Source organism: Paracoccus yeei ATCC BAA-599 (assembly GCF_000622145.1).
Lineage (GTDB): Bacteria > Pseudomonadota > Alphaproteobacteria > Rhodobacterales > Rhodobacteraceae > Paracoccus > Paracoccus yeei.
The window spans coordinates 167,833-223,383 of sequence record NZ_JHWH01000007.1; the positions used below are offsets into that span (position 1 = coordinate 167,833).

A 55,551-nucleotide genomic window follows, 5' to 3' on the forward strand; every position below is an offset into this window, starting at 1 on the left:
AGACCGGCGCCCATATCCTGGGCGTGGTCGCCCGGGCCCAGATCCTGTCGCAGCTGGAACGCAACCGGGATGCCGTCGCCCTGCTGGAAGGCACCCCCGGCTTTGCCGAGGAGCCGCAGCTCGTGGCGCTGCGCGACCGGCTGGCGCAGGGCCAGACCCTGCCCTTCGATTCGATCCGCAGCCCGGCCGACGGCATCGCCCAGGTGTTCCTGACCTTCGCCAGCGTGCTGGCCACGAACGAGGAGCCCGACCCGCTGGCGCTGATCCACGCGCGGCTGGCCGCCTATCTGTCGCCCGACCTGGGCGAGGCGCATCTTCTGTCGGCCCAGCTTCTGCAGGGCTTCGGCCAGTTCGATCTGGCCGAGCAGGAATTCGAGGCGCTGCGCGACCTGGGCGACATGCGCCCCATCGCGGAACTGGCGCGGATCGACGCCCTGGCCCGGGCCGAGCGTCTGGCCGATGCGGAAAAGGCCGCGCTGGGGCTGACCGCCGCCCATCCCGAACTGGCGCAGGGCTGGATCGCGCTTGGCGACCTTTTGCGCCAGCAGGACAAGTTCGCCCAGGCGATCCCGGCCTATGACAAGGCGCTGTCGCTGGTCGGCCCGGACGCCGGCGAGGCGCGCTGGTTCCCGCTTTACGCGCGCGGCATCGCGCTGGAACGCGCCGGCCAGTTCGACAAGGCCGAAGCCGATTTCCGCGAAGCGCTGAAGCTGCGCCCCGACAGCGCGCAGGTGCTGAACTATCTGGGCTACAGCCTGGTCGACCGGGGCGAAAAGCTGGACGAGGCGCTGACCCTGATCCAGCGCGCGGTCGATCTGCGGCCGGACGACGGCTATATCCTGGATTCGCTGGCCTGGGCCTATTACCGCATGGGCCGCTATGCCGAGGCCGTGGCCCCGATGGAAAAAGCGGTCGCCGCCATGTCGGACGATTCGCTGGTCAACGACCACATGGGCGACATCTACTGGATGGTCGGCCGCAAGCGCGAGGCCGAGATCCAGTGGCACCGCGCGCTGAGCCTGGAGCCCGAGACCGAGGCCGAGGCGCACCGCATCCGCGCCAAGCTGGACCGGGGCCTCGACGCCGTCCTGGCCGAGGAAAAGGCCCATGGCGGCAAGCTGCCCGCGCCCGACCCCGTCCCCTCGGAGGCCGCGCAGCAACAGGAATGATGCGCCGCGAAAAGGCCCCCGCCAAGCTGAACCTGACCCTGCATGTCACCGGCCGGCGGGCGGACGGCTATCACCTGCTGGATTCGCTGGTGGTGTTCCTGGACCTGGGCGATGTGGTGACGCTGGCGCCGGGCCCCCTCTCGCTGACCGTCACCGGCCCCTTTGCCCATGGGCTCGACGACCCCGACAACCTGTGCCTGCGCGCGGCGCGGCTGGCCGGGCACGAGGTGGCGATCATGCTGGAAAAGAACCTGCCCGTCGCCTCGGGAATCGGCGGCGGCTCGGCCGACGCGGCGGCGGTGCTGCGGGCGCTCGGCACGCGGGTGCCGCGACCCGAGGTCCTGGGCGCCGACGTTCCGGTCTGCCTGGCCGGGGTGCCCTGCCGCATGCAGGGCGTCGGAGAGAAGCTTTCCCCCCTGCCCCCGCTGCCGCCCCTGCACCTGGTGCTGGTCAATCCTCGCGCGGGGCTGGCCACGCCGGCGGTGTTCCAGCGCCTGGAACGCCGCGACAACCCGCCCATGCCCGCCGCGCTGCCGGAGTTTCCCGACAGCGCGGCGCTGGTCGATTTCCTCGCCACCTGCCGGAACGACCTGCAGGCACCCGCCATCGCGCTGATGCCCCGGATTGCCGATTGCCTGGCCGCGCTTGGCGACGCGGGCGCCCTGCTTACGCGCATGTCGGGATCGGGCGCGACCTGCTTCGGGATCTTTCCCGACGGGGCGGCCGCGCGCGCGGCCCGCGACCGGATCGCCGCCGCGCGCCCGGACTGGTGGGTCGCCGCATCGGGACTCGCACCCGTGCCCGCAACGGTCTAGACCTGCGGCAGGACCACAAGGGGGAAACCATGCTGCGCCTCGGCGTGAACATCGACCATGTCGCCACCATCCGCAACGCGCGCGGCACGCCCTGGCCGGACCCGGTCCGCGCCGCGAAGCTGGCCGAGGAGGCGGGCGCCGACGGCATCACCGCCCACCTGCGCGAGGATCGGCGCCATATCTCGGACGCCGACATCGACCGGCTGATGGACAGCCTGCGCCTGCCCCTGAACCTGGAAATGGCGGCGACGGCGGAAATGCAGGCCATCGCGCTGCGCCACCGTCCCCACGCCGTCTGCATCGTCCCCGAAAAGCGCGAGGAGCGCACGACCGAAGGCGGCCTCGACGTGGCGGGCAACGAATCCATGCTGTCCGACTTCATCGCCCCGCTGCGCGAGGCGGGCTGCCGGGTGTCGCTGTTCATCGGCCATGAGCCCCGCCAGATCGAAGCCGCGGCCCGCATCGGGGCCGCCGTGGTCGAGCTGCATACCGGCGCCTATTGCGATCTCGACACCGAAGGCCGGCTGCCCGAACGCGACGCCGAGCTGGCGGCGCTGCGCCAGGGCGCGGCCCAGGCCCATCTGCTGGGGCTCGAGGTCCACGCCGGCCATGGCCTGACCTTCGACACCGTCGGCCCCATCGCCGCCATCCCCGAACTGCGCGAACTGAACATCGGCCATTTCCTGATCGCGGAATCGGTCTTTCTGGGCCTCGGCCCGGCAATCCGCGAAATGCGGCGCTGCATGGACGCGGTGCGCCCGTGATGTCTCTGTTTTCCAAAGACCCATGCGGCGGCGCGACCCGGCGATGATCCTGGGCATCGGCACCGACCTTGCCAACATCGACCGCATCGCGGGCGTGCTGGCGCGCCACGGCGACCGCTTTCGCCACCGCGTCTTTACCGAGCGCGAACTGGCGCTGGCGACGCGCCGCCATCTGGAGGCGCCGACCTTGGCCAAGCGCTGGGCCGCCAAGGAGGCCTGCTCCAAGGCGCTGGGCACCGGGCTCGCCATGGGCATCGCCTGGCGCGACATGGCGGTGGCGAACCTGCCCGGGGGCCAGCCGACGATGCAGCTGACCGGCTGGGCGGCGGAACGGCTGGCCGCGATGACGCCCCCGGGCCATGTCGCCCGCGTCCACGTCACGCTGACCGACGATCACCCCTGGGCGCAGGCCTTCGTGGTCATCGAGGCCATTCCCGACGCCGTGAGCATCAGCGCGACGGCTTGACTTTGACGGGCCGCGCGTCCCATGAACGCGCGACTTTCGCAGGAAGGAACGGCCATGGCCAAAAGCGACGCCCGCAAGGATGGGGGCATCTGGGAAACCGTCAAGACCATCTTCTGGGCCCTGCTGATCGCGGGTGTCTTTCGCACGCTGTTCTTCCAGCCGTTCTGGATCCCCTCGGGGTCGATGAAGGACACGCTGCTGATCGGCGATTTCCTGTTCGTCAACAAGATGGCCTACGGCTATTCCGCGGTATCCTGCCCGTTCGGCCTGTGCCCGATCACCGGCCGCATCCTGGCCTCCGAGCCCGAGCGCGGCGACGTGGTGGTGTTCCGCCACCCGACCCGGGGCGACGATTTCATCAAGCGCCTGATCGGCCTGCCCGGCGACCGCATCCAGATGAGGGACGGCGTCCTCTACATCAACGGCGCGGCCGCGCCCCAGGTCCCGGCGGGCGAGTTCACCGAGGAACAGCGCCCCCAGGGCCCGCAGGGCAGCCAGCCCTGCCCCGCGCAGATCCGCCCGGCCCAGGACGGGCTTTGCGTGGCCGAGCGCCTGACCGAGACGCTGCCGAACGGCGTCAGCCACGACGTGCTGAACCTGACCGACAACGGACCCGGCGACAACACGCCGGAATTCGTCGTCCCCGAGGGGCAGTATTTCTTCCTGGGCGACAACCGCGACAATTCGGGCGACTCGCGCTGGCCGGCCTCGGCCGGGGGCGTCGGCATGGTGCCGGCCGAATACCTGATCGGCCGCGCCGACCGGATCATGTTCTCCTCGGCCGGCAAGTCGCTGCTGTATTTCTGGACCTGGCGGGGCGACCGCTTCTTCAAGGCCGTGAACTGACAAGATTGCGCCGCTCCCCCGGCCCGTGGCAGAATTGAACGATGAAGATATCCGCCGAATTGCGCACCTTTACCGAAAGGCTGGGTCATGAATTCGCCCGGCCCGAACTGCTGGTGCGCGCGCTGACCCACGGCTCGATCTCGACCGCGACGCGGCCCGACAACCAGCGGCTGGAATTCCTGGGCGACCGCGTGCTGGGGCTGACCATGGCCGAGGCGCTGTTCTCGGCCGACCGGGCTGCGACCGAGGGCCAGCTTGCGCCCCGCTACAACGCCTTGGTCAAGGGCGAGACCTGCGCCGCCGTCGCCCGCCAGATCGGCCTGGGCGAGGTGCTGAAACTGGGCCGGTCCGAGATGATGTCGGGCGGCCGGCGCAAGGAGGCGCTGCTGGCCGACGCGATGGAGGCGGTGATCGCCGCCGTCTATCTGGACGCGGGCTTCGAGGCGGCGCGGCGGGTGGTGCTGCGGCTTTGGGCGGACCGGCTGGAGAACGTCGACGACGACGCCCGCGATGCCAAGACGGCGCTGCAGGAATGGGCGCAGGCTCAGGGCATGGGCCCGCCGCGATATGTCCAGGCCGCCCGCTCGGGGCCCGATCACGCCCCCGAGTTCGAGATCGTCGTGCGGCTGGACGACGGGCGCGAGGCCACGGCTAGCGGCAAGGGAACGAAACGCAGCATCGAGCAGGCCGCCGCCGCGGCCATGATCGAGCAGATCGAAGGAACCACATGACCGAAACGCGCGCGGGCTTCGTCGCCCTGATCGGCGAGCCGAATGCCGGGAAATCCACCCTGCTGAACCAGATGGTCGGGGCTAAGGTCTCGATCGTGACGCACAAGGTGCAGACCACCCGCGCCCGCATCCGCGGCATCGCCATGCACGAGGGCTCGCAGGTGGTGTTCGTGGATACGCCCGGCATCTTTCGCCCGCGCCGCCGGCTGGACCGCAGCATGGTCAAGGCGGCCTGGGGCGGCGCCGCCGACGCCGACGTGATCCTTTTGCTGATCGAGGCGCATCGCGGCCTGACCGACGGCGCCCGGGCGATCATCGACCAGCTGCGCGAGCATGCCGGGAAGACCCCTGTCGCGCTGGTCATCAACAAGATCGACCGCGTCAAGGCCGAGGCGCTGCTGGCGCTGTCGGCCGAGGTCAACCAGACCTTCGGCTTTGCCAGGACCTTCATGATCTCGGCCGAGAAGGGCTATGGCTGCGGCGACCTGATGGACTGGCTGGCCGCAGAGGTGCCCGAGGGTCCCTGGCTTTACCCCGAGGACCAGGTGGCCGACCTGCCCATGCGCATGATCGCCGCCGAGATCACCCGCGAAAAGCTGACGCTGCGCCTGCACGAGGAGATCCCCTACCAGTTGACGGTCGAGACCGAGCGCTGGGAGGAAAAGAAGGACGGCTCGGCCCGCGTCGACCAGATCGTCTATGTCGCGCGCCCCGGCCACAAGGGCATCGTGCTGGGCAAGGGCGGCGAGACCATCAAGGCCGTGGGCCAGGCCGCCCGCGCTGAACTGATGGAGTTCATGGGCCGGCCCGTGCACCTGTTCCTGCAGGTCAAGGTGCGCGAGAACTGGCTGGACGAGGCCGAGCGCTATGACGAGATGGGCCTTGATTTCCGCGACGGCGATGCCTGAGGCCAGGGATGGCTGAAGCCCGGCTGGCCGCGGGCATCTGGGTCGCGGCCTATCTGCGGCGGCTGGGGCTGGCGGGCATCCCGGCCTATGTCACCCGGCACGGCGACGACACCGCAGGCAGCGTCATGGTCAAATGCACCACCCTGGACGGACAGGCCAGCCTGTGGGGCCGGGAATGGGACTTCGAGACGGACCGACGGCCCTGGCAGCGCCTGTCCGAAGGCCCCGAGCCCGAGGTCGACGCCCGCATCGCCCGCGACGTGGCCCGCGACCCCGACCTGTGGGTGATCGAGATCGAAAGCCGCGACGGCCGCACCCTGCTGGATCAGGATGGCCTAGACTGACTGTCGTTTCCTTGTTGCCCAAATACCCACATGCCACCGCGCCGCCGCCGCTGCTGCATGAGTACTTGCGAAACCGCGAAGGCACCGACGGGGGCGCTTGTGGGAACCGTCGCCACGGGTATTTGGACAACAAGGAAGCTGGGCGTCCTGTCCCGGATGACAAGACTGGCAGATACCAAATCCTGTGGCTTTCCCGTGACATTCCCCGGCTTTGCCCCTATAAGATGCAAGCCCAAGGCAGGATAAGAAGACCATGAACGAACCCGCCCCCCAGCCCTCCGAATACGGCGCCGATTCCATCAAGGTTCTCAAGGGCCTGGAAGCCGTGCGCAAGCGTCCCGGCATGTATATCGGCGATACCGACGACGGCTCGGGCCTTCATCACATGGTCTATGAGGTCGTGGACAACGGCATCGACGAGGCGCTGGCCGGTCATGCCGATTTCGTGCGCGTCAAGATCCACGCCGACAGCAGCGTTTCCGTGCGCGACAACGGCCGCGGCATTCCGGTGGGGATGCACCCGACCGAGGGCGTCTCGGCAGCCGAGGTCATCATGACCCAGTTGCATGCCGGCGGCAAATTCGACCAGAACAGTTACAAGGTCTCGGGCGGGTTGCACGGGGTCGGGGTTTCCGTGGTCAACGCACTGTCGGACTGGCTGGAACTGCGGATCTGGCGCGACGGCAAGGAGCATTTCGCCCGCTTCGAGCATGGCGACACGGTCGAGCATCTGCGCGTGGTCGGCGATGCTGCGCCCGGCGACAAGGGGACCGAGGTGCGCTTCCTGGCCTCCTCGAAGGAAGACAGGGCCGACGGGACGTTTTCCAACCGCGACTTCGTGTTCAAGACGCTGGAGAACCGGCTGCGCGAACTGGCCTTCCTGAACTCGGGCGTGCGCATCATCCTGGAGGACGAGCGCCCCGCCGAGCCGCTGCGGACCGAGCTGTTCTACGAAGGCGGCGTGCGCGAGTTCGTGAAGTTCATCGACCGCTCCAAGACGCCGGTCATGGCCGACCCGATCTTCATCACCGGCGAGCGCAACGGCATCGGCGTCGAGGTGGCGATGTGGTGGAACGACAGCTACCACGAAACCGTGCTGCCCTTTACCAACAACATCCCGCAGCGCGACGGGGGCACCCATCTGGCGGGCTTCCGGGGCGCGCTGACGCGGGTCATCAACACCTATGCCCAGACCAGCGGCGCGGCAAAGCGCGAGAAGGTCGATTTCACCGGCGACGACGCGCGCGAGGGATTGACCTGCGTGCTGTCGGTCAAGGTGCCCGATCCCAAATTCTCCAGCCAGACCAAGGACAAGCTGGTGTCCAGCGAGGTGCGCCCGGCGGTCGAGGGGCTGGTGGTCGAGAAGCTGTCCGAGTGGTTCGAGGAAAACCCGGCCGAGGCGAAATCCATCCTGGGCAAGATCATCGAGGCCGCCCTGGCCCGCGAGGCCGCCCGCAAGGCGCGCGAGCTGACCCGGCGCAAGACCGCGATGGACGTGGCCAGCCTGCCCGGCAAGCTGGCCGATTGCCAGGAAAAGGATCCCGCGCTGTCGGAGCTGTTCATCGTCGAGGGCGACTCGGCCGGCGGGTCCGCGAAGCAGGGCCGCTCTCGCCAGAACCAGGCCGTGCTGCCCTTGCGCGGCAAGATCCTGAACGTGGAACGGGCGCGCTTTGACCGCATGCTGTCGAGCGACCAGGTCGGCACGCTGATCACCGCGCTGGGGACCGGCATCGGGCGGGACGAATTCAACCTGGGCAAGCTGCGCTATCACAAGATCGTCATCATGACCGATGCCGATGTCGACGGCGCCCATATCCGCACCCTGCTGCTGACCTTCTTCTTCCGGCAGATGCCGGAGCTGATCGAGGCCGGGCATCTTTATATCGCGCAGCCGCCGCTTTACAAAGTCTCGCGCGGGCGGTCCGAGGTCTATCTGAAGGACGAGGCGGCGCTTGAGGATTACCTGATCGAGCAGGGTATCGACGGCGCCACGCTGCGGCTGGGCAACGGCGACACCATCGCCGGCGCGGACCTGGCGCGCGTGGTCGACGAGGCGCGGACCGCACGGCGCATCCTGCGCGCCTATCCGACGCACTACCCCGCCCATATCACCGAGCAGGCCGCCATCGCCGGCGCGCTGGTCCCGGGCCGGGTCGATGCCGATGCGCAGGGGGTTGCCAATGCCATCGCCGCGCGGCTGGACATGATCGCCGAGGAATACGAACGCGGCTGGTCTGGCCGCCCGACCCAGGACGCCGGCATCCGCCTGACCCGCCTGCTGCGCGGGGTCGAGGAAAGCCGCACCCTGGACGGGCCGATGCTGCGCAGCGGGGAAAGCCGCCGGCTGGGCGCCATGACCGAAGGCCTGACCGAAATCTATGGCCAGACCGCGCATCTGATCCGCAAGGATCGCGACATCCCGATCCATGGCCCGCTGAGTCTGCTGCAGGCCATCTTCCTGGAAGGCGAAAAGGGCCTGTCGCTGCAACGCTACAAGGGTCTGGGCGAAATGAATCCCGAACAGCTGTGGGAAACCACGCTCGACCCCGCGGCGCGCACGATGTTGCAAGTGCGAATCGAGGATCTGAGCGAGGCTGACGATATTTTCACCAAGCTCATGGGCGATGTCGTCGAACCGCGCCGGGATTTTATTCAACAAAATGCGCTGAGTGTCGAAAACCTGGACATCTGAACCGGTTCGTTCAAATCTCACGTTTCAGTCGCGGTTTTGTTATGCAACCAGGGCGAGAATGTTGCAGTTTGGACGCGCCTCGGATCTTGGCTTCGATCTCAGGTTCGTGCCTTGTTGCACCCGGGCGGAGGCGGGACTACCTCCGTATGAAAAGAAGCCCAGCACATATGCGCGCCGGCCATACGATTCGCAGGCGCACGCGACCCAGGAGATGACAAGATGACGATGAAATCCGTTGCCCTTGCGGCCTCGACCCTGATCCTTGGAACGGCGGCAGCGCATGCCGGTGGCTATGTTCCCCCGGTTGTCGAAACCGCTCCGGCGCCGGTCGTCATCGAAACGCCGGTCGGTTCGTGGCAGGGCGGCTATGCCGGTCTGACCCTGGGCTATGCCTTCAGCGGCAAGGATCGCGTTGGCCTCAGCGCTTCGGGCGTCGATGGGTCCGATGACGATTTTCTGGGCGATGTGGGCGAACTGAAGCTGAGCGGTGCCAATGCCGGCGTGCGCCTGGGCTATCGCTGGCAGCGCGACAACTGGGTTTTCGGCCCGGAACTGTCCTATGAAGGCGGCAGCATCAAGGACGACATCTCGGGCGAACTCGGCGGTGTTGCCTATGAAGCCAAGTCCGAGATCAATAGCGTCCTGGCCCTGCGCCTCAAGACCGGCTACGCCGTGCGTCCCGATACCCTGATCTATGGTATCGCCGGTGTTGCCCGCGCCGATGTGGACTATGAAGTCAACGGTGTCGAGGAAGGCTACAAGCACACCGGCTATGTGGTCGGTCTGGGCGTCGAAAAACAGCTGAACGACAAGTGGTCGGTCACCGGCGAATATGAATATGCCAGCTTCGGCAAGGAAGGCATCTCGGTCGGCGACCTGACCACCGAGGCGACCGCGAAATACAACAACGTCAAGGTGGGCGTGAACTTCCGGTTCTGATCCCAGCGCGTCATGAACAGCAAAGGGCCGCCTTGCGCGGCCCTTTTTCTTTGCCGCTCAGCGGCGCAGGGGGGACAGTCCCACCGGCAGGACGATGGGCCGGGGACCGCAGGCAATGGCCAGCCCGCGCGGGACCAGCGCGGTCAAGGCCGGATCGTCGCAGGCCAGCCCGCCGGTATAGGCCCCGAAGGCCGGCAGGATCAGATGATCCGCCCCCAGTAGAAAGGCCCGCCGCCGTTCGCCTGCCAGGCGGACCGCCGGGTGATAATGGCCGCAGATATCGGGGCCCGGCCCCGGTTCGTGGCGCAAGGCGACGCGGCCGAGACGCAGCGCCTCCTGCGCCTGCCCCGGCAGGCCGGCCGGCGCCTCGGGATCGTGGTTGCCCAGCACCCAGATCCAGTCCCGGCCCCGTGCCAGGTCCGCAAGCCCCCTGGCGATCGCCTCGTCCAGCGCGCCCGCCGCCGCCATGTCGTCGAACCCGTCGCCCAGGCTCACGATCGCGGCGGGCTCAAGCGCCACCACCTCGGCCGCCAGCCGCTCCAGCGTGGCGCGCCCTTCATAGGGGGGCAGCAGCGGCCCGCCGCGCCGGGCCATGCGCTCGGACTTGCCCAGATGCAGGTCGGCGATGACCAGCCAGCGCCCCTCGGGCCACCAGAGTGCGCCCGAGCCGCGGGCCACCAGCCGCAGGCCGTGATACTCGAACCCATATCCGCTCACGTCAGGGCCTCCAGCCCGGCCTCACGCATCAGCGCCTCGGCCTCGATCCGCGCCAGCCGCTCGCGCCCCTCGCCCCGGATCGGCACACGACCGCGTTCCAGCATCATCGGCGCGGCCAAGGGCGAGACGCGGTCCAGCACCCGATGTTCGCGCAGGGGCGAGCGGGCCAGCATCTCCTCGACCCGGCCGAAATCCACCAGGCCCCGGCCCGCCTCCTCCGCCGTCACGCGCAGCATCAGGTGGCCGGGATCATAGCGGCGCAGCGTATCGTAAAGGATGTCGCTGGAAAAGGTCGCCTGCCGCCCGCTCTTGCGCAGGCCGGGGGTGTTGCGCTGGATCAGCCCGGCCACGGTGGCGACATTGCGAAACGTCCGCTTCATCACCGCGTTCTCGCCCAGCCAGTCGCCCAGGCCCGCCCGCAACCGGCTGACGTCCAGCAGCGGGTCCGGGTCCAGCACCGGGTCCAGCGACCAGGCCAGCAGGGCGTAATCGGTGGACAGGAACCCCAGGGGGCCCAGCCCCTCTTCCTCCATCTCGCGGGTGACCAGCAGGCCCAGCGTCTGCAGCGCATGACGGCCCGCAAAACCGTAAAGCGCGAAATAGTTGCGGCCCGCATGGGGAAAGCTTTCCGACAGCAGCAGGCCCGGGCGCGGCAAGCGGCTGAAGCGGGCCTGCAAGGCCAGCCAGTCGCGGGTGTCGGGCGGCAGGACCGCATGGCGGGCCGGATCGCCGATCAGCGCCAGGACGCGATGGGCAAGCTGGGTGGACATGGCGGGCTTCAGCCCGGAATAGACGGCGATCTTGGGCTCGCGCCGGGGATCGGGCGTCACCTCGACCACCATCTCGCGCAGCGCGTCCATGCGCACGACGCTGCCGCCGATCAGGAAGCTGTCGCCGGGAACAAGGCTCGAGGCGAAGGACTCCTCGACCTCGCCCAAGGGCGCGCCGCCCCGGCCGCGCAGCCGGACCTTCAGCATCTCGGCCTCGACGATGGTGCCGACGTTCATGCGCAACAGCTTCGTCGCCCGCGGATCGCGCAGATGCCACAGCCCGCCCTTCAGCATCAGCCGCTGCCAGCGGTCATAGGCGCGCAGCGCATAGCCGCCGGTCGCCGCGAAATCCAGGCAGGCGTCGAAGTCGGCCCGGCTGAGGCCGCGATAAGGACCGGCGGTCACCACCTCGGCATAAAGGGCATCGGCCTCGAAGGGCCCCGCGCAGGCGCTCAGCAGGATATGCTGGCAGAGCACGTCCAGCGGCCCCGGCCCGCGGGGATCGCCGTCCAGCGCGCGCGCGCGCACCGCCTCCAGCGCGGCGATGCATTCGATCTGCTCGAAGCGGTTGGCCGGGACGATCCGCGCCCTGGAGGGCGCGTTGTAGCGGTGGTTCGCCCGGCCGATGCGCTGCACCAGGCGCTTGACGTTCTTGGGCGCGCCAATCTGGATCACCAGGTCGACCGCGCCCCAGTCGATGCCCAGATCCAGGCTGCCGGTCGCCACCACGGCCCGCAATGCGCCCGCCGCCATCGCCGCCTCGACCCGGGCGCGCTGTTCGCGCGCCAGGCTGCCGTGATGCAGCCCGATGGGCAGGTTCTCCTCGTTCGCGGCCCAAAGCGCCTGAAAGAACACCTCGGCCTGGGCGCGGGTGTTGATGAAGATGATGGTGGTGCGCGCCGCCTTGACCGCCTCGAGCACCTCGGGGATGGCATAGCGCCCGCCGCTGCCGGCCCACGGCGCGGGCCGGGCGGTCGCCAGCATGGCGATGTCGGGGTCGGGGCCGGGATCGGCCTCGACGATCTCGACGGGACGCGCGCCCGCCATGAAGCCCGCCAGCGCCTGCGGATCCTCGACCGTGGCCGACAGGCCCGTCACCCGCAGCGCGGGCGACAGCCGCCGCAGCCGCGCCAGCCCCAGCATCAGCTGGTCGCCGCGCTTGCTTTCGGCCAGGGCGTGCAATTCGTCCAGCACCACCCGGCGCAGGCCGCCAAAGATCGCCGGCGCCTCGGGATAGCTCAGCATCAGGGCCAGGCTTTCGGGCGTGGTCAGCAGCACATGCGGCGGGTCCACGCGCTGGCGGCGGCGCTGGGTCTGGCCAGTGTCGCCGGTGCGGTCCTCGACGCGGATCGCCAGCCCCAGTTCGGCCACCGGACGCGCCAGATTGCGCCGGATATCCGCCGTCAGTGCCTTCAAGGGCGAGACGTAAAGCGAATGCAGCCCGCCCCTGCCGCTTTCACCGTTTTCCAAATACCCATCCGGCCCCGCCGCCTGCGCAAGCTCCACCAGCGAGGGCAGGAACCCCGCCAGCGTCTTGCCGCCGCCGGTCGGCGCGATCAGCAGGCTGTCGCCTTGCGCCGCCAGCAACGCCAGCTGATGCGGATGGGGCTGCCAGCCCTGCCGGGCGAACCAGTCGTGAAATAACGGCGGCAGGATCACAGCATCGCCTCGAGCGTGTGCAGCCGGTCGGCCTCGGCGGCGGGCTTGTCCCAGCGGATGCGGCTGATACGGGGAAAGCGCATGGCAACACCAGAACGGTGGCGGGTCGATCGGTTCAGCCCCTCGAACGCCACCTCGACCACCAACTTGGGCGCCAGCGCCCGGACCGGACCGAAGCGCTCGGTCGTGTTGGCGCGTACGAACCGATCCAGTTCGCGCAGTTCGGCGTCGGTAAAGCCGAAATAGGCCTTGCCGACGGGCACCAGTTCGTCGCCCGCCCACAGGCCGAAGGTAAAGTCCGAATGAAAGCCCGATCGCTTGCCATGCCCGCGCTGCGCGTAAAGCAGCACGGCATCGACGACCATCGGGTCGCGCTTCCATTTGAACCAGGGCCCGCGCGGCCGCCCGGCGACATAGGTGCTGTCGCGGCGCTTGATCATCACGCCCTCGATCACTGCCGCCGGCGGATCGGCGCGCAGCGCCGCCAGATCGTCCCAGGTCGCGAACGCCAGGCAGGGCGAGATGTCGATGCGCTCGCCAAAATCCAGGCTTTCCAGCACTGCCCGCCGCTCGGCCAGCGGCAGGCCGCGCAGGTCGCGGCCCTGCCAGACCAGCAGGTCGTAAAGCCGCAGGCCCGCCGGATGGCTCGCCAGCAGCGCCCGGCCCACTGCCTTGCGATTCAGCCGCTTTTGCAGATCGCCAAAGGGCGCCACCTGCCCGTCGCGGCGCACCAGCAGTTCGCCATCGGCCGCGCCCTCGAACGCCATCGCCTCGACCACGTCGGGAAAGGCATGCGAGATATCCTCGCCGGTGCGGGAATAAAGCCGCCGGACGCCGCCTTCGCTGACCGCCTGCACGCGGATGCCGTCCCATTTCCATTCGGCGACATGATCGGCCGGGTCCAGCGCGCGCAATTCGTCAAGGTCGGTCGGCGTCGACAGCATCACCGGCCGGAACGGTGCCAGCGCCGCACTTTCGGGCCGCGCGCCACCGCCGATCCAGGAAAACAGCGGGCCATAGGGCGGCGCGAGCCCGTGCCAGATCTCCTCGAGATCCGCGACCGAGGGGCTGCCCATCCCGGCCAGCGCCATCCGCGCCATCCGTGCCGACAGGCCGACGCGCAGGTTGCCGGTGGCGAGCTTCAGGAAGGCCAGCCGCTCGGACGGTCCCAGCCGGTCCAGCATGGCCGCGATGGCGCCGGGCAATCCGGCCTTGCCGGTGGTCTGCAGCAATTCGACCGCCTGGGACAATGGCGGATCGTCCTCGGCCCCTTCGGGCCAGACCAGGGCGATGGTCTCGGCCAGATCGCCCACGAAGTCATAGGACAGCGCCAGAAGCTGGTCGTCGATGCGCTCGGCCGCAAGCCCCCGCAACAGCGAGGGGGTGACGCGGCGCAGTTCCAGATCGCCGGTCAGCGCCGCCAAGGCCCAGCCCCGGTCGGGGTCGGGCGTGCGTTCCAGGTAATGCTGCAGGTGCTGCAATTTCGCATTCCGCGCGGGCGTGAAGGCCAGGCGCTCCAGCAGGGCGGCGAAAGCCTTCATTCCTCGGCCTCGTCCTCGTATCCGACCAGCCGCAGCGGGCGGGCGGGGATCTGCGCCAGCTCGCACCAGCGGATGACGCCGTCCTCGGTGCCATGGGTGACCCAGACCTCGGCCGGGGCCAGTTCGGTCAGGGTGCCCGTCAGCATGGGCCAGTCGACATGGTCGCTGAGGATCAGGGGCAGTTCGACCCCGCGCTGGCGCGCCCGTGCCCGCACCGTCATCCAGCCCGAGGCAAAGCCGATCACCGGGTCGCGGAACCGCTGCACCCAGAGGCTCGCGAAGGCCGAGGGCGGGGCGATCACCAGTTGCGCCGGCACCGCGTCGGCCGTGGCGGGGATCAGCTCGCCCAGTTCCACCCGCTGGGCGGCATAATAATCGCACAGGACCTTCAGCGCGCCGTGGATGGCGATCGGCGCGTCATAGCCCGCCTCGCGCATCAGGGCGATCAGGTGCTGGGCCTTGCCCAGCGCATAGGCGCCGACCAGATGCGGACGGTCGGGGAACTCGGCCATGCTGGCGATCAGCTTTTCCACCTGCGTCGCCGGGTCTGGAAAGCGGAACACCGGCAGGCCGAAGGTCGCCTCGGTCACGAAGATGTCGCAGGAAACGGGCTCGAACGGCGCGCAGGTCGGGTTCGGCTGGCGGGTGTAGTCGCCCGAGACGACGATCCGCTGGCCCTGCCCCGTCACCGCGATCTGGGCCGAGCCGAGCACATGGCCCGCAGGATGAAAGGCGACCTCGACCCCGCCTATGCGCGTGGGGCCCTGCGCCTCCTGCATCGAGCCGGCGCAATCCTCGCCCATGCGCAGGCGCATGATATCCAGCGTCTGGCGCGTGGCCAGGACGGCGCCATGGCCCCAGCGGGCGTGATCGGAATGGCCGTGGGTGATCAGCGCCCGCTCGACCGGCTTCACCGGGTCGATGTGGAATCCGCCCTCGGGGCAGAACAGACCGGCCTCGGTCGGGAACAAAAGGGGTTCGGCGCGCATCATGCGAAGATGTGGAACATTGCGTGAAAATCAAGCCTGCTGCCGGGCACAACGCACCGGCTCGGGGCCTGGGTCCACGGGCGCCGGGGATCGCGGCGTCAGCGCCGCGGCTGCGCCGCCCCGCCCGGCACCGCCGCCGGCTGCGGGATGCGGGCCAGTTGGACCATCAGGATGCCCGCCGCCACAATCACCGCGCCGATCACGTCCGATGCCCCGAAGCGTTCGCCCAGCAACGCCGCCGCAATGGCGACGCCGAAGATCGGCGACAGGAAGTGAAAGGTCGCGGCCCGCACCGCGCCCACCCGGTTGACCAGCAGGAACCAGATCCAGGTGGCGCCGATTCCGGGCGCCAGCACGGTATAAAGGAAGGACCAGAGCAGCGCCGCGCTCCACTCTACGGGCCGGCCCGCCTCAAGGACGAGGGCCGGGACCAGCAGGGCCGCCGCGCCCACGGCCATCTGCATGGCCACGATGGTCATCATGTTCCGGCTGCCACCCGCGCCCCGCGCGGCCAGCGTCGCCACGGTCAGCGCGACGACCCCCGCCAGGCACAGCAGCAGGCCGGGGATGTCCAGCCCGTGGCGCAGCCGCACCCCCATGATGATGGTGACGCCCAGGACGCCGGCGACAAGCCCCGCCACCGCGATCGGCCGCAGCCGCTCGGAGTACAGCAGCCAGCCCAGGAAGGCCACGATCAGCGGCATCATCGAGGCGATGATGGCCGCGGCCGACGCCTCGACATGCTGCATCGCGACCCAGTTCAGCCCCAGGTACAGGGCGTTCTGGCAGATGCCGAAGATGATGACGGTGCGCCATTCCGCCCGGTTCAGCCGCAGGCTTTGCCCCATGGCCAGCGCCAGCGGGATGGCCACCACGGCGGACAGGGCAAAGCGGATGACCAGCGCGGTCAGCGGGGGCGCGGCGGTGACGATGATGCGCGTCGTGGTGAAGGCCGAGGCCCACATCAGCGCAAAGCCGAAGCCCATCAGAATGGCCTTGAAGTCCATGCCCGCCCCCTGCGTTTCCCTTCGGGCTAGCAGATGGCGGCGCGGGCGCAAGGGGAAAGGCGGCAGCCGCCGCGCGGCGCAAATGAAAAGGACCGCGCAATGCTGCGCGGCCCCTTGTGGATGCGGATGCCGGGAAATCAGGCGTTCACGCTGTCCTTGAGCGCCTTGGCGATGGTGATCTTGACCACCTTGTCGGCGGGCTTGGTCATCATTTCCTGGGTCTGGGGATTGCGCACCTGGCGTTCGGGCCGTGCGCGGCAGGCGACCTTGCCGATGCCGGGCAGGGTAAGGGCGCCGCCTTCGGCGACGGTTTTCGAGACGACGGCCGAAAGCGCGTCCAGCGCGGCGGCAGCGGTCTTCTTGTCGCTGCCCATTTCCTCGGCCAGGGTGGCCACGAGCTGGGTCTTGGTCATCGGTTTCGAAGCGGCCTGAGCCATGTTCTGTCTCCTCGGTTTTTCCCGTTGGGGGAAATTTCGGACGCCACCTTGGCGGCACGAATGCCGCTACACAAGCTTTTCGCGCGCATTTCAAGAGTTTTCGGCGGTTTTCCCCAGCAAACGCGGCGAAATGGCAAGCCTGGGCCGATTCTAAAGGAAGGCCGTCTCGTTGAACGACCTCAACTTGCGCGAGTGGATGCGTTCCAGGGGGGTCGCGCGCAGCTTTTCCATGGCCCGGATGCCGATCATCAGGTGGTTCGCGACCTGCGTGCGATAGAAATCCGTGGCCATGCCCGGCAGTTTCAGTTCGCCGTGCAGGGGCTTGTCGCTGACGCAGAGCAGCGTGCCATAGGGAACCCGGAACCGGAATCCGTTCGCCGCGATGGTGGCGCTTTCCATGTCGAGCGCCACGGCGCGGGACTGCGACAGGCGCTGGACGGGCCCGGACTGATCGCGCAGTTCCCAGTTGCGGTTGTCGATGGTGGCGACCGTTCCCGTGCGCATGATCGCCTTCAGGTCATAGCCGTCCAGCCGCGTAACCTCGGCCACCGCCTCCTGCAGCGCGACCTGGACCTCGGCCAGCGCGGGGATCGGCACCCAGACCGGCAGGTCGTCGTCCAGCACGTGATCCTCGCGCAGATAGGCATGGGCCAGGACGAAATCGCCCAGCGACTGGCTGTTGCGCAGCCCGGCGCAATGGCCGACCATCAGCCAGGCATGGGGGCGCAGCACGGCGATGTGGTCGGTCGCCGTCTTGGCGTTCGAGGGGCCGACGCCGATATTGACCAGGGTGATGCCGTCGCCGTCCGGGCGCTTCAGGTGATAGGCCGGCATCTGCGGGGTCTTGGCCCCCGTCGCAATCACGTCCTCGGGACGTTCGAGGATCTGGTTGCCGGGCGCGATGAAGGCGGTATAGCCCGAGCCCGGGTCGGCCAGCACGCGGCGGGCGAAAGCCTCGAATTCGTCCACATAGAACTGGTAATTGGTGAAAAGGACGAAGTTCTGGAAATGCTCGGGCAGGGTCGCGGTGTAATGGGACAGCCGCGCCAGCGAATAGTCCACGCGCTGCGCGGTAAAGGGCGCCAGCGGCTGGCTGCCGTCGGGGTTCGTGCCCCCGGTCCCGTTCACGATGTCGTCGTTCATCGTGTTCAGGTCCGGCACGTCGAAGACGTCGCGCAGGGAAAAGTTCAGCACCCCTTCCTGCGGCACGTTCAGGTCGCTTTTCGTGGCGACGGCGAAGTGCACCGGCATCGGCGTCTCGCTTTCGCCGACATGGACGCCGATGCCGTGGTTCTTCATCAAAAGGCCGATCTGTTCGGTCAGATAGCCCCGGAACAGGTCGGGCCGGGTGATCGAGGTGGCATAGACCCCCGGCACCGCGACATGGCCAAAGGACAGGCGCGAGTCGGTCTTGGTGTGGCTGGGGACGACCATCCGCACCTCGGGGTAGAAGGCGCGATAGCGCGCCCGCGGCGGCTGGCCTTCGAGCGTCTTCAGGAAGCGGTCCAGCAGGAAGCCCGAGGCGCGGTCGTAAAGCGCCACCAGCCGCTCGACCGCTTCCGCCGGATCGTCGAACAGCATCCGCTCGACGGGGTCCGGGGTTTCGACGGGCAACTGCCGGTTGGCGATCGTCATGCGCATTCTCCTGTTTCGGGGCAGAGTGCCAGCGCCGCGCAGGGCTGGCAAGCCGGGGCGCGCGTCCCTATTTGTCAGGACAAAGGAGCATTCGCCATGCAATTCTCGATACTTGATCTGGCGGTCGTCGCCGAGGGCTCGGACGCGCGGCAGGCCATCGCCAATTCCGTCGCGCTGGCCCAGGCGGCCGAGGGCTGGGGCTATCACCGTTTCTGGCTGGCCGAACACCACAACATGCCGGGCATCGCCAGCGCCGCGACCGCGGTGCTGATCGACCATGTGGCAGGGCATACGAAATCCATCCGCGTGGGCGCCGGGGGCATCATGCTGCCCAACCACGCGCCGCTGGCGATTGCCGAACAATTCGGCACGCTGGCGACGATCCACGGCCCCCGCATCGACCTGGGGCTGGGGCGCGCGCCCGGCGGCGACGGCGCCGTCATGCACGCGCTGCGCCGCGGCCAGTCGCGGAACGAGGACTTTCCGAACGACGTGGTGGAACTGCTGCGCTATCTGGGCCCACACCGCCCCGGCGCCCCGGTGGCGGCGCATCCGGGCGAGGGCACGAACGTGCCGGCCTGGATCCTCGGGTCCTCGCTTTACGGCGCAAGCCTCGCGGCCGCGCTGGGTCTGCCCTATGCCTTTGCCAGCCATTTCGCCCCGGGCGACCTGGACGAGGCGCTGGCGCTTTACCGCGCGCGGTTCCAGCCGACCGAGTTCGGCGAACGGCCGCGGTTCATGCTGGCGGTGAACGTGATCGCCGCCGACACGGACGAACAGGCACAGCGGCTGCGGACCAGCCAGATGATCAGCTTCGCCCGGCTGCGGCTGGGGATGCCGGGGCTGCTGCCGCCCCCGGTCGACGACATCCTGGACGCGGTGCCGGTGCGCATCCTGCCCACGGTCGAACACGCGCTGTCGGTCAGCGCGGTCGGTTCGCCGCAGACGGTGGCCGCCGAACTAGACCGCCTGATCGCCCGCCACCGCCCCGACGAGCTGATCCTGGTCGGCAACATCTACGACCGCGCGGCGCGGCACCGATCCTTTGCCATCGCCGCCGAGATCCTGCGCGCCCGCGCCGAGACCGCCCCGGCATGAGGGCGCTGGTCCTGGGCCACGGCTATTCCGCCGGCTTCCTGACGCCCATGCTGCGGGCCGAGGGGTGGGAGGTCCTGGGCACCACCCGCGCCGCGCCGGGCCGGGTCCGCGACGCCGGGGCCGAGCCCCTGCTGTGGGACCGCGACGCGGCCCGCATCGCCGACGAAATCGGCCGCGCCGATGCGATCCTGGTTTCGGCCGGGCCGGAACAGGGGCGCGACCCCACGCTTGCCGCCTTTGCTCCGGCCTTTGCCCGCGCCCGCCCGGCATGGCTCGGCTATCTCTCGACCACCGGGGTCTATGGCGACCATCGGGGCGGCTGGGTGGACGAGGATACGCCCCTGACGCCCAGCACCCGGCGCGGGCACGAGCGCGTGCAGGCCGAAGCCGACTGGCAGGCGCTGGCGCGCGCCCACGGCCTGCCCCTGCACATCTTTCGCCTGGCGGGGATCTATGGGCCCGGGCGCGGTCCCTTTGCCAAGGTGCGCGACGGCAGCGCGCGGCGCATCGTGAAGCCGGGGCAGGTGTTTTCGCGCATCCATGTCCTGGACATCGCGCGGGCGCTGATGGCCTCGATCCAGACACCCTGTTCGGGGGCGGTCTACAACCTGTGCGACGACGACCCCGCCCCGCCCGAGGAGGTCATCGCCCATGCCGCCGCCCTGCTGGGCCGACCCCTGCCCCCGGCCGAGGATTACGCGACGGCCGAGATGACGCCGATGGCCCGGTCCTTCTATGCCGAAAGCAAGCGCGTCTCGAACCGCCGGATGCGGCAGGAGCTGGGGGTCGATCTGCTGTTTCCCGATTACCGCAGCGGCCTGGCCGCGCTGCTGGCGGCCGAGACGGCCTAGCGCGCGATCGAGCAGCAGCCCATCAGCATCCGGGACGGCGTTTCGGCCCCGTCCAGGATGACCGACACGGCCAGCGCGAAGGCCCGGTCCGACATGCCATCCGAACATTGCTCGGGCCGCAGGAAGGCGGTGACGCGGCCCTTGTCGTCGCCGGCGATCAGGCCGCGGGTCGGCTCTCCGTCGATGCCGCGGTCCATGACCTTGCGCAGTTGCAGCGCGCGGTCGGGCCGGTCGGGCTCGGCGAAGGTCAGGCCGGTTTTCGTCGCGCCAAGAGACCAGAAGGGCTCGGTCCCGGCGCAGCGCAGGCTTTGCGGCAGGGCGGCGGCCTGCCAGACCCCCGTCTGCTGCTTCAGAAAGCGCAGCGCGACCCAGCCGGTCTGTTCGCCCGAATTGACCTTGCCCCATTTTCCCGAGGGGTCGCGCGCGACCAGTTCAATGCCCTTGGCGGTCGCGGGCAGCGTGGCGATGACCTTGGCCTGACCGTCCGGCGCCTGCCGGACGTTCAGCGTGTCCCAGGTATCGACCACCGTCACGTCGAAAAGGTTCGGCAGGAACGGCGCGGGCTTTTCCGCAGGCTTCTGGGCGGCCTCGGCGGGCTGCTCTGCCGGCGCAGGGCTTGCGGCGGTCGCCGGGGCTTGGGTGTCGGGCGTCCCCGCCTCGGCCGGTTCGGCAGGGGCTGCCTCGGTCGCGGCGGGATTGGCGGGTTCGGGCCGGGGCGCGGGCTCGGCGCCCTCGGCGGCCGGAGCCTGCGCCTTGTCGGCGGGCTCTTGCGCCATGGCAGCAACGGGCAGCGACAGGGCCAGTCCGGTCAGCAGGGTTTTCAGCATGATCGTCACCTCTTGCGCGGCGGCTTCGGACCCGCCGGCGGTATGGAAAGAATAGCACTGACCGGAAGCGTCACCTAGATGCCGCGGCAACCCGCCCGGGCTGCCTGGCCTCAGGCCCGCTTGCCCTGAAGCCGGGCGACGCCCAGCACCTCAAGCACCTTGTCGCGGATGTCGGAGGCGGACATGCCCGCCGCGCGATACATCGCCTCGGGGCTGGCGTGGTCGATGAAGGTATCGGGCAGCACCATCTGGCGGAACCGCAGCCCGTCGTCGAACACGCCCTCATCCGCCAGAAGCTGCGCCACGAGCGAGCCGAAGCCGCCGACGGCGCCTTCCTCGATGGTGATCAGCGCCTCATGCGTGCGGGCCAGGCACAGGATCAGGTCGCGGTCCAGCGGCTTGGCAAAGCGGGCATCGACCACGGTGGGCGTGACGCCCAAGGCCTGCAATTCCTCGCGCGCGCGCATGACCTCGCCCAGGCGCGTACCCAGGGACAGGATGGCGACGCGCTTGCCTTCCGTGATGACGCGGGCCTTGCCGATCTCCAGTGGTTCGGCGCGCTCGGGCATCTCGACCCCCATCCCCTCGCCGCGCGGATAGCGAAAGGCGATGGGACCGGCATCATGGGCGGCGGCCGTCGCGACCATGCGGGCCAGTTCCGCCTCGTCGGCAGCGGCCATGACGACCATGCCGGGCAGGTTCGCAAGGAAGGCGATGTCATAGGCGCCGGCGTGGGTCGCGCCATCGGCGCCGACCAGCCCGGCCCGGTCGATGGCGAATCGCACAGGCAGCCGCTGGATCGCCACGTCATGCACGACCTGGTCGTAACCGCGCTGCAGGAAGGTCGAATAAAGCGCGCAGAACGGCTTCATTCCCCCTGCGGCAAGGCCCGCCGCAAAGGTGACGGCATGCTGTTCGGCGATGCCCACATCGAAGCAGCGGCGCGGAAAGCGTTCCGCGAACAGGTTCAGCCCGGTGCCGTCCGGCATGGCAGCGGTCACCGCCACGATCTTGTCGTCCCGCGCGGCCTGATCGACCAGGGCGCGGGCAAAGACCGAAGTATAGCTCGGCGCATTCGATTTCGCCTTGGCCTGGGTGCCGGTCGCCACGTCGAATTTCGCGGTGGCATGGCCCTTGTCGGCGGCGCGTTCGGCCGGGGCATAGCCCTTGCCCTTTTTCGTCACGGCATGGATCAGCACCGGGCCGGTGGCGCGGGCCTTGACCGTGCGCAACAAGGGCAGAAGCTGGTCCAGATCGTGGCCATCCACGGGGCCGATATAGGAAAAGCCCAGTTCCTCGAACAGGGTGCCGCCGACGGTCAGGCCCTTCAGCATCTCCTTGGCGCGCTTGGCGCCCTCCTGCATGGGGGGCGGCAGCAGGCTGACAGCCCCCTTGGCGGCAGCCTTGAGTTCCTGGAACGGGCCGCGCGTGTATAGCCGGGTCAGATAGGTCGACAGCGCCCCGGTCGGCGGCGCGATGGACATCTCGTTGTCGTTCAGGATGACGAACAGCCGCTTGCCCAGGTGGCCGGCGTTGTTCAGCGCCTCGAAGGCCATGCCGGCACTCATGGCACCATCGCCGATGACCGCCACGGCGTCGCCCGGATCGCCGCCCAGCTCGCGCGCCATGGCAAAGCCCACCGCCGCGCTGATCGAGGTCGAGGAGTGCCCCGCCCCGAACGGGTCATAGGCGCTTTCGCTGCGCTTGGTGAAGCCCGAGAGGCCGTCCTCCATCCGCAGGGTGCGGATGCGGTCGCGCCGTCCGGTCAGGATCTTGTGCGGATAACACTGGTGGCCGACGTCCCAGATGATCTTGTCGCGCGGCGCGTCGAAAACCGCGTGCAGCGCCACGGTCAGCTCGACCACGCCCAGGCCCGCGCCCAGGTGGCCGCCGGTGACGGAGACCGCGCTGATCGTCTCGGCGCGCAGCTCGTCGGCCAGCTGGCACAGTTCACGGTCGCTCAGCCCTTTCAGGTCCGAGGGCAGGCCGACCCGGTCCAGGACCGGCGTTGCGGGGCGATGGTCGTCTTGGGTCATGGCTTGCCCCTTTCCGGGCGGGCTTCAGGCGTCGCGCTGGATAACGAAACGCGCCAGCGCGCGCAAGTTTCCGGCGGCCTCTCCATAGGGGTCCAGCGCCGACTCGGCGGCGCGGACCAGCTTGCGGGCCTTGTCCTGCGCGCCCTCCAGCCCCAGCAGCGACACGAAGGTCGCCTTGTTCGCATCCCCGTCCTTGTGCAGCCGCTTGCCGGTTTCGGCCTCGTCTCCGGTCACGTCCAGGATGTCGTCCTGGATCTGAAAGGCCAGGCCCAGGTTACGGGCGTACTCCGTCAGCGGGCCCGCGTCCTCGCCGGCCATGATGGCCCCGGCGGTCGCCGAAAAGACGATCAGCGCGCCGGTCTTGGCGCCCTGCAGCCGCTTGACCGCGACCAGGTCCAGGGGTTCCACCGCGGTCTCGGCGGCGATGTCCAGCGCCTGGCCCCAGACCATGCCGCGCGCGCCCACGGCATCCGAGAACAGCCGAATCAGCGCCAGCCGCGCGTCGGGCGCGCCGATCGCGGGATCGGTCAGCAGCCCGAAGGCCAGCGATTGCAGCGCGTCGCCGGCCAGGATCGCCGTCGCCTCGGACCATTGCACATGGACGGTCGGCAGGCCGCGGCGCAGGTCGTCGTCATCCATCGAGGGCAGGTCGTCATGGACCAGGCTATAGGCGTGCAGCGCCTCGACCGCCGCGGCGACGGGCAGCGCCTCGCGGTCGCGCAGGCCGAACAGCCGGGCCGATTCCATGACCAGAAAAGCACGGATACGCTTGCCGCCGATGCAGGCATAGCGCATCGCATCGGTCAGATCGCCGTCGGGCAGGCCGGCCATGGCGTCGTCCAGCGCGGCCTGGACCTGCGCCCGGACATCCTCAAGGCGGTCCTGCATCACAGCCCCTCGGCGGGGGTGGTTCCGGTGGGTTGGCCGCTCGCCGCCAGGGTGATCTTCTCGACCCGCTCCTCGGCCGCGCGCAGCACCTTGTCGCAATGCGCCCGCAGCGCGGCGCCGCGTTCGTAAAGCGCGATGGATTCCTCCAGCGTGGCCTCGCCATGCTCAAGCTTGCCGACGGTGGCCTCCAGCTCGCGCATCGCCTCCTCGAAGGAGAGTGTTTCGATTCCGGTCATGCCGTCGTCTCCCGTAGAACCTCGACATGGGCGCGCACCGAGCGGCCCAGGGCGGCCAGATCATAGCCGCCTTCCAGGACCGATACCACCGGGGCCGAACATGACGTGGCCGCATCGCAGATCATCCGGGTGATCGCGGTGAAATCCGCCTCGTCCCAGGCCAGCGAGGCCAGCGGGTCCTGCGCATGGGCGTCGAACCCGGCCGAGACCAGAACCAGTTGCGGCCGCCACGCCAGAACCCGGTCGCAGATGCCGCGCCAGGCGGCGCGCGCGGGGTCGCCTCCGGTCCCGGCCTGCAGCGGGACGTTCAGGATCTGGCCATGCGCGCCGCGTTCGCCGGCCGCGCCGGTGCCGGGATACAGCGGATGCTGGTGGGTCGAGGCAAACAGCGCCCGCGGCTCGTTCCACAGCAGGTCCTGGGTGCCGTTGCCGTGGTGCACGTCGAAATCCAGCACCGCCACCCGGTCCAGCCCGTGGTGGTCCAGCGCCCGCAGCGCCCCGATGGCGATGGCGTTGAAGATGCAGAACCCCATCGCCTTGGCGCGCTCGGTATGGTGGCCGGGCGGGCGCATGGCGACAAAGGCATTGGGCGCCTGCCCTGCCAGCACCGCGTCGACCGCCGCGCAGACCCCGCCCACCGCATGGCGCGCGGCCGCAAGGCTGCCCGGCGACAGATAGGTGTCGGCATCCAGCATCGTCCAGCCCTGGTCTGGCGGCTTGCGCCGCACCAGCGACAGATAGCTGGCCGGATGGCAGCGCAGGATCTCGTCGTCGGGGGCCTCGGGCGCCTCGCGGCGGTCCAGGTCCATTCCCTCCAGCGCGGCAAGGACAGCCTCCAGCCGCGCCACCTGCTCGGGATGGCTCGGTGGCGTTACATGCTGGAATCCGGACGGGTGCGTATAAAGAAGCGTCATCGCCAAACGATTATGCGCGCAGGTTTCCCCCGGCAAGAAAATGTTCGGTAGCCTGTCCAAAACGACGACCCGGACGGCCGGCGGTTTCCACGTTGCTGAAATACCCTCGGGGGGTCCGGGGGGCGAAGCGCCCCCGGCGCGGCGGCTCAGGCCGACAGCCGCTGACCGTCATGGCCGGTGATCGCCAGTTCCATCAGCGCGCCTTCGGGCATGTCGCGGTCGAAGGCCACTTCGGTGAAATGCTCGGTCCGGCCCAGGCGTGGGCCTTCGGTCAGGATCATGCGGGTCTGGCCGACCTCGGCGCCCAGATGGGCGGCCAGCGCCGCATCCCCCGCCGCCCGCAGCCGCGCCGCGCGCTCCTTGATGGCCGGACCCGGCACGCGCGGCATCCGCGCCGCCGGCGTGCCCTTCCGCGCAGAATAGGGGAACACATGCAGGAAGGTCAGGCCGCAATCCTCGACCAGCTTCAGGCTGTTCTCGAACATCGCCTCGGTTTCGGTCGGAAAGCCAGCGATGATGTCGGCACCAAAGACGATGCCGGGGCGCAGCTTGCGCGCATCCTCGCAGAAGCGGATCGCGTCGTCGCGCAGGTGGCGGCGCTTCATCCGCTTCAGGATCATGTCGTCACCGGCCTGCAGGGACAGGTGCAGGTGCGGCATCAGGCGCGGTTCCGAGGCGATGGCCAGCATCAGGTTCTCGTCCGCCTCGATGCTGTCGATGCTGCTGATCCGCAGCCGCGGCAGATCCGGCACCAGCCGCAGGATGCGCATGACCAGATCGCCCAGCCGCGGCGTGCCCGGCAGATCGGCGCCCCAGCTGGTCAGGTCGACGCCGGTTAGCACCACCTCGTTGAAGCCGCGGTCCCGCAGCCGCTTGATCTGGTCCACCACCACCCCCGCGGGCACGGAACGCGAATTGCCGCGGCCATAAGGGATGATGCAGAAGGTGCAGCGGTGGTCGCAGCCGTTCTGGACCTGCACATAGGCGCGGTGCCGGCCGAAGCCGTCGATCAGGTGGCCGGCCGTTTCCCTGACCGACATGATGTCATCGACCTGCACGCGCTCGGTCTCGCCGATCAGGTCGGGCGCCTGGATCGCGGCCCAGGTCGCGGGCTGCATCTTTTCGTGGTTGCCGATGACGCGGGCAACCTCGGGCATGGCAGCGAAGGTCTCGGGCTCGGTCTGCGCCGCGCAGCCGGTGACGATGACCGGGGCGCCGGGGTTTTCGCGCGACAGCCGGCGGATTTCCTGGCGCGCCTTGCGCACCGCTTCGGCCGTCACCGCGCAGGTGTTCACGATCACCGCGCCTTGCAGGCCGGCGGCCTCGGCCATCTCGCGCATCGCCTCGGTCTCATAGGCGTTCAGCCGGCAGCCGAGGGTCGCGAACACGGGCGCCTTCAGATCCTTCATCCGCGCCAGACCCCGTCAAAGACATGCGCGGTCGGGCCGGTCATCCAGACCCCGTCCTCGCGCCAGTCGATGTCCAGTTGCCCGCCGGGCACGTTGACGCGCACTCGCCGCCCGGTCAGCCCGCGCCGGGCGGCTGCCACCACCGCCGCGCAGGAACACGAACCCGAGGCCAGCGTGATGCCCGTGCCGCGTTCCCAGATGCGCAGCACGATCTCGCTGTCCGAAAGGACCTGCACGACCTCGACATTGGTGCGCTGCGGATACAGCGGGTGATGCTCATGCGCGGGGCCGAAGCGCTCCAGGTCGACCGCCGCCGCGTCGGGCACGAAGAAGGTCATGTGCGGATTGCCCATGCCGGTCGCCACCGGATCGCCGTCGATGGGCAGGTGCAGCAGGTCGACCCTCTCGGCCAATGGCACCCCGGCCCAGTCCAGCACCGGCGCGCCCATGTTCACGCGGGTCAGGCCCCGGCCCGCGTCCTCGGCCGACAGCACCGCATGGTCGGTCGCCAGCCGCAGCGCGGATTTGCCGCCCTGGTCCATCAGAAACCGCGCGACGCAGCGCGTGGCATTGCCGCAGGCCCCGGAAACCGAGCCGTCGGCGTTGTAGAAGACCAGCCGCGCGTCGGCATTCTCTCCCGGCAGGATCACCGCCATCTGGTCGAAGCCCACGCCGCGATGCCGGTCCGCCATGGCTGCGACCAGCCCAGGCTCGGGCATCCGCCCCGAGGCGCGGGCGTCCAGCACGACGAAATCATTGCCAAGCCCATGCATCTTCATGAAGGGCAGGCCGGGGTTTTGCTGCGTTTCCATGCGCCTCCTTTACCCCCGTCCGCAAGATTTTGCCAGAGGCCCCGATTTTTCCGCTTGACCCCACCCGCCGCCGACCGTAGTTAGCCCCCCGTGCGATGGGCCCGTAGCTCAGTTGGTAGAGCAACTGACTTTTAATCAGTGGGTCACAGGTTCGAATCCTGTCGGGCTCACCACTTTTATCCTTGGCGATCATGTTCTTATGAAATGGCGCCAAGAGGTGGTGATCACATCCCCTCACCAAGCCCCTTACTGCCGTTCGAACATGCTTGTGTGGCGTCCGAGCCGTTCCACGGACGCCGTCGCCCTAGGGAAACGGCGGCCGATCATCGGCATCGGGAACGGACGGGGCGGTGCCCCGTCTCAGGCCACGGGCACGAAGCTGTCGCTGGCGGGCTCATAATGGGTCAGGGTGCCTTCGCCGATGTCGTGCAGCACGCCGTGCAGGGACAGGTCGCCCGCCTCGACCTTGTCGCGGACAAAGGGAAAGCTCATCAGGTTTTCCAGCGACACCAGCACTGCCTGACGCTCAAGCGCGCGGATCTGCGCATCCTCGGGCAGGGACGAGACGCGCTCGTAGCCGGGGCGCAGGATGTCCATCCAGCGGCCGACGAAGCTGGTCTTTTCCTCAAGCTCGGGGGCTGCGCCCGAACACATGGCATGGCACCCCTGCACGCCGCCGCAATTGGTATGACCCAGCACCACGACATGCGCGACCTTCAGCGCATTGACCGCGTATTCGACCGCCGCCGAGGTGCCGTGCTGTTCGCCGTCCGGGGAATAGGGCGGCACCAGGTTGGCGATGTTGCGGTGAACGAAGAACTCGCCCGAATCCGCGCCGAAGATGGCGGTGACATGGACGCGCGAATCGCAGCAGGCGATCACCATGGCGCGGGGACGCTGTCCGTCCTCGGCCAGGCGGCGATACCAGGCGCGGTTTTCGTTGAAAGCCGTGGCGCGCCATCCCTGATAGCGCTGGACAAGGTAATGGGGCAGCGGTCGGGCCTGATTCATGGGGATCCTCTCTACCGTTCGGGGCTTGATACCGTCCCGACCGATAAAGTTCGAGAGGTTTAGCGCGCCACCCTCAACCATTTCTTGAGAGGTTGCTGCCAGTTTCCCAGAACGGAAGCGAATGCGCGCAAGAGGATCAGATGGGGAAAATCGCAAGCCTGGCGGTCGAGGAGGTGGTCAACATCGACCTGCATCGCGTCGAGCAGATCGTCACCGAATTGGGCGAGGACGCGGCGGCCCAGGTGATCGGCGCGGCGCTGGAGCAGCTTGCGCTGTGCCTGACCCATACCGTGACCGCCGCCGACCGGGGCGAACTGGCGGGAGTGGTCAGCCATGCCGACCGCCTGTCCCGGCTGGCCTGGCAGGTTGGGCTGGTGACGCTGGCGGGGGTGGCGGTCGATGTCGGCGGCTGCGCCGAACGCCGCGACGCCGGCGCCCTGGCCGCGACCGTCGCCCGGCTGCGCCGCATCGGCAACCAGTCCCTGACCCGGATCTGGGACCGCCCCGATACCGGCTGAGCAGCCGCCCTTTGGCCGCCAGGAACCTTAACGCAGGTCTGTCCGGGCCGGCGGCCGGGCGGAACAGGTCGGGGCTTGCGGCGGGCGCGGGGCGCGATACCTTGCCCCAAGACCAATGGAAGGCCCGCCATGACCCAAGCCCCCGCATTCGCCCCCGCCTCGGACAAGACCCTGCCGCTGTGGCTGGTGCGGCCCGGGCCGCAGGGCGGGGCGGACCTGCCGCCCGGTCTGGACGCCATGGCGCAGACCTGGGCCCGGTCGCAGGGCTTTGCGGGCAAGTCCGGGCAGCTTTGCCTGTTGCCCGATGCGCAGGGCGGCCTTGCCGGCGCGCTTTACGGCATCGGCGGCGCCGACCGGGCGGGGCGCGACCGCTGGCTGCTGGGCCGCGCCGCCGAAACCCTGCCCGCCGGCGACTGGCGGCTGGCGGCGGTGCCGGCGGACGTGGACCCGGCGCTGGCGTCCCTGGGCTGGCTGCTCGGGCAATACCGCTTTGCCCGCTACAAGCCCGCCGAGGCCCCGCCTGCCCGGCTGGTCGCCCCGGACGGCATCGACGCGGCGCATGTGCTGGCCCTGGCGGCGGGCGAGTATCTCGCGCGCGACCTGATCAATACCCCGGCCTCGGACATGGGCCCGGCCGAACTTGAGGCCGCCGCCCGCGACCTTGCCGCCCGCCACGGCGCCGCGGTCGAGGTGACGCTGGGCCCGGACCTGCTGGACCGGAACTTCCCCATGATCCACGCCGTCGGCCGCGCCGGCGCACAGGCGCCACGGCTGATCGACCTGCGCTTTCCGGGCGAGGGACCGGCGCTGACCCTGGTCGGCAAGGGGGTCTGCTTCGACACCGGGGGGCTTGACATCAAGCCCGCCGCCTCGATGGCGCTGATGAAAAAGGACATGGGCGGCGCCGCGAACGTCCTGGGCCTGGCCGAGACCCTGGCCCTGACCGGCGCCACCCAGGGCATGCGGCTGCGCATCCTGATCCCCGCGGTCGAGAACGCCATCGCGGGCGACGCCTTCCGTCCCGGCGACATCCTGACCAGCCGCAAGGGCCTGACGGTCGAGGTGAACAACACCGATGCCGAGGGCCGGCTGGTCCTGGCCGATGCCCTGGCCCTGGCGGACGAGGACTCGCCCGACCTGCTGATCTCGATGGCGACGCTGACCGGGGCTGCGCGGGTGGCGCTGGGACCGGACCTGCCGCCGTTCTTCTGCGACGACGACGCCGTCGCGGCGGCGATCCACGACGCCGGGCGCGACCAGGCCGACCCGGTCTGGCGCCTGCCCTTCTGGGAGCCCTACGAGACGATGATCGAGCCCGGCATCGCCGATCTCGACAATGCGCCGGGCGGCGGCTTTGCCGGGGCGATCACCGCCGCGCTGTTCCTGCGCCGCTTTACCGGACAGGCGCGGCACTACGTGCATTTCGACATCTACGGCTGGCAGCCCAGCGCCGCGCCGGGCCGGCCCAAGGGCGGCGCCGGACAGGGGATGCGGGCGATCCTGAACGCGCTGCCCCGGGTTCTGGGGCGATGACCGCCCCCGACCGCCGCCTGACCCCCGCGACCGACCGCGTCGCGCTGGAGCGCCTGCGCGGGCAACTGTACCGCCCCGCCTATACGGCAGGCCGGGCCGCGCGGCTTGCCGTGCCGCTGGCGGATCTGTGCCGCAGCCCGGCCGGCGCACGCGACCGTCAGGTGAATTACGGCGCCGACCTTCTGGTGGTGGACGAGGTGCCGGGCTGGGCCTTTGTCCAGGCCGCCGCGGACGGCTATTGCGGCTGGATCAGGGCCGAGGCGCTGACCGGCGCGCTGCCGCCCGTCACCCACCGCGTCGCCGCCCCCGCCACCCATGTCTATCCCGAGCCCGACATCAAGACGCCCGAGATCATGGGTCTGTCGCTGGGCGCACGGCTTTCGGTGGTGGAGCAGCAGAACGGTTTCGTCCGGCTGGCGCAGGGCGGCTGGCTGCCGGCGCAGCATGTCGCGGCGCGTCCCGCCGCCGATCCCGGCGCGGTGGCCGAGGGGCTGCTGGGCACGCCCTACCTGTGGGGTGGGAACAGCCGCTGGGGGATCGACTGCTCGGGCCTGGCGCAGGCGGCGCTGGCGGCCTGCGCCGTGCCTTGCCCGGGCGACAGCGACATGCAGCGCCGCACCTTTCCCGGCGCCCCCGACATCCGCCGGGGCGACCTGCTGTTCTGGCCGGGCCACGTCGCGCTGGCGCTGGACGCGGCGCGGATGATCCATGCCACCGCCTTTGCCATGGCCGTGGTGATCGAACCCATCGCCGGGGCCATCGCCCGCATCGACGCGGCGGGCCAGGGCCCGTTTCTGGGCGCACACCGCCCGCCCCCGCCCCAGACCGCCGCCTTTCCGTAGGAGGGAACCATGGTCCATCTCTGGCTTCGCGCCGAAAGCCGCCCGAACGAACGCCGCGCCGCCCTGACCCCGGACGGCACGCGCGCCCTGGTCGCCCGCGGCTTTCGCGTCACGGTCGAGGAAAGCCCCCACCGCATCGTTCCGCTGGACGCCTATGTCCAGGCCGGCGCAGACGCCGCGCCCCGGGACAGCTGGCCCGAGGCGCCACCTGAGGCCTTCATCCTGGGGCTCAAGGAACTGCCGCAGGACGACGGCCCCCTGACCCACCGCCACATCATGTTCGGCCACGCCTACAAGGGCCAGGCCGCCGGCGCGGCGCTGCTGGAGCGGTTTCGCCGGGGCGGCGGAACGCTCTACGATCTGGAATACCTGACCGACGATGCGGGCCGGCGGCTGGCGGCCTTTGGCCATTGGGCGGGCTTTGCCGGCGCGGCATTGTCGCTGAAGGCCTGGGCGGCGCAGCGCCGGGGCGGGATCTGCGGCCCGGTCGCGGGCTTCGCCACCCAGACCGCCCTGACCGAGGCGCTGCGCGCCGAACTGGACGCGACCGGCGCGCCCCGACCCCATGCCATCGTGGTGGGCGCCCTGGGGCGGGTCGGCACCGGCGCCACCGAGTTGCTGACGGGCATGGGGGTGCGGGTCACGAAGTGGGACAAGGCCGAGACCGCGGCGGGCGGCCCCTTTGCGCAGATCCTCGCGCATGAGATCCTGGTGAACTGCATCCTGGCCGGGCCGGACAGCCCCGTGCTGGTCGGGCGCGACGCGCTGAACCCCGGACGGACGCTCTCGGTCATCGGCGACGTGGCCTGCGACCCGACCAGCGTCTTCAACCCGGTGCCGCTTTACGACCGCCCGACCGACTGGGACCATCCGGTCCGCCGCGTGGCCGAGCATCCGCCCCTGGACATCATGGCGATCGACAACCTGCCCTCGCTTTTGCCGATGGAAAGCACGCAGGATTTCGCGGCCCAGCTCTTGCCGGTGCTGAAGGAACTGGACCAGCCCGACCGGGGCGCCTGGGGCCGGGCGGCCGCGCTGTTTGCCCGCCATGCCGGCACTGACGGAAATGTCAGGGAACGCCCACAGGGTTGAACCGTTCCCGTCGGAAACATCCTGACGGAGCGCAACCATGAAAACCGCGATTGCCCTTGTCGCCGTCCTGGCCGCCACGCCGGCGCTGGCCCAGGTGAACCAGGCCCCGCCGAACGCGCCGAACCAGAAACCCGTCTTCGAAAACCAGACCCGGGCGCCCGAGCTGTCGGATGGCGTGGCGGTCCGGCAGCAGGTGGTGATCCGGGGGCTGGACAGCCCCTGGGGCCTTGCCCTGCTGCCCGATGGCGCCTGGCTGATCACCGAAAAGCCGGGGCGGATGCGCCTGTTCGCGGATGGTGCCCTGTCCGAGCCGCTGAAGGGCCTGCCAAAGGTCGATGCGCGCGGCCAGGGCGGGCTGCTGGACGTGGCCGTGGCGCCCGACTTTGCCCAGTCCCGCCGGGTCTGGTTCAGCTATGCCGAACCGCGCGAGGGCGGCAAGAACGGCACCGCCGTCGCCACCGGCACGCTCTCGGCCGACGGCACCGCGCTCGAAGGGGTCGAGGTCATCTTCCGGCAGGACCCGGCCTGGGCCTCGGACAAGCATTTCGGCTCGCGCATCGTGCCGGACGGCAGGGGCGGGATCTTCGTCACCACCGGCGAACGCTCGGTGATCGACGCGCGGCCGCTGGCGCAGGACGTGAACACCCATCTGGGCAAGGTTCTGCACATCGACGGCAAAACCGGCGCGCCGCTCTCGGGCAACCCGTTTGCTCAGGGCGGCGGCGGCAAGCCCGAGATCTGGTCCTGGGGCCATCGCAACATCCAGTCGGCGGCGCTGGACGGCCAGGGCCGGCTCTGGACCGTCGAGCACGGCGCCAAGGGCGGGGACGAATTGAACCGACCCGAGGCCGGCAAGAACTACGGCTGGCCGGTCATCACCTATGGCGTCGAATACAGCGGCAAGACCATCGGCAAGGGCCTGACCCAGGCCGAGGGGATGGAACAGCCGGTCTATTACTGGGACCCGGTGATCGCGCCCAGCGGCATGGCGATCTATGACGGCGCCATGTTCCCCGAGATGCGGGGCGACATCCTGATCGGCGGGCTCAAGTCGGCGTCGGTGGTGCGGCTGAAGCTGCAGGGCGACCGGGTGGCGGGCGAACAGCATCTGGCCCAGGGCATCGGCCGGGTGCGCGACGTGGCGGTCGCGCCCGACGGGGCGCTGATGGTCCTGACCGACGAAGGCGCGCTGGTGCGGCTGGCACGCTAGACCGGCTTTTGCAGCTCGTCCTCGACCTCCTCGGGCGAGAGGCCAAGCGCCTCCATCCCGGCCTCCAGGTAATCGGCCAGTTGCGGCTCGCCCATCAGGTAATCCTCGGTGGGCGTGCGGCGCTCACGCTTGGCGGTCAGGATCGCCTCGGCCAGGTCCTCGGCGCCAAAGGTGTCGCGCCCGATCCACATGACGGCGACCAGGCTGGCCTGTTCATCCTCGTTCAGCGCGGCGATGAATTCGGCCAGTTCGGTTTCCGTGCCGTGGCCCCGGCGCTGCCCGCTGTGCGCCCAGGCGTTCACGCCGGAATCATATTCGCGGGCGCGGATGATCACATGGGCGATCTTTTCGGGACTGATTTCCAGCATGGCGGCACCTCTTTTCGCCAGTGTCGCCCCAGGCGCGGGCCGGGTCAACGGCCGAAAAGGCGCTCGATGTCCGACAGCTTCAGTTCGATCCAGGTCGGGCGGCCGTGGTTGCACTGGCCCGATTTCGGGGTGCGCTCCATTTCGCGCAACAGCGCGTTCATTTCCTCGGCCGTCATGCGCCGGCCCGAGCGGACCGAGCCGTGGCAGGCCATCGAGGACAGCACCGCATCGACCCGCGCCCGCAGCCGGTCCGAGGCGCCCTGATCGGCCAGGTCGTCCAGGATGTCGCGGATCAGCCGGGGCGCGTCGATCCGCCGCAGGAGCGCCGGTACCTCGCGCACCGCGATGGCGCCGCCGCCGAAGGGCTCGATCACCAGCCCCAGCGCGGCCAGTTCCTCGGCGATCGCCAGGATGCGCTGCGCGTCGGCATCGGAAAGCGCGACGATCTCGGGGATCAGCAGCGCCTGGGAGGCGATGCCGCTGGCCTCGGCCTGCGCTTTCAGCCGCTCATAGACCAGGCGTTCATGCGCGGCGTGCTGGTCCACGATGACGATGCCGGTCGCAGTCTGGGCGACGATCCAGTTTTCGTGCAGCTGCGCGCGGGCGGCACCCAGCGGCGCATCCTCGGGCGGGGCCTCGGTCTCGGGCTCGACGCGGGCGGTGGGGGTCTCGGCAAAGCCGGGGGCCTGAAAGGCCAGGCTTGCCGCGATGGCCGGGGCCGAAGGGCGCTGCGGAGCGTAGGCCGCCTGATAGGCGCGGGGCGGCTGGGCCTCGGGGCGCGCGGCCGCCAGCGCGGCATCCGCCACGGTCGAGGACGCCCGGTGCCCCGCCCCGGCCAGCGCATGGCGCAGCGCGCTGACCACCAGGCCGCGCGCGATGTCGGGGTCGCGGAAGCGCACCTCGGCCTTGGCCGGGTGGACATTCACGTCGACCGAATGCGGGTCGCAGGCCAGAAACAATACCGCTGCCGGATGCCGGCCCTGCGCCAGCACGTCCATATAGCCCGCGCGCAGCGCCCCGGTCAGCAGCTTGTCGCGCACCGGACGGCCGTTCACATAGACATGCTGCGCCACCGCCGCCCCGCGCGAATAGGTCGGCAGCGCGGCAAAGCCGGTCAGCGTCAGCCCGTCCCGTTCCGCGTCAAGCGCCACGGCGTTGTCGATGAAATCGCGCCCCATCACCCGGGTCAGCCGGGTCTGCAGGGCGCCGAACAGTTCGCCCTGCTCGGCATCGGCGCGGAACAGGACGCGGCCCTCGTCCTCGTCGGTCAGGGTGAAGCCGACAAAGGGCTCGGCCATGGCCAGGCGGCGGATCACCTCGGCCACGGCCTGGGTCTCGGCCCGGTCGCTGCGTAGGAATTTCAGCCGCGCGGGCGTGGCGAAGAACAGGTCGCGCAGTTCCACGACCGTGCCGCGGTTGCCGGCGGCGGGCTTCACCGCGCCGATGCGCCCACCCGAGACCGCGATCTGCGCCGCATCGAACCCCTGCGCGCGGCTGGTGATGGTCAGCCGACCCACCGCACCCAGGCTGGGCAAGGCCTCGCCGCGAAAGCCGAAACTGCAGATGTCCAGGAGGTCGCTGCCGTCGATCTTGCTGGTGGCATGGCGCGCCAGGGCCAGAGGCAGGTCGTCCGCCGTCATGCCGCAGCCGTCGTCCGTGACCCGGATCAGCGCCTTGCCACCCTTGGCGATGGCGACATCGACCCGCGCAGCGCCGGCGTCCAGTGCGTTCTCGACCAGTTCCTTGACGGCCGAGGCCGGACGCTCGACCACCTCGCCCGCCGCGATGCGGTTCGCGGCGGCCTCATCCAGTTGCCGGATGATAGGGCGCATGTTGGGGGCATGGGTGTTCATGCCCCCAGATCTAGCATCCTGCCCCCCGCATCGGCAAGGATTCGTCAGTTGGTCGCGGCGATCCCCTGGGGCCGGCCCACCAGGACGAACCGGATCTGGTCGGCATGCAGCAGCCGCTGCGAGACGCGCTGCACATCGGCTGCCGTGACCGCCTCGACCCGGCTGTTGCGGGTGTTGACGTAATCCGCCGGCAGGCCGATCAGCTGCATCCCGGCCAGAATGCCGGCGATCTTGGCATTGCCGTCGAAGCGCAGGGGATATTCGCCGGTCAGATAGGTCTTGGCATTGTCCAGTTCCGCCTGGGTCACGCCGTCCCGGGCAAAGCGGTCCCATTCGCTGCGGATCAGGCCCACAGCTTCGGCCACCTTCTCGTTCGCGCTGGCCATGCCGCCCTGCCAGGTCTGGCCGAACAGCCCGTTGGCAAGGCCCGTGCCCACGCCATAGGTCAGCCCGCGCTTTTCGCGGATCTGGTCCATCAGGCGCGACGAAAACCCGCCCCCGCCCAGGATATGGTCGGCGACCACCGCCGCGAAATAATCCGGGTCCGAGATCGGCAGCCCGGCCTGGGCGAATGTCACCACCGTCTGCGGGCTGTCCCAGTCGATCACCGTGACGCCCCCGGTCAGGTCCAGCGTCGCCGGTTCCGGCAGCGGGGCCGTGCCCTTCGCGGGCAGATCGCCCAGAATGCGGTCGATCAGCAGGCCCAGGTCCCTGGCGTCGATGTCGCCGGCGGCGGCGATCACCACGCGGTCGCGGGCCATGACGCGGGCGGCGGCGTCCACAAGGTCGTCGCGGGTCAGCGCGGCGACCGTTGCCGCCGTGCCGTTGATCGAGGTCGCATAGGGGTGGTCGCCCCAAGCCTGCCGCGCCAACTCCTTCGAGGCGATGGCCTGCGGGTCGGTCGCCTCGGACCGGATCACCGATTGCACCTGGGCACGCACGCGCTCCACCGCATCGGCGTCAAAGCGCGGCCGGGTCAGGGCCTGGTGCAGCAGATCGGCAGCCTGGTCGCGGTTTTCGGTCAGCATCCGGGCACTGACGGTCAGCGCATCGTCGCCCACGTCAAAGCCGAAGCGCGCGCCCAGCGCCTCGACCGCCTCGGCATACTGAACCGAGTCGCGCTCGCCCGCGCCTTCCTCGAGCAGCGCGGTCATCAGGTTCACCGCGCCGCGCTTGTCCGGGGCGTCCAGGCTGGCGCCGCCCTTGAACATCAGGGACAGCGCGGTGAAGGGGATCGAATGATCCTCGACCAGCCAAGCCTTGATGCCGCCGGGCGAGGTGATCTGCTGGATGTCGATGGCCCGCGCCGGCAGCGTGGCAAGGGCCAGGAAAACAAGGCTGACGAAGGCGCGGATCATGGCTGGTCCCCGGTCTGGGCCGCGTCTGCGGCAGGTTCGGCGGCGGTGGGTTCTGCGGCGGCGGGGTCAGCCGGCGCAGGCCGAGCGGCGGCAGGTCCGGACGCAGGCGGTTCGGAGGCGGGCGGTTCGGGCAGCAGCCAGCCGGTGACGCTGGCGCGGCTGTCCAGCACCAGGCGCGCGGCCGAGACGATGTCGCCGGGCGTCACGGCGGCCAGGATGTCGGGCCAGTCGTTCACGTCCTGCACCGTCAGGCCCACCGACAGCCCTTGGCCATAGTCATAGGCCCGGCCATGCGCCGAATCCTGGGCATAGACGCGGGCCGCACCGATCTGGGTCTTGACCCGTTCCAGCTGCGCGGCATCGGGGCCCTCGCGCAGGAACCGGGCCAGCGCCGCGTCCAGCGCCGCCTCGGCCTCGGGCTGCGAGACGCCGGGCGCGGGCACCAGGGACAGGCCGAAGGTGGTCGGATCGACCGTCGTTCCGTCATAAGAGGCATCGACGTAAAGCGCCTTGCCGGGCAGCACCAGATCGCGCGCCAGGACCGAGGTCTGCGGCGAACCGCCCAGCAGCGCCGCAAGGACCGTCAGCGCCGCCGCCGTCTTCTGATCGCCGGGGTTGCGTTCGGGGGCCAGAACCGTGCGCAGCAGCACGGGCTGGGCGACGCGCGGATCGACCCGCTCCATCCGGCGGGGCGCGCGCTGTTCGGGCTCTTGCGGGCGCGGCGCCCTTGTGGCGTCGGGCTTGGAGGGGATCGGGCCGTAATAGCGCTCGGCCAGGTCGCGCGCCTGCTCGGGCGTCACATCCCCCGCCAGGATCAGCACGGCATCGTTCGGGGCATAATGCGCGTCGTACCAGGCGATGGCGTCCTCGCGCGTCAGGCCCTCCATCTCCTGGCGCCAGCCGATGACGGGGCGGCCATAGGGGTGGTTGTAGAACTGGACCGCGCTGCGTTCCTCGGCGAACTGGGCGCCGGGGTCGCTGTCGGTGCGCTGCGAGCGCTCCTCCAGCACGACCTGGCGCTCGGCCTTCCAGTCGTCCTCGCCGATGCGCAGGTTCTGCATCCGGTCGGATTCCATCTCCATGACCAGGGGCAGGCGGTCGCTGGCGATACGCTGGAAATAGGCGGTGTAGTCGTAGCTGGTAAAGGCATTGTCGCTGCCGCCGTTGGCGGTCACGGTCTTGCTGAACTCGCCCGGGCCCAATTTGTCGGTGCCCTTGAACATCAGGTGTTCCAGGTAATGCGCAATGCCGGACTTGCCCGGCGTCTCGTCGGCCGAGCCGATCTTGTACCAGACCATCTGCACCACGACCGGGGCGCGGTGATCCTCGATCACCACGGTTTCCAGGCCGTTCGGCAGGGTGAAATGGCTGATGCCCGGCGGCATGTCCGCGAAGGCCGGGACGGCCGCGCCCAGGGCCAGCGCCAGTGCGGCAAGGCCGGGGACGGGACGGAAGAATGGGTTCATGGCAGGCTCCGGTTCCGGTTCGCGGCCCCGACCCTGCCCGCAAGGCCACGGCCGCGCAAGAGCGCCGCCCGTCATCTTGGCGTGAACGCCGCCCCTAGTCGCCTTGCAGCTTCGGCGCCTGATCCGCCGGGCTGGCGGCCGTCCCGCCCTGGTCGCGGGGCGCGGGCGGCGCGGTCGGGACCTGCACCCCGGTCGGGCGCCAGCGCTCCAGTTCGGCCCGGCTGTCCAGGGTCATCGGCTCATAGGCGCGATAATAGACGTTGGTGCGCGCCACCACCTCGAGCAGGCGGCGGCCGTGGCGGGCGCGCCAGTCCACGTCCTCTTGCGCGGTGGCCTGGCGGATCGCCGGATCGCGGCCCAGGCGCGAGGCATAGGCGACCAGCCCCAGGTCCGCGGCCCCCACGCCCTGCACCGACAGCTGCGCGGGATTGCCCCCCAGCGCCGCCACGGCATCGGCGCGCGGCGTCGGGTCTGTCAGGTTGCCGCCGCCCGGCGTGGGGCTGGGCAGCGCGCTCAGGTCGGTGGGCATGCTCAGCGGCTTGGTCGGCACGATGGCGAATTCATCGGGCGAGGTCTGGCCGGCACTCGTGTTCATCAGATGCGGGTCAGAGCTGCAGGCGGCAAGCCCCAGCATGGTCATGGTCAGCGCGATCGCCCGCATCTTCCGTCCCTCTTGTTCGTCCGGGGCCGTTCTAGCCTGTCTTGCGGCCCGCGTCACGCCTTGTCGTCGCGCGGCCGTTCGTCCAGCAAAAGCTCGCCCTGCTGGCCCGGAGAGGCGGGGGGCGACGGTTCGGACGGGGCAGCCGGCGCGGGCTTCGGTCCCGGATCGACGGCGGGACGGGGCTGCGACCTGGCCGCGCCCGCGGCGGGTTTCGCGGCAGACCTGGCCGCCGCACCCGGGGCCTTGCGCTTCTTCGGGGCAGGCTTTTTCTCGGGCGGTTGCAGGACCAGCCCCATTGCGCCCAGAAAGATCGCGATATCGGCCACGTTGAAGCTGTAGGGGTTGCGCCAGCCAGGCAGCGACATGTTCAGGAAATCGGCGACCGCCCCGTAAAGCAGCCGGTCGACCACGTTCCCCAGCGCGCCCCCGATCAGCATCCCCGCCGCGACCTGGGCAAAGCGCGAGGGCTTGGCCCGGCCGATCCAGATCGCCACCCACAGGCAGACCGCCAGGGCGATGCCGATCAGCACCCAGCGCATCACGTCGGTTTCGCTGGAAAACAGGCCGAAGTTCATGCCCTGGTTCCAGGCCATGCGCAGGTTCAGCCAGGGGTCCAGCACATCGATCTCGCGCACGCGGTCCAGGTCCAGGACGTGCACGGCCAGGTACTTCAGCACCTGATCCAGCAGAAAGACCAGCCCGGCCGTCAGCAGAACCGCCCGCCAGATGCGGGGGGGCGGGGCCTTGGCGGGCCGCCGCCGGGGGGCCGCGGCGGATTTGCGCGGCTTCGGGGTCGCGGCGTCGGCCATCAGTGCCGGAAATGCCGCTGGCCGGTAAAGACCATCGCCAGGCCCAACTGGTCGGCCGCCGCGATCACCTCGGCGTCGCGCATCGAGCCGCCGGGCTGGATGACTGCCTTGGCGCCAGCCTCGGCCAGGGCCTCGATCCCGTCGGCGAAGGGGAAGAAGGCGTCGGAGGACACGACTGAACCGATGGTCGGCGCCTGCGCCAGGCCCAGGGCCTCGGCCATGTCCTGGGACTTGCGCTGGCCGATGCGGGTCGAATCGACCCGGCTCATCTGGCCGGCGCCGATGCCGACGGTCGCCAGGTCCTTGGCATAGACGATGGCGTTCGACTTTACATGCTTGGCGACGGTCCAGGCGAACAGCAGGTCGTCAAGCTCGGCCTCGGTCGGCTGGCGCTTCGTCACCACCTGCAGATCGGCGCGCAGCACCCGGCCGTTGTCGCGGCCCTGCACCAGGAAGCCGCCCGCGACCTGGCGGAAGGCCAGCCCGGGCGCCGCCGGATCGGGCAGCCCGCCGGTGGTCAGCAGGCGCAGGTTCTTTTTCGCGGCAAAGATCTCCTTCGCCTCGTCGCTGGCGGCGGGGGCGATGACGACCTCGGTGAAGATCTCGGCGATGGCGCGGGCGGTGTCGCCGTCCAGTTCGGTGTTCAGCGCCACGATGCCGCCGAAAGCCGAGGTGCGGTCGCAGTCATAGGCGCGCCTGTAGGCATCCAGCGCGCTGTCCCCGCGCGCCACGCCGCAGGGGTTGGCGTGTTTGATGATCGCCACCGCCGGACCCTCGGCCGGGTCGAACTCGGCCACCAGTTCGAAGGCGGCGTCGGTGTCGTTGATGTTGTTGTAGCTGAGTTCCTTGCCCTGCCACTGCTTGGCCGTGGCGACGCCGGCGCGGTCGCTGCCGTCCTTGTAGAAGGCGGCCGACTGGTGCGGGTTCTCGCCATAGCGCAGGCTTTGCGCCAGGGTGCCGGCAAAGGCGCGGCGGCGCGGCGTCTCATTGCCGATCGCGCCCGCCATCCAGGCGCTGACCGCCGCGTCATAGGCGGCCGTCCGGGCATAGGCGATCTGCGCCTGCCGCTGGCGGAAGGCATAGGTGGTGGTGTCGTCGTTCGCATCCAGTTCCGCCAGCACCGCGGCATAGTCCTCGACATCCACCACCACGGTGACGAAAGCGTGGTTCTTCGAGGCCGCGCGGATCATTGCCGGGCCGCCGATGTCGATGTTCTCGATGCAGTCGTCATAGCCCGCGCCCCTGGCGACGGTTTCCTCGAACGGATACAGGTTCACCACCAGCAGGTCGATCATGCCGATGCCGTGGGATTCGGCGGCGGCCATGTGTTCGTCGTTGTCGCGCAGCGCCAGCAGCCCGCCGTGCACCACCGGATGCAGGGTCTTGACGCGCCCGTCCATCATCTCGGGAAAGCCGGTCACCTCGGCCACGTCCTTGACGATCAGCCCGGCCTCGCGCAGCGCCTTGGCGGTGCCGCCGGTGGACAGGATCTCGACGCCCCGCGCCTCCAGCGCCCGGGCAAAGTCCAGCAGGCCCGTCTTGTCGGACACGGAAATCAGCGCGCGCTTCAGCGGAATGCGGTCGGTCATCGGTCGGGCCCCATGCGGTGGATGGCGGATTTGGCCCGTCACCTAACCCCGGATCGCGCCAAGGTCCAGCCGATCTGGATGGCGCGGCCGTGAAGCCGCCCGGAAACCACGATCTGCTGCGAGGGGCGCGGCTCGGCCGAGGTGCGGTCCAGAAGGCAGCTCGGCTCAAGCGTCAGGCGGCCCACCCGGTCGTGCTCGAAGGTCCAGGCCTCGCCGCCGGGCAGGGAAAGATGCACCCTGTCGCCGTCAAGCCGCGCCTGGATGTCGGGATGCAGGTGAAAGCGGATGTCGAAGCCCAGGCCCGCCTCGGGGCGCAGGTGGTCCAGCCTGCCCTGGGCGCTGGCATCCAGCGCCGCCAGCGAATCCTCGCCCTGCAGGCGGGTGCCGTCGGGCGACAGCCACAGTTCGCGCAGATGGGTCAGGCCGTGGCTGTCCAGCCAGCCGTCGTGGCCGGCCAGCAGATGCGCGGGTTCGGGCGAATGGACCGGGCCGCAGTCGGGCGGCATCAGGTTGCCCAGGGCATCGCAATCGCCGGCCCAGACCAGGGTCGGGCGTTCGGTCAGCACGTCGGGCTCGCCTTCCAGCCGGGCGGGGTTCAGCCGCGACGACGACAGCCCGTCCAGGCACAGCGCCGAATGGCAGGGCGTGGCGCGGCTGGCGCGGGCCCAGAGCGGGCCGAACCCGTCGCCCGGACCGCAGTTCACGATCAGCGGCTGGCGCGCCACGGTCAGTTCGAGCGCCAGGGTCGAGGCATGGGCCCGGACCGCCGCCGGGCCGCCGGGCGGCGCGGCCGCGTCCAGGATCAGCGTCGTGCGGCCGCGCGCCATGCGGGCAAAGCCCATCGCCAACCCATGCGCGGGCAGCGCCGCGCCCATCGCCGCGCGCAGGCAGCGGTCGAGCCGCCCCGCAGGCCCGCGCCCGCCGCCGTGAAAGGCCGGAAGGCCGCCGTCGGCATGGCGCAGCGCGCGCAGCACGGGGGCGATGGCCGCGATGATGGCGCGCAGTTCGGCCGGGGTCTCTTGCCCGGCCTCGTCGGCGACCTCCTGCGCCCAGACCAGCAGGGCCATGGCATCCAGCAGCGCCTCGGGCGCGCGGGACTGCGCGAGCGTCTCGACCCCCATGGCGTCGGCCTCTTCGGCCAGGGCGATCAGCGCCGGCAGGGCCACGGTCTGGCGGTCGCGCAGCGACAGGGCGCCGATAGCCAGCCCGGCCAGCGCCTCAAGCCGCGGCACCCCGTCCTCGGCATCGTACCAGGTGCCGCGCAGATGGGTCAGGTGCAGGTCCAGCGCCCGGAAATAGGGCTCGGCCCCGTCGCGGTCGAGGCCCGGCAGGATCATGCCGGCGTGAAAGATCCAGCGCAGCACCCGCCGCCCGGCGACCGCAGGCGCCCATTCGGGCGTCTCGGGGCGCGCGGCAGGATGGCGGCGGATCCAGCCCAGCACATGGCCCTGCGCCACGGCGCGCGCTTTCGGCGAACCCACCGCCGCCAGATCGTCCAGCCAGCCGAAGCCGTGCAGGTCCGCCGCGACCGAGGGCGGCACCTCGGCCGCCAGGATGTCGCCAGTCAGGGTCATCCCGCCCAGGTGCAGCGTGCCCGCGACGATCTGTTCGCCCCGGCCGGCATGGCCGATCGCCTTCGGCTCGGGCCGGCGCAGAAAGCCACGGGGGGCGGGCGTTTGGTTCATGGTCAGCCGCACTCGCTGGGACAGTGCAAGCTTAGGACCGTCAAGCGGATTTTCGCAAGCGCGCGATGAAGAACCCGTCCATCCCGCCGCGTTCGGGCCACAGGTCGGGGCGCAGCCGCAGACCGCCCTGCGCCGTCCGCCAGGCGGGATCGACGCCGGGCGCCGAGGCGGGTTCGGCGGCGACGCCCGGATGGCGGGCCAGCGCGGCGGCCAGCTGGTCCTCGCCCTCGGCCGGCAGCAGCGAACAGGTGGCATAGACCAGCCGCCCGCCCGGCTTCAGCAGGGACAGCGCATGGTCGATCAGCCGCGCCTGCAAGGCCACCAGCCCCGGCAGGGCCGCGCCGTCGCGGATCAGCGGCAGTTCGGGATGGCGCCGGATGGTGCCGGTGGCCGAACAGGGCGCGTCCAGCAGGATGGCGTCCAGCGGGTGGTCCGGCCGCCAGTCCAGCGCATCGCCCGCGACCAGCCGCGCCGTCAGGCCGCAGCGGTCGAGGTTCTGCGCGACCAGCGCCAGCCGGCTTTCCGAAATGTCCAGCGCCGTCACCCGGGCTCCGGCGGCGGCCAGTTGCAGCGTCTTGCCGCCCGGCGCGGCGCAAAGGTCGGCGACGGCCTCGCCCGGTTGGGGGTCCAGCACCCGCACCGCCAGCGCGGCGGCGGCGTCCTGCACCCACCAGTGCCCCTCGGCATAGCCCGGCAGGGCCGAGACCTGCGTGCCGGCGGCCAGCCGGTGCGAGCCGGTGGGCAGCGCCTCGCCCGGGGTCGCGCCGTTCGGGGTCAGGTCCAGGGGCGCGCCGGATTCGTGCGCGGCCTCGATGGCCCGGGCGGCCGCCTCGCCCCAGGCGGCGGCGACGGGGCCGCGCAGCCAGGCGGACATCGGCTGCGGCGGCAGGGCGGCCCAGGCGTCAGTGGCGCCGGCGGCCTTGCGCAGCACGGCGTTCACCATCCCGGCCGCGGCCTGGCCCTTGCCGCCAAGGCCCCGGCACAGGGTGACGGCGGCATTGACCGCGCCATGGGGCGCTTCGCCCAGCGCCAGCATCTCGACCACGGCCAGGCGCAGGATGCGGCGGATCTCGGGGCGCGGGCGGCGGGCCAGCATGGGCGCCAGCAGCGCATCGGCCCGCCCGCCCCGCCGCAGCACCTCGAGCGCAAGGCGGCGGGCGCGGGCACGCTCGGGCGCGGTCAGCCGGTCCAGTGCCCCGGCCGCCTCGTCCAGCGTCGCGCCGTCCTCGACGGCGGCCAGAAGGCGCAGCGCGCCCTGGCGGGCGGCGTCCCCTTGCGGTTTGCGCGGCTTGTCCAAATCCGTCCCCATGCCTAGATTGTCCCCATCTAGCGCGATGCAGGGAAAACCGCCATGACCGACCGCAAGGATCTGCCGCCCGCAGCGCAGCGTGCCCTGGCCGAGGCCGAGGAACGCCGCCGCAGCCAGAAGCCCCTGGACCTGCCGCCGGAACTGGGCGGCCGCGACGGGCCCGAGCCGGTGCGCTACGGCGATTACGAGAAAAAGGGCCTTTGCGTCGATTTCTAGGCGCGCGCGCATCGCTGTGCGGGTGACGAATCCGTGAACGGGGATGGCGGTGCCGTTTACCCTGTGTTGGGGTTGGAGGCCTAAGACATGGGCCCAGGACCAAGGCCCAGGACCAGGAACGGCAGATGCGCTTTCTCAACCGGATTCCGACATGGGCGGCCCTGTGCCTTGTGCTGCCGTTCGCCTCGGAATCGCTGGCGCAGACGCGGCGCGGGCCCGACGGGCCGACCCCGGTCGGCGTCGTCACCACCGCCGAGGAGGACGTGCCCCGCACCGTCACCCTGCCGGGCCGCGCCATTGCCTATCAGCAGACCGCGATCCGCCCCCAGGTCGGCGGCGAGATCCTGGAAATCGTCTATGACCCCGGCCGCCCGGTGCGGGCCGGGGACGTCTTGTTCCGCATCGACCCCGAAACCCTAGCCGCCGCGCTGGCCGCGGCCGAGGCCAGCGTCGCCGGGGCCGAGGCGAGCCTGACCCAGGCCCAGAACACCGTCACCCGCTATCGCCGGCTGGAAGGGTCGGGCGTCTCGGCCGTGGACCGCGCCAATGCCGAGGTCGCGCTGAAGCAGGCCGAGGCCGACCTGGCCGCCGCCCGGGCCGCGCGCGACGCGGCGCAGCTGTCGCTGGACCGGACCGCGATCTTCAGCCCGCTCGACGGCATGGCCGACGTGCCCCAGGTCTCGGTCGGCGATCTGGTCACGGCAAACCAGTCCGAGGCGCTGACCACGATCACCCAGCTTGACCCGATCTATGTGGACGTGTCGGAATCCTCGGCCCGGCTGATGCGCAGCCGCGCCGGCGGCAGCGCCGGCCAGCTGATCCGCACCGGCGCCGTGCAGACCCGGCTGACCCTGGAAACCGGCGAGGAATACCAGGGCGAGGGCCGGCTGGTCAGCCCCGGCATCGCCGTGTCGCCGACGACCGGGACGGTGCCGATCCGGCTGCGCTTCGACAACCCCGACCTGCGCATCCTGCCCGGCCAGTTCCTGCGCGTGCAGATGACGCTCGGCTCGACCCGGGCGGTGCTGGTGCCGCAGCGCGCGACCAGCCGGGCCTCGGACGGGACGCTGACCGCCTTCGTCGTGCGCGACGGCCGCGCCCAGCAGGTGGTGCTCAGCGAACAGGGCAGTTACCGCAACAACTGGATCGTGACGCAGGGCATCAGCCCCGGCGAACAGCTGATCCTGGACGGGCTGGACGACCTGCGCGCCGGAACCGAGGTCGCCCCGGTCCCGGTCCAGATCGACGCCCAGGGCGTGGTGCGCGAGATCGCGGCGCCGGGCCCGCCCTCCGACACCCCGGCCGCCCCCGCCGTCCCCGCCGGGACCGACTGATGGCGCGCTTCTTCATCCACCGCCCGGTCTTTGCCTGGGTTCTGGCCATCGTGACCATGCTCGTCGGGGCCTGGTCGGTCCTGCTGCTGCCGGTGTCGCAATATCCCGACATCGCGCCGACGACCGTGCGCATCGTCGCGACCTACCCCGGCGCGACGGCGCGGGCGGTGCAGAATTCGGTCACCACCCCCATCGAGGACGCGCTGACCGGCCTTGACGGACTGCTTTACACCACCTCGATTTCCTCGACCGGGCGGGCGGCGCTGGTCCTGACCTTCGACGACAGCGTCGAGCCGATGGACGCGCTGAACGAGGTCCAGACCAAGGTCCGCTCGGTCGAGGGGCGCCTGCCCGGCCCGGTCCAGAACGACGGGGTGGACATCACCCGGACCTCGACCTCGACGCTGATGGTGGGGGCGCTGGTCTCGACCACGGGGCAGCATTCCACGATCGAGCTGGGCAACCTGCTGGAACAGGTCGTCGAAGGCCCGGTCAAGCGCACCGAGGGCGTGGGCGGGGTCAATGTCTTCGGTTCGGGCTATGCGATGCGGATCTGGATCGACCCGCTCAGGCTGGCGCAGTTCCAGCTGACGCCCACGGACATCACCACCGCCGTGGCCCAGCAGAACAGCACGGTGTCCGTAGGCTCGCTCGGGGCGCAGCCGGTGGCCGAGGGCCAGCAGTTCACCGCCACGATCACCGCGCAAAGCCAGCTGACCTCGGTCGACGATTTCCGCAACATCCTGCTGAAGACCGGGGCCGACGGCGCCGCCGTCCGCCTGGGCGACGTGGCCGAGGTCGAGATCGGCCAGGTCAGCTATGGCCGCGACGCGCGCTTCAACGGGCTCAACGCTTCGGGCTTTGCGGTGAACCTGGCGACGGGGGCGAACGCGGTCGAAACCTCGGCGGCGGTCCGCGCGACGCTCGACAGCCTCAGGAACGCCCTGCCCGAGGGGGTCGAGGTTCATGTGGCCTATGACACCGCGCCCTTCGTGGAACTTTCCATCGAAAAGGTCTGGCACACCCTGGCCGAGGCCATCGTGCTGGTGTTCCTGGTCATCCTGATCTTTCTGCAGAACTGGCGCGCGACGCTGATCCCGATCATCGCGATTCCCGTGGTCCTGCTGGGCACCTTCGCCATGCTGGCGGCCCTGGGATATTCGATCAACACGCTGACCATGTTCGCCATGGTGCTGGCCATCGGCCTGCTGGTGGACGACGCCATCGTCGTGGTCGAGAACGTCGAGCGCGTCATGGCCGAGGAAGGGCTGGGCCCCGTCGAGGCCACCGAAAAAAGCATGGGCCAGATCAGCGGCGCGCTGGTCGGGATCGCGCTGGTGCTGTCGGCGGTGTTCCTGCCGATGGGCTTCATGTCGGGGTCGACCGGGGTGATCTATCGCCAGTTCTCGGTCACGATCATCACCGCCATGGTGCTGTCCCTGCTGGTCGCGCTGATCCTGACGCCGGCGATGTGCGCCAGCCTGCTGCGCCCCGGCCACGGCGCCCCGCGCCTTGCCCCCGCGCGCTGGTTCAACCGGGGGTTCGACCGCATGACGCGCGGCTATTCGGCCACGGTGCGCCGGACCCTGCGCCGCCCGATCCTGGTCATGCTGGTCCTGGCCGGCATCGCCTGGGGCGCCTGGGACCTGTTCGGGCGCATGACCACGACCTTCATCCCCGCCGAGGATCAGGGCGTGCTGCAATCGCGCATCAACCTGACCGAAGGCTCGACCGCGCAGCAGACCGCCGCCGTCGTGCAGGAAATCGAGGATTACATGCTGACCCGCGAGAAGGACGCGGTCGGGTCGGTCTTCGTCGCCATGGGCTTCGGCTCGCAGGGGACGGCGCAGAACCGGGCGACGATCTTCGTGCGGCTGAAGCCCTTTGCCGAACGCGACGACCCGGACCTGTCGGCGCGGGCCGTCCAGCAGCGCGCGAACCGCCATTTCGCTGGCCACCGGGCGGGTCGGATCTTTTTCGACCAGCCGCCGCCGATCCCGCGGCTGGGCGACGCCTCGGGCTTTACCATGTATCTGCTGGACCAGTCCGGCGGCGGAATCGCGGGACTGACCGAGACCGCCGAACTGCTGGAGCGCCGGGCCGCCGACGATCCGCGGGTCCAGAACGTGGAAAACCAGGGCTCCGAGGACGATGCCGCGCTGCGCATCGACATCGACCAGCAAAAGGCCGAAAGCTTCGGCGTGTCGGTCCCGGCGGTCAATTCGATGCTGTCCACCATCTTCGCCGGGACCGAGGTGAACGACTTCGCCCTGGGCGCGCAGCTGCGCCCGGTCATCGTGCAAAGCCGGGCCGAGGGGCGGATGCAGCCCGAGGACGTGGACAGCTGGTATGCCCGCAATGCCGGGGACGAGATGGTGCCCTTCAACGCCTTCATGACCACCCGGTGGGAGCCGGTCGAGCCGCGCCTGTCGCGCATCGACGGCATCGACGCGGTCGAGTTCAAGGGCGAGCCCGCCGCCGGCGCCAGTTCCGGCGCCGCCATGGACGCGATGGAGGAGATGGTGGCGGACCTGCCCGGCGGCTACGGCATGGCCTGGACCGAGCTGTCCTATCAGGAACGCCAGGCCGGGAATCAGGCGCCCTGGCTGTTCGGCCTGTCCGCCCTGGTCGTGTTCCTGGCGCTCGCCGCGCTTTACGAAAGCTGGGCCATCCCCTTTGCCGTCATGCTGGCGGTGCCGGTGGGCGTTTTGGGCGCGGTGGTCGCGGCGCTGACCTTCGGCCAATCCAACGACGTCTATTTCAAGGTCGGCATCCTGACCACCATCGGGCTGGCGGCCAAGAACGCCATCCTGATCGTCGAATTCGCCCGCGACCTGCAGGCCGCCGGCCGCTCCGCCGTCGAGGCCGCGGCCGAGGCCGCGCGCCAGCGGCTGCGGCCGATCCTGATGACCTCGCTGGCGTTCATCCTGGGCGTGCTGCCGCTGGCCATCGCGCGGGGCGCCGGGGCGGGCGCGCAGAACTCGATCGGCATCGGGGTCATGGGCGGCATGATCGCCGCGACCTTCCTTGGCATCTTCATGGTTCCCGCCTTCTACGTTACGGTGCGCAGGCTGACGGAATGGAGGACGCGCAGATGAACGAGCAACCCAGGCTGACCTCGCTGGCGCATGGCGGCGGCTGCGGCTGCAAGCTGGCGCCTTCGGTGCTGCGGGAATTGCTGGCGGGCCAGCCGCTGGCGCAGGCCTTTCCGCAACTGCTGGTCGGGACCGAGACCTCGGACGACGCGGCGGTCTATCAGGTGGACGAGAACACCTGCGTCATCGCCACGACCGATTTCTTCATGCCGATGGTGGACGACCCGCGCGCCTTCGGCCGCATCGCCGCGACCAACGCGATTTCAGACGTCTACGCCATGGGCGGCCGGCCGATCATGGCGCTGGCGATCCTGGGCATGCCCATCGACAAGCTGCCCCCCGACCAGATCCGCGAGATCCTGGAGGGCGGGCGCGACATCTGCCATCAGGCCGGGATTCCCGTCGCCGGCGGCCATTCCATCGACGCGCCCGAGCCGATCTATGGCCTGGCGGTGATCGGCCTTTGCCACCCGTCCGAACTGCGACGCAATGCCGATGCCCGGCCGGACGACGCGCTGATCCTGACCAAGGGGCTGGGCGTCGGCATCTATTCCGCCGCCATCAAGAAGGGCGCGCTGGACCAGGCCGGCATCGACGAGATGATCGCCTCGGCCACCACGCTGAACCGGGTCGGCGCGGATCTGGCGAAACGCGCCGATGTCCACGCCATCACCGATGTGACCGGCTTCGGCATCCTGGGGCACGGGCTGGAAATCGCGCGCGGCGCCGGGCTGCGGCTGCGGCTGTCTTTGGGCGCGCTGCCCTGGCTGTCGCGGGCGCAAGAGCTTGCGCAGGCAGGCTATTTCACCGGCGCCTCGGTGCGGAACTGGGCCGCCTATGGCGCCGAGGTGGCGCTGCCCGACGGCACGCCCGACTGGCAGCGCCACCTGCTGACCGACCCGCAGACCTCGGGCGGGCTGCTGGTGGCAGTCTCCCCCGAGGCGGCGGATGCGGTGCTGGCGCTGATCCGGGACGCCGGCCTGCCGCTGGCCGCCATTATCGGCCAAGCCGAGGAAGGCCCCGCCGGGATTGTCGTGGCCTAGATCGCAAGGCATTGCCTGGTAACGCTTTTTCAACCCCGGTGCGGTGGCGGGAACCCCGCCCCGGCCCGGGCGTTGGACCCTGTCGCCACAGGAGCCCGCCATGCGCCCGTCCCTTGCCCCCCTTGCCCTGATCGCCGCCTTGGCAACGGCGCCCGCCCTGCCCGGCTTGGCACAGACCCCCTCCACGCCGTCCGGGCCCGCGCAAACGCAGGAAGCCGCCACCAGGACGGCGCAGAAGGGCACCACCGACTGCCCGCCCGCCGCCTCGCAGGCCACGCCCGCGACCCAGCAGGGCAATGCGGCCGATGCCACGGCGCCCTCGAACCCCGCCTCGACTGGGTGGAGCGGCGGCTTGGGCGGGTCGATGGAGGGGACGAATCCCTCGGGCGCGACGGTCCATACCAAGACCTGGCATCCTCCGACGGCGCGCGGCCTCGACCTGACCGGCAGACCCGAGCCCGCCCCCCTCTGCTAGACGCAACAGGGCGCGCGTTGCGCCCTGGATGCCGCGACGGGATCACGGCATCCTCGGCCAGCAAATCTTGGCATTTCCGGCGTGACCGGCGTCCAGCACGCGTGCACCGGGCGTACACAGGCCGTACACCGGAAACCAGGACCCTCACCCCACCGGGATGACCCCCTTCTTCAGGATCACATTGCCGTAAAGCCGGCCCTCCTGGGTCTGAAGGACCGCAAAGCAGGACCGGGTCATCTCGTAGAAATCGAAGCGTTCGACCGATTGCAGGCTCGAACCCGCCTGCTCGATGATCGGGATGATCTCGGCCACCGGGGCGGGAACGGCCTCGGGGTCGCCCACCACCTGCATGGTGGTCGCGGCGGCGGGGACGAAGCGGTCCAGCGGCAGCAGCGTCAGCACCGTCTGGACCGCACCCGGCAGGCGGCCGGCAAAATGCAGCACCCGGTCATGGGGCAGATGGCGCGCCAGCGCATAGGCCGGAAAATTCGCGTCCACGATGGCCAGATCGTCGCCATGGCCCATCTGCGCCATGACATAAAGCATTTCGGGCGTAATCCGGGGATTGATTCCCTTGAGCATGTCTTCCCTTTCCTTGACGGCCGCCAGAAAACGCCCGCCCGGGCCGAAAGGTCAATGCCTCGCCGCGCGACGCGGCGCAGGCCGCTCTGCACCGGCCCCGCCCGGACCAAGGGCGAAACGCACAGGCTTTCACCGTTTTCCATATACCCATGCAACGCGCGCCGCAGGCACGAACGCCGCCCCGCTCGCCCCCCCTCCCTCCGGGCCCCGGATCCTCAGATCATCTCCAGCGGCCGGGGCGCGCGCGGGGCCGGGAACAGGGCGTCCAGCTCGGCCATGATGGCGGGGGTCAGGCCCAGTTCGGTGGCGCGCAGGTTCTGGGCCACATGGGCGGTCCGGGCGGCCTTGGGGATGGCGACCAGCCCGGGGCGGTTCAGCACCCAGGCCAAGGCCAGCTGCGCCGCGCTCAGCCCCAGCGTCGTGCCGATGCGGCGCAGTTCGGGATGGGCGGCCAGGCGGCCCTGCTCGATCGGGCTGTAGGCCATGGCGGGGATGCTGCGCGCGGCCAGCCAGGGCAGCAGGTCCCATTCCGGCCCGCGCCGCCCGAGGTTGTAAAGCACCTGGTTCGCCGCGCAGCGCCAGCCGCCGGCGGCGAGCAGTTCCTCCATGTCGGTCAGCGCGAAATTGCTGACGCCCCAATGGCGGATATGGCCGGCGTCGCGCAGCCGCTCCATCGCCTCGACCGTCTCGGCCAGGGGCACGTCGCCGCGCCAGTGCAGCAGGTAAAGGTCGATCCGGTCGGTCCCGAGCCGGCGCAGGCTGGCCGCGCAGGCCAGCGGCAGCGCCCTGGCCGAGGCGTTCCAGGGACAGGCCTTCGACACCAGGAAGACCTCGTCCCGGCGGCCGGCGATGGCCTCGGCCACCAGCGTCTCGGCGGCGCCCTCGCCATACATCTCGGCGGTGTCGATCAGCGCCATGCCCAGATCGAGGCCCCGGCGCAGGGCCGCCACCTCCTCGGCGCGGCGGGCGCGGTCGCCGGCCAGCATCCAGGTGCCCTGCCCCAGCACGGGAACCGTTTCGCCATCGGGAAGGTTTGTGCGTGGGATCATGCCTTCCTCCTTGTTCCTGCCGCGCCCTGGAACCGGGCCAAGGACCGGATCGATTCTGTGCCAGCCTCGGCGAAGGATTGCCCCATCCCAAGCCCATCAACAACGAGCCATATCCGATGCAGCGTCTTGAGTGCCCAAGTTGTGGACAGCGTGTCTACTTTCATAACATCGCCTGCGCCTGCGGGACCCCCCTGGTCTTTGACCCCGAGGCCGGCCGCTTTGCCGAGGGGCTGGTACCCTGCGACAAGCTGGGCGAACTGGGCTGCAACTGGGCGGCCCAGCCCGGGACGACCCGGTGCCGGTCCTGCACCATGACCACCACCATTCCCGACCTGTCGGTCGAAGGCAACCTGGAGCTTCTGACCCGCAGCGAGGCGGCCAAGCGCTGGGTGCTGGCGAACCTGGCGCGCTGGGGCTGGTTCACCGATGCCGACCCGGGACCGCGCATGGTCTTCGAGATGCTGTCCGAACGCGCCGGCGAGGCCGAGGTCAAGGTGATGATGGGCCATGACAACGGCCTTATCACCATCAACGTGGTCGAGGCCGACGACGCCGTGCGCATCGAGCGCCAGCGCCAGCTGGGCGAGCTGTACCGCTCGATGGTGGGGCACATGCGCCACGAGATCGCGCATTTCCTGTTCGAACGGCTGGCCGTGCTGCCGGGGTTCCTGGACGAATTCCGCGCCATGTTCGGCGACGAGCGCGCCGACTACGGCGAGGCGCTGCAGGCGCATTACTCCAGCCCCAAGGCTCCGGGCGAGGATTACATCAGCGAATATGCGACCATGCACCCGCATGAGGACTGGGCCGAGACCTCGGCCCATGTGCTGCATCTGGTGGACATGACCGACAGCCTGATGGCGACCGGGCTGACCGGCCCCGAGCTCCCCGAACCGGGCTACGACCCCTATGCGGATACCGACCCCGACCATCTGCTGACGGTGGCGACCGCCGTGGCCCTGGCCGTGAACGAGATCAACCGGGCGCTGGACAATCCCGACGTCTATCCCTTCGTGCTGAGCGACATGACGCGGCGCAAGCTGGCCTTTGCGCATCGCTGGCTGTCGCAGGGCGCGACCATGGCCCCGGCGCTGTCCAACGCAGCCCCGGCCGACCCGCCGGCGCCCCCCGCCCCGGTCGCGGCGGGCTGAGCCGGGCGCGGTCCGGGGCGGCTTGACCCGCCCCGCGCCGCCCCCCAGCATGGCCCGGCCGACAGTCCTTCGGAGAAAGCCATGCCCGCCGACGCCCAAGCCCATCCGCTGCAGCACGAACAGCCGCCCTTCGCCGCCTACATGGGCATCCGCATCCTGCATGCCGACCGCGACGCCGTCGCGGCAACGATGCCCGCCGTCGAGGGCCTGTCGAATCGCAACGGCGTCCTGCACGGCGGCGCGATCATGGGCTTGGCCGACCATGTCGGCGGGACCGCCGCGACGATCAACCTGGACCCGGGCCAGGCCACCACGACGCTTGAAAGCAAGACGAACTTCCTGCGCCCGATCCGCATCGGCGACACCGCCCATGCGCGTTGCGTGGCGCTGCACCGCGGCCGCACCACGATGATCTGGCAGACCACGATCACCCGCGACGACGGCAAGGTTGCGGCGATCGTGACCCAGACCCAGATGATCCTGGAGTGGCGCGACGGCGGCTAGGGCCGCTCGGCCGGGGCGATGGTCAGGCGGACGGGCTCGAGCCCCTCGACAAGCCCCTCGAGCCGGTCGCCGGGGACCACCGGGCCCACGCCGGCGGGCGTTCCGGTCATGATCAGGTCGCCGGGTTGCAGGTGGTAGAACCGCGACAGGTCCGCGATCAGCGCATCGACCGGCCAGACCATCTCGGCCAGGGTGGCGTCCTGCCGCGTCTGGCCGTTCACCATCAGCCGGATCGCCGCATCGGGGCGCGGCAGCGGGCCGGGCGTCAGGGCCGAGATCACGGCCGAGCCCTCGAAATCCTTGCCGAGATCCCAGGGCCGCTGCTTGGCCTTGGCCGCGCCCTGCAGGTCGCGCCGCGTCATGTCGAGCCCGGTGCCGTGGCCCCAGACCAGCGCCGGCGCCTGTTCGACGGAAACCTGAAAGCCGGGCGCGCCGATCGCCACGACCATCTCGATTTCGTGATGCAGGTCCGCGGTGCCGGGGGCATAGGGCAGCGCAGCCCCGCTTTGCGCCAGGCTGGCGGGGGACTTGATGAAATAGAAGGGCGCCTCGCGGTCGACCTCATTGCCCATCTCGGCGGCATGGGCGGCGTAGTTTCGCCCCACGCAGAAGATGCGGTTCACGGGAAAAAGCCCCGTCCTGCCGGCGACGGGCAGGGTGGCTTGCGGCGACGGGGGAAGGACGAATTCGCTCATGCCCGGTGTTCTGCCATGGACACAACGCCGCGGCAATGGATCGGGCGGCGTTGCCCACCCCGATTTTTCGTGGCAAGAGGACGCAAAAGCCATCCGAAAGCTAGGGCTCGCACATGACCGATTTCGCGCAACGGCGCACCATGATGGTCGACACCCAGGTCCGTCCGAACGAAGTGACCAGTTACCCCGTGATCGAGGCGATGCTGCACGTCCCGCGCGAACAGTTCGTCCCCGACACCCGCCGCGACGTGGCCTATGCCGGCGAGGACATCGCCCTGGCCCCCGGCCGCGTCCTGCTGGAGCCGCGCACGCTGGGCAAGATGATGGACGTGCTGGACCTGCAGTCGGACGATCTGGTGCTGAACGTGGGCTGCGGCCTTGGCTATTCCGCCGCCGTCATCGCCCGCATCGCGGAGGCGGTCGTCGCGCTGGAGGAGGACGAGGCCCTGGCCGCCGAGGCCCAGTCCCGGCTGGCCGCGCAGGACGTCTTCAACGCCGTGGTCGTGACCGGCCCGCTGGCCGAGGGCTGCGCCAGCCAGGCGCCCTACGACGCCATGCTGATCGAGGGCGCGATCGAGGTCATGCCCGAGGCCCTGGCCCGGC

At 70.1% G+C, this 55,551-nt stretch carries 52 protein-coding genes and 1 tRNA gene (2 of these 53 cut by a window edge); 26 read left to right on the top strand and 27 right to left on the bottom strand.

The window, feature by feature from the left end:
* From BU28_RS0104940 to BU28_RS0104985, 10 genes are all read left to right on the top strand, one after another.
* Positions 1-1,169, top strand: the 3' portion of a protein-coding gene (locus tag BU28_RS0104940; RefSeq protein ID WP_233145068.1) for a tetratricopeptide repeat protein. The gene continues 685 nt to the left of window position 1, outside the view; the window shows 1,169 of its 1,854 coding nt (coding positions 686-1,854); its start codon lies off the left edge, out of view; the stop codon is at positions 1,167-1,169.
* The gene (locus tag BU28_RS0104945; protein ID WP_028718485.1) at positions 1,166-1,984 is read left to right on the top strand and encodes a 4-(cytidine 5'-diphospho)-2-C-methyl-D-erythritol kinase; all 819 of its coding nucleotides are present in this window, start codon (positions 1,166-1,168) and stop codon (positions 1,982-1,984) included. The genes BU28_RS0104940 and BU28_RS0104945 overlap by 4 nt, the downstream gene beginning before the upstream one ends.
* A gap of 29 nt (positions 1,985-2,013) precedes the next feature.
* Positions 2,014-2,748: a pyridoxine 5'-phosphate synthase gene (locus BU28_RS0104950; protein WP_028718486.1), complete on the top strand. Its 735-nt coding sequence runs from the start codon at positions 2,014-2,016 to the stop codon at positions 2,746-2,748.
* Positions 2,749-2,791: 43 nt separating this feature from the next.
* Positions 2,792-3,214 carry a holo-ACP synthase gene (gene acpS / locus BU28_RS0104955; RefSeq protein WP_028718487.1) on the top strand — a complete coding sequence of 141 codons (423 nt, stop codon included), beginning with the start codon at positions 2,792-2,794 and terminating at the stop codon, positions 3,212-3,214.
* Positions 3,215-3,268: 54 nt separating this feature from the next.
* A complete protein-coding gene (gene lepB / locus BU28_RS0104960; protein WP_028718488.1) occupies positions 3,269-4,060 on the top strand; it encodes a signal peptidase I in 792 nt (263 codons plus the stop codon).
* A 41-nt stretch (positions 4,061-4,101) separates the two neighbouring features.
* A complete protein-coding gene (gene rnc / locus BU28_RS0104965) occupies positions 4,102-4,791 on the top strand; it encodes a ribonuclease III (RefSeq protein WP_028718489.1) in 690 nt (229 codons plus the stop codon).
* A complete protein-coding gene (gene era / locus BU28_RS0104970; RefSeq protein ID WP_028718490.1) occupies positions 4,788-5,699 on the top strand; it encodes a GTPase Era in 912 nt (303 codons plus the stop codon). Before rnc ends, era begins: the two co-directional genes overlap by 4 nt.
* Positions 5,700-5,707: 8 nt before the next feature.
* The gene (locus BU28_RS0104975; RefSeq protein ID WP_028718491.1) at positions 5,708-6,043 is read left to right on the top strand and encodes a DUF1491 family protein; all 336 of its coding nucleotides are present in this window, start codon (positions 5,708-5,710) and stop codon (positions 6,041-6,043) included.
* A 253-nt stretch (positions 6,044-6,296) separates the two neighbouring features.
* The gene (gene gyrB / locus BU28_RS0104980; RefSeq protein WP_028718492.1) at positions 6,297-8,735 is read left to right on the top strand and encodes a DNA topoisomerase (ATP-hydrolyzing) subunit B; all 2,439 of its coding nucleotides are present in this window, start codon (positions 6,297-6,299) and stop codon (positions 8,733-8,735) included.
* A gap of 219 nt (positions 8,736-8,954) precedes the next feature.
* Positions 8,955-9,674, top strand: coding sequence for an outer membrane protein (locus BU28_RS0104985; RefSeq protein WP_028718493.1), 720 nt, complete (start codon positions 8,955-8,957; stop codon positions 9,672-9,674).
* Between the two features lie 57 nt (positions 9,675-9,731).
* Here the strand turns inward: BU28_RS0104985 and pdeM are convergent, their stop codons facing one another.
* The 7 genes from pdeM to BU28_RS0105020 form a co-directional block, all read right to left on the bottom strand.
* Positions 9,732-10,391 carry a ligase-associated DNA damage response endonuclease PdeM gene (pdeM, locus tag BU28_RS0104990; RefSeq protein WP_028718494.1) on the bottom strand — a complete coding sequence of 220 codons (660 nt, stop codon included), beginning with the start codon at positions 10,389-10,391 and terminating at the stop codon, positions 9,732-9,734.
* Complete coding sequence (locus tag BU28_RS0104995; RefSeq protein ID WP_028718495.1) at positions 10,388-12,820, bottom strand: ligase-associated DNA damage response DEXH box helicase; 2,433 nt, start codon at positions 12,818-12,820, stop codon at positions 10,388-10,390. Before BU28_RS0104995 ends, pdeM begins: the two co-directional genes overlap by 4 nt.
* A complete protein-coding gene (locus BU28_RS0105000) occupies positions 12,817-14,361 on the bottom strand; it encodes a cisplatin damage response ATP-dependent DNA ligase (RefSeq protein ID WP_028718496.1) in 1,545 nt (514 codons plus the stop codon). The genes BU28_RS0104995 and BU28_RS0105000 overlap by 4 nt, the downstream gene beginning before the upstream one ends.
* On the bottom strand, positions 14,358-15,350 hold the full coding sequence (locus BU28_RS0105005) for a ligase-associated DNA damage response exonuclease (protein ID WP_028718497.1): 993 nt from the start codon (positions 15,348-15,350) through the stop codon (positions 14,358-14,360). Before BU28_RS0105005 ends, BU28_RS0105000 begins: the two co-directional genes overlap by 4 nt.
* A 98-nt stretch (positions 15,351-15,448) precedes the next feature.
* A complete protein-coding gene (locus BU28_RS0105010) occupies positions 15,449-16,357 on the bottom strand; it encodes a DMT family transporter (RefSeq protein ID WP_028718498.1) in 909 nt (302 codons plus the stop codon).
* Between the two features lie 137 nt (positions 16,358-16,494).
* Positions 16,495-16,794, bottom strand: coding sequence for an HU family DNA-binding protein (locus BU28_RS0105015; RefSeq protein ID WP_028718499.1), 300 nt, complete (start codon positions 16,792-16,794; stop codon positions 16,495-16,497).
* A gap of 150 nt (positions 16,795-16,944) precedes the next feature.
* Positions 16,945-18,375 carry an AMP nucleosidase gene (locus BU28_RS0105020; RefSeq protein WP_374384647.1) on the bottom strand — a complete coding sequence of 477 codons (1,431 nt, stop codon included), beginning with the start codon at positions 18,373-18,375 and terminating at the stop codon, positions 16,945-16,947.
* A gap of 150 nt (positions 18,376-18,525) precedes the next feature.
* Between BU28_RS0105020 and BU28_RS0105025 the strand changes: the two genes are divergently transcribed.
* Together BU28_RS0105025 and BU28_RS0105030 are read left to right on the top strand one after the other, a co-directional pair.
* The gene (locus BU28_RS0105025; protein WP_028718501.1) at positions 18,526-19,527 is read left to right on the top strand and encodes an LLM class flavin-dependent oxidoreductase; all 1,002 of its coding nucleotides are present in this window, start codon (positions 18,526-18,528) and stop codon (positions 19,525-19,527) included.
* Positions 19,524-20,378 carry an SDR family oxidoreductase gene (locus tag BU28_RS0105030; protein ID WP_028718502.1) on the top strand — a complete coding sequence of 285 codons (855 nt, stop codon included), beginning with the start codon at positions 19,524-19,526 and terminating at the stop codon, positions 20,376-20,378. The genes BU28_RS0105025 and BU28_RS0105030 overlap by 4 nt, the downstream gene beginning before the upstream one ends.
* Here BU28_RS0105030 and BU28_RS22000 read toward each other — a convergent pair.
* The 7 genes from BU28_RS22000 to dapF form a co-directional block, all read right to left on the bottom strand.
* Positions 20,375-21,205, bottom strand: coding sequence for a COG3650 family protein (locus BU28_RS22000; RefSeq protein ID WP_028718503.1), 831 nt, complete (start codon positions 21,203-21,205; stop codon positions 20,375-20,377). The genes BU28_RS0105030 and BU28_RS22000 overlap by 4 nt on opposite strands.
* A 110-nt stretch (positions 21,206-21,315) precedes the next feature.
* Complete coding sequence (gene dxs / locus BU28_RS0105040; protein ID WP_028718504.1) at positions 21,316-23,241, bottom strand: 1-deoxy-D-xylulose-5-phosphate synthase; 1,926 nt, start codon at positions 23,239-23,241, stop codon at positions 21,316-21,318.
* Between the two features lie 24 nt (positions 23,242-23,265).
* Positions 23,266-24,129, bottom strand: coding sequence for a polyprenyl synthetase family protein (locus tag BU28_RS0105045; protein ID WP_028718505.1), 864 nt, complete (start codon positions 24,127-24,129; stop codon positions 23,266-23,268).
* A complete protein-coding gene (locus tag BU28_RS0105050) occupies positions 24,129-24,365 on the bottom strand; it encodes an exodeoxyribonuclease VII small subunit (protein WP_028718506.1) in 237 nt (78 codons plus the stop codon). The genes BU28_RS0105045 and BU28_RS0105050 overlap by 1 nt, the downstream gene beginning before the upstream one ends.
* Positions 24,362-25,279 carry a histone deacetylase family protein gene (locus BU28_RS0105055; protein WP_028718507.1) on the bottom strand — a complete coding sequence of 306 codons (918 nt, stop codon included), beginning with the start codon at positions 25,277-25,279 and terminating at the stop codon, positions 24,362-24,364. The genes BU28_RS0105050 and BU28_RS0105055 overlap by 4 nt, the downstream gene beginning before the upstream one ends.
* 146 nt (positions 25,280-25,425) lie before the next feature.
* Positions 25,426-26,679 (bottom strand): tRNA (N(6)-L-threonylcarbamoyladenosine(37)-C(2))-methylthiotransferase MtaB, encoded by a 1,254-nt coding sequence (gene mtaB, locus BU28_RS0105060; RefSeq protein WP_028718508.1) that lies wholly within the window; start codon positions 26,677-26,679, stop codon positions 25,426-25,428.
* 5 nt (positions 26,680-26,684) lie between these two features.
* Entirely contained in the window at positions 26,685-27,500 is an 816-nt protein-coding gene (dapF, locus tag BU28_RS0105065) for a diaminopimelate epimerase (protein ID WP_028718509.1), read from the bottom strand.
* Between the two features lie 97 nt (positions 27,501-27,597).
* Here dapF and BU28_RS0105070 point away from each other — a divergent pair.
* A tRNA-Lys gene (locus BU28_RS0105070) sits at positions 27,598-27,673 on the top strand.
* A gap of 187 nt (positions 27,674-27,860) precedes the next feature.
* On the opposite strand, the gene BU28_RS0105075 is transcribed toward BU28_RS0105070, so the two are convergent.
* Positions 27,861-28,511 (bottom strand): carbonic anhydrase, encoded by a 651-nt coding sequence (locus BU28_RS0105075; protein WP_028718510.1) that lies wholly within the window; start codon positions 28,509-28,511, stop codon positions 27,861-27,863.
* A 140-nt stretch (positions 28,512-28,651) separates the two neighbouring features.
* Here BU28_RS0105075 and BU28_RS0105080 point away from each other — a divergent pair, with 140 nt between their 5' ends.
* The 5 genes from BU28_RS0105080 (at position 28,652) to BU28_RS0105100 (ending at position 33,706) form a co-directional block, all read left to right on the top strand.
* The gene (locus tag BU28_RS0105080) at positions 28,652-29,029 is read left to right on the top strand and encodes a hypothetical protein (RefSeq protein WP_028718511.1); all 378 of its coding nucleotides are present in this window, start codon (positions 28,652-28,654) and stop codon (positions 29,027-29,029) included.
* Between the two features lie 129 nt (positions 29,030-29,158).
* Entirely contained in the window at positions 29,159-30,562 is a 1,404-nt protein-coding gene (locus tag BU28_RS0105085) for a leucyl aminopeptidase family protein (RefSeq protein WP_028718512.1), read from the top strand.
* Complete coding sequence (locus tag BU28_RS0105090) at positions 30,559-31,404, top strand: C40 family peptidase (protein WP_028718513.1); 846 nt, start codon at positions 30,559-30,561, stop codon at positions 31,402-31,404. The genes BU28_RS0105085 and BU28_RS0105090 overlap by 4 nt, the downstream gene beginning before the upstream one ends.
* 9 nt (positions 31,405-31,413) lie before the next feature.
* Complete coding sequence (locus tag BU28_RS22010; protein WP_051577738.1) at positions 31,414-32,496, top strand: saccharopine dehydrogenase; 1,083 nt, start codon at positions 31,414-31,416, stop codon at positions 32,494-32,496.
* A gap of 37 nt (positions 32,497-32,533) precedes the next feature.
* Positions 32,534-33,706: a PQQ-dependent sugar dehydrogenase gene (locus BU28_RS0105100; protein WP_028718514.1), complete on the top strand. Its 1,173-nt coding sequence runs from the start codon at positions 32,534-32,536 to the stop codon at positions 33,704-33,706.
* Here BU28_RS0105100 and BU28_RS0105105 read toward each other — a convergent pair.
* The 9 genes from BU28_RS0105105 to BU28_RS0105145 all read right to left on the bottom strand — a co-directional run bounded on the left by BU28_RS0105105 (position 33,703) and on the right by BU28_RS0105145 (position 44,804).
* On the bottom strand, positions 33,703-34,074 hold the full coding sequence (locus BU28_RS0105105; protein WP_028718515.1) for a DUF3775 domain-containing protein: 372 nt from the start codon (positions 34,072-34,074) through the stop codon (positions 33,703-33,705). The two genes, BU28_RS0105100 and BU28_RS0105105, sit on opposite strands and share 4 nt — an antisense overlap.
* 44 nt (positions 34,075-34,118) lie before the next feature.
* The gene (mutL, locus tag BU28_RS0105110; protein WP_028718516.1) at positions 34,119-35,927 is read right to left on the bottom strand and encodes a DNA mismatch repair endonuclease MutL; all 1,809 of its coding nucleotides are present in this window, start codon (positions 35,925-35,927) and stop codon (positions 34,119-34,121) included.
* A 44-nt stretch (positions 35,928-35,971) separates the two neighbouring features.
* Positions 35,972-37,285, bottom strand: coding sequence for a M16 family metallopeptidase (locus BU28_RS0105115; RefSeq protein WP_028718517.1), 1,314 nt, complete (start codon positions 37,283-37,285; stop codon positions 35,972-35,974).
* Positions 37,282-38,751, bottom strand: coding sequence for a M16 family metallopeptidase (locus tag BU28_RS22015; RefSeq protein ID WP_051577740.1), 1,470 nt, complete (start codon positions 38,749-38,751; stop codon positions 37,282-37,284). Before BU28_RS22015 ends, BU28_RS0105115 begins: the two co-directional genes overlap by 4 nt.
* Before the next feature lie 94 nt (positions 38,752-38,845).
* A complete protein-coding gene (locus BU28_RS0105125; RefSeq protein ID WP_028718518.1) occupies positions 38,846-39,412 on the bottom strand; it encodes a DUF3035 domain-containing protein in 567 nt (188 codons plus the stop codon).
* 53 nt (positions 39,413-39,465) lie between these two features.
* Positions 39,466-40,221: a signal peptidase II gene (gene lspA, locus BU28_RS24105; RefSeq protein ID WP_028718519.1), complete on the bottom strand. Its 756-nt coding sequence runs from the start codon at positions 40,219-40,221 to the stop codon at positions 39,466-39,468.
* A complete protein-coding gene (gene purH, locus BU28_RS0105135) occupies positions 40,221-41,810 on the bottom strand; it encodes a bifunctional phosphoribosylaminoimidazolecarboxamide formyltransferase/IMP cyclohydrolase (protein ID WP_028718520.1) in 1,590 nt (529 codons plus the stop codon). The genes lspA and purH overlap by 1 nt, the downstream gene beginning before the upstream one ends.
* A 38-nt stretch (positions 41,811-41,848) precedes the next feature.
* Positions 41,849-43,495 carry a heparinase II/III family protein gene (locus BU28_RS0105140; RefSeq protein WP_036761977.1) on the bottom strand — a complete coding sequence of 549 codons (1,647 nt, stop codon included), beginning with the start codon at positions 43,493-43,495 and terminating at the stop codon, positions 41,849-41,851.
* Between the two features lie 40 nt (positions 43,496-43,535).
* Complete coding sequence (locus BU28_RS0105145) at positions 43,536-44,804, bottom strand: RsmB/NOP family class I SAM-dependent RNA methyltransferase (RefSeq protein WP_051577743.1); 1,269 nt, start codon at positions 44,802-44,804, stop codon at positions 43,536-43,538.
* Between the two features lie 42 nt (positions 44,805-44,846).
* On the opposite strand from BU28_RS0105145, the gene BU28_RS22025 reads away from it, so the two are divergent.
* From BU28_RS22025 to BU28_RS0105170, 5 genes are all read left to right on the top strand, one after another.
* A complete protein-coding gene (locus BU28_RS22025; protein ID WP_036761978.1) occupies positions 44,847-45,020 on the top strand; it encodes a DUF1674 domain-containing protein in 174 nt (57 codons plus the stop codon).
* A gap of 125 nt (positions 45,021-45,145) precedes the next feature.
* Positions 45,146-46,354 (top strand): efflux RND transporter periplasmic adaptor subunit, encoded by a 1,209-nt coding sequence (locus BU28_RS22030; protein WP_051577745.1) that lies wholly within the window; start codon positions 45,146-45,148, stop codon positions 46,352-46,354.
* Positions 46,354-49,452: an efflux RND transporter permease subunit gene (locus BU28_RS0105160; RefSeq protein ID WP_028718523.1), complete on the top strand. Its 3,099-nt coding sequence runs from the start codon at positions 46,354-46,356 to the stop codon at positions 49,450-49,452. The genes BU28_RS22030 and BU28_RS0105160 overlap by 1 nt, the downstream gene beginning before the upstream one ends.
* Entirely contained in the window at positions 49,449-50,492 is a 1,044-nt protein-coding gene (gene selD / locus BU28_RS0105165; RefSeq protein WP_028718524.1) for a selenide, water dikinase SelD, read from the top strand. Before BU28_RS0105160 ends, selD begins: the two co-directional genes overlap by 4 nt.
* A gap of 100 nt (positions 50,493-50,592) precedes the next feature.
* The gene (locus BU28_RS0105170) at positions 50,593-50,967 is read left to right on the top strand and encodes a hypothetical protein (RefSeq protein WP_028718525.1); all 375 of its coding nucleotides are present in this window, start codon (positions 50,593-50,595) and stop codon (positions 50,965-50,967) included.
* Positions 50,968-51,111: 144 nt separating this feature from the next.
* Here BU28_RS0105170 and BU28_RS0105175 read toward each other — a convergent pair whose 3' ends face one another.
* On the bottom strand, positions 51,112-51,549 hold the full coding sequence (locus BU28_RS0105175; protein ID WP_028718526.1) for an RbsD/FucU family protein: 438 nt from the start codon (positions 51,547-51,549) through the stop codon (positions 51,112-51,114).
* Between the two features lie 215 nt (positions 51,550-51,764).
* Positions 51,765-52,598, bottom strand: a complete 834-nt coding sequence (locus BU28_RS0105180) for an aldo/keto reductase (RefSeq protein WP_036761979.1) — start codon at positions 52,596-52,598, stop codon at positions 51,765-51,767.
* Between the two features lie 116 nt (positions 52,599-52,714).
* On the opposite strand from BU28_RS0105180, the gene BU28_RS22035 reads away from it, so the two are divergent.
* Entirely contained in the window at positions 52,715-53,749 is a 1,035-nt protein-coding gene (locus BU28_RS22035) for a zinc-binding metallopeptidase family protein (RefSeq protein ID WP_051577754.1), read from the top strand.
* A gap of 81 nt (positions 53,750-53,830) precedes the next feature.
* Entirely contained in the window at positions 53,831-54,253 is a 423-nt protein-coding gene (locus BU28_RS0105190; protein WP_051577746.1) for a PaaI family thioesterase, read from the top strand.
* Here the strand turns inward: BU28_RS0105190 and BU28_RS0105195 are convergent.
* Complete coding sequence (locus BU28_RS0105195) at positions 54,250-54,948, bottom strand: fumarylacetoacetate hydrolase family protein (protein ID WP_028718529.1); 699 nt, start codon at positions 54,946-54,948, stop codon at positions 54,250-54,252. The genes BU28_RS0105190 and BU28_RS0105195 overlap by 4 nt on opposite strands.
* Positions 54,949-55,061: 113 nt before the next feature.
* Here BU28_RS0105195 and BU28_RS0105200 point away from each other — a divergent pair, with 113 nt between their 5' ends.
* On the top strand, positions 55,062-55,551 hold the 5' portion of the coding sequence (locus BU28_RS0105200; RefSeq protein ID WP_028718530.1) for a protein-L-isoaspartate O-methyltransferase family protein. It continues 164 nt past the right edge of the window; only the first 490 of its 654 coding nucleotides appear in the window; the start codon lies at positions 55,062-55,064; its stop codon lies beyond the right edge, outside the window.

Excerpts from the sequence above, each read along its gene's own strand:
- lepB (WP_028718488.1), top strand. The coding sequence starts at position 3,269 with ATGGCCAAAAGCGACGCCCGCAAGGATGGGGGCATCTGGGAAACCGTC.
- rnc (WP_028718489.1), top strand. The coding sequence starts at position 4,102 with ATGAAGATATCCGCCGAATTGCGCACCTTTACCGAAAGGCTGGGTCAT.
- BU28_RS0105160 (WP_028718523.1), top strand. The coding sequence starts at position 46,354 with ATGGCGCGCTTCTTCATCCACCGCCCGGTCTTTGCCTGGGTTCTGGCC.
- BU28_RS0105000 (WP_028718496.1), bottom strand. The coding sequence starts at position 14,361 with ATGAAGGCTTTCGCCGCCCTGCTGGAGCGCCTGGCCTTCACGCCCGCG.
- BU28_RS0105005 (WP_028718497.1), bottom strand. The coding sequence starts at position 15,350 with ATGCGCGCCGAACCCCTTTTGTTCCCGACCGAGGCCGGTCTGTTCTGC.
- BU28_RS0104950 (WP_028718486.1), top strand. The coding sequence starts at position 2,014 with ATGCTGCGCCTCGGCGTGAACATCGACCATGTCGCCACCATCCGCAAC.
- dapF (WP_028718509.1), bottom strand. The coding sequence starts at position 27,500 with ATGGAAACGCAGCAAAACCCCGGCCTGCCCTTCATGAAGATGCATGGG.
- BU28_RS22000 (WP_028718503.1), bottom strand. The coding sequence starts at position 21,205 with ATGCTGAAAACCCTGCTGACCGGACTGGCCCTGTCGCTGCCCGTTGCT.
- BU28_RS0105100 (WP_028718514.1), top strand. The coding sequence starts at position 32,534 with ATGAAAACCGCGATTGCCCTTGTCGCCGTCCTGGCCGCCACGCCGGCG.
- BU28_RS0105080 (WP_028718511.1), top strand. The coding sequence starts at position 28,652 with ATGGGGAAAATCGCAAGCCTGGCGGTCGAGGAGGTGGTCAACATCGAC.
- selD (WP_028718524.1), top strand. The coding sequence starts at position 49,449 with ATGAACGAGCAACCCAGGCTGACCTCGCTGGCGCATGGCGGCGGCTGC.
- BU28_RS0105175 (WP_028718526.1), bottom strand. The coding sequence starts at position 51,549 with ATGCTCAAGGGAATCAATCCCCGGATTACGCCCGAAATGCTTTATGTC.
- gyrB (WP_028718492.1), top strand. The coding sequence starts at position 6,297 with ATGAACGAACCCGCCCCCCAGCCCTCCGAATACGGCGCCGATTCCATC.
- lspA (WP_028718519.1), bottom strand. The coding sequence starts at position 40,221 with ATGGCCGACGCCGCGACCCCGAAGCCGCGCAAATCCGCCGCGGCCCCC.
- BU28_RS0105190 (WP_051577746.1), top strand. The coding sequence starts at position 53,831 with ATGCCCGCCGACGCCCAAGCCCATCCGCTGCAGCACGAACAGCCGCCC.
- BU28_RS0104985 (WP_028718493.1), top strand. The coding sequence starts at position 8,955 with ATGACGATGAAATCCGTTGCCCTTGCGGCCTCGACCCTGATCCTTGGA.
- BU28_RS0105145 (WP_051577743.1), bottom strand. The coding sequence starts at position 44,804 with ATGGGGACGGATTTGGACAAGCCGCGCAAACCGCAAGGGGACGCCGCC.
- BU28_RS0105140 (WP_036761977.1), bottom strand. The coding sequence starts at position 43,495 with ATGAACCAAACGCCCGCCCCCCGTGGCTTTCTGCGCCGGCCCGAGCCG.
- BU28_RS22015 (WP_051577740.1), bottom strand. The coding sequence starts at position 38,751 with ATGAACCCATTCTTCCGTCCCGTCCCCGGCCTTGCCGCACTGGCGCTG.
- BU28_RS22030 (WP_051577745.1), top strand. The coding sequence starts at position 45,146 with ATGCGCTTTCTCAACCGGATTCCGACATGGGCGGCCCTGTGCCTTGTG.
- BU28_RS0105020 (WP_374384647.1), bottom strand. The coding sequence starts at position 18,375 with ATGCTGTTCGACGATCCGGCGGAAGCGGTCGAGCGGCTGGTGGCGCTT.
- BU28_RS0104975 (WP_028718491.1), top strand. The coding sequence starts at position 5,708 with ATGGCTGAAGCCCGGCTGGCCGCGGGCATCTGGGTCGCGGCCTATCTG.
- BU28_RS0105030 (WP_028718502.1), top strand. The coding sequence starts at position 19,524 with ATGAGGGCGCTGGTCCTGGGCCACGGCTATTCCGCCGGCTTCCTGACG.
- BU28_RS0105075 (WP_028718510.1), bottom strand. The coding sequence starts at position 28,511 with ATGAATCAGGCCCGACCGCTGCCCCATTACCTTGTCCAGCGCTATCAG.
- BU28_RS0105115 (WP_028718517.1), bottom strand. The coding sequence starts at position 37,285 with ATGATCCGCGCCTTCGTCAGCCTTGTTTTCCTGGCCCTTGCCACGCTG.
- BU28_RS22025 (WP_036761978.1), top strand. The coding sequence starts at position 44,847 with ATGACCGACCGCAAGGATCTGCCGCCCGCAGCGCAGCGTGCCCTGGCC.
- era (WP_028718490.1), top strand. The coding sequence starts at position 4,788 with ATGACCGAAACGCGCGCGGGCTTCGTCGCCCTGATCGGCGAGCCGAAT.
- BU28_RS0105125 (WP_028718518.1), bottom strand. The coding sequence starts at position 39,412 with ATGCGGGCGATCGCGCTGACCATGACCATGCTGGGGCTTGCCGCCTGC.
- BU28_RS0105025 (WP_028718501.1), top strand. The coding sequence starts at position 18,526 with ATGCAATTCTCGATACTTGATCTGGCGGTCGTCGCCGAGGGCTCGGAC.
- BU28_RS0104945 (WP_028718485.1), top strand. The coding sequence starts at position 1,166 with ATGATGCGCCGCGAAAAGGCCCCCGCCAAGCTGAACCTGACCCTGCAT.
- BU28_RS0105045 (WP_028718505.1), bottom strand. The coding sequence starts at position 24,129 with ATGCAGGACCGCCTTGAGGATGTCCGGGCGCAGGTCCAGGCCGCGCTG.
- BU28_RS0105015 (WP_028718499.1), bottom strand. The coding sequence starts at position 16,794 with ATGGCTCAGGCCGCTTCGAAACCGATGACCAAGACCCAGCTCGTGGCC.
- BU28_RS22035 (WP_051577754.1), top strand. The coding sequence starts at position 52,715 with ATGCAGCGTCTTGAGTGCCCAAGTTGTGGACAGCGTGTCTACTTTCAT.
- BU28_RS0105055 (WP_028718507.1), bottom strand. The coding sequence starts at position 25,279 with ATGACGCTTCTTTATACGCACCCGTCCGGATTCCAGCATGTAACGCCA.
- BU28_RS0105105 (WP_028718515.1), bottom strand. The coding sequence starts at position 34,074 with ATGCTGGAAATCAGTCCCGAAAAGATCGCCCATGTGATCATCCGCGCC.
- acpS (WP_028718487.1), top strand. The coding sequence starts at position 2,792 with ATGATCCTGGGCATCGGCACCGACCTTGCCAACATCGACCGCATCGCG.
- BU28_RS0105170 (WP_028718525.1), top strand. The coding sequence starts at position 50,593 with ATGCGCCCGTCCCTTGCCCCCCTTGCCCTGATCGCCGCCTTGGCAACG.
- BU28_RS0105010 (WP_028718498.1), bottom strand. The coding sequence starts at position 16,357 with ATGGACTTCAAGGCCATTCTGATGGGCTTCGGCTTTGCGCTGATGTGG.
- dxs (WP_028718504.1), bottom strand. The coding sequence starts at position 23,241 with ATGACCCAAGACGACCATCGCCCCGCAACGCCGGTCCTGGACCGGGTC.
- mutL (WP_028718516.1), bottom strand. The coding sequence starts at position 35,927 with ATGAACACCCATGCCCCCAACATGCGCCCTATCATCCGGCAACTGGAT.
- BU28_RS0105180 (WP_036761979.1), bottom strand. The coding sequence starts at position 52,598 with ATGATCCCACGCACAAACCTTCCCGATGGCGAAACGGTTCCCGTGCTG.
- BU28_RS0105195 (WP_028718529.1), bottom strand. The coding sequence starts at position 54,948 with ATGAGCGAATTCGTCCTTCCCCCGTCGCCGCAAGCCACCCTGCCCGTC.
- BU28_RS0105050 (WP_028718506.1), bottom strand. The coding sequence starts at position 24,365 with ATGACCGGAATCGAAACACTCTCCTTCGAGGAGGCGATGCGCGAGCTG.
- BU28_RS22010 (WP_051577738.1), top strand. The coding sequence starts at position 31,414 with ATGGTCCATCTCTGGCTTCGCGCCGAAAGCCGCCCGAACGAACGCCGC.
- BU28_RS0105090 (WP_028718513.1), top strand. The coding sequence starts at position 30,559 with ATGACCGCCCCCGACCGCCGCCTGACCCCCGCGACCGACCGCGTCGCG.
- purH (WP_028718520.1), bottom strand. The coding sequence starts at position 41,810 with ATGACCGACCGCATTCCGCTGAAGCGCGCGCTGATTTCCGTGTCCGAC.
- BU28_RS0105085 (WP_028718512.1), top strand. The coding sequence starts at position 29,159 with ATGACCCAAGCCCCCGCATTCGCCCCCGCCTCGGACAAGACCCTGCCG.